Source organism: Rubritalea tangerina, from assembly GCF_042683245.1.
GTDB lineage: Bacteria > Verrucomicrobiota > Verrucomicrobiia > Verrucomicrobiales > Akkermansiaceae > Rubritalea > Rubritalea tangerina.
Genome location: NZ_JBHUJB010000046.1, coordinates 114,320 through 171,990 on the forward strand (window position 1 = coordinate 114,320; position 57,671 = coordinate 171,990).

At 47.3% G+C, this 57,671-nt stretch carries 53 protein-coding genes (2 of these 53 running past the window's edge); 15 read left to right on the top strand and 38 right to left on the bottom strand.

Annotated features, from left to right (window positions below):
- Together ACFSW8_RS11370 and ACFSW8_RS11375 are read left to right on the top strand one after the other, a co-directional pair.
- Positions 1–2,306, top strand: the 3' portion of a protein-coding gene (locus ACFSW8_RS11370) for a DEAD/DEAH box helicase (protein ID WP_377178273.1). It extends 238 nt beyond the left edge of the window; the window shows 2,306 of its 2,544 coding nt (coding positions 239–2,544); the start codon falls outside the window, past its left edge; the stop codon is at positions 2,304–2,306.
- A 129-nt stretch (positions 2,307–2,435) separates the two neighbouring features.
- Positions 2,436–2,984: a hypothetical protein gene (locus ACFSW8_RS11375; protein ID WP_377178275.1), complete on the top strand. Its 549-nt coding sequence runs from the start codon at positions 2,436–2,438 to the stop codon at positions 2,982–2,984.
- Between the two features lie 108 nt (positions 2,985–3,092).
- Here the strand turns inward: ACFSW8_RS11375 and ACFSW8_RS11380 are convergent, their stop codons facing one another.
- Together ACFSW8_RS11380 and ACFSW8_RS11385 are read right to left on the bottom strand one after the other, a co-directional pair.
- Positions 3,093–4,625: a pyridoxal-phosphate dependent enzyme gene (locus ACFSW8_RS11380; RefSeq protein ID WP_377086260.1), complete on the bottom strand. Its 1,533-nt coding sequence runs from the start codon at positions 4,623–4,625 to the stop codon at positions 3,093–3,095.
- A 62-nt stretch (positions 4,626–4,687) separates the two neighbouring features.
- Positions 4,688–5,122 carry an SRPBCC family protein gene (locus tag ACFSW8_RS11385; RefSeq protein WP_377086261.1) on the bottom strand — a complete coding sequence of 145 codons (435 nt, stop codon included), beginning with the start codon at positions 5,120–5,122 and terminating at the stop codon, positions 4,688–4,690.
- Positions 5,123–5,258: 136 nt separating this feature from the next.
- Here ACFSW8_RS11385 and ACFSW8_RS11390 point away from each other — a divergent pair, with 136 nt between their 5' ends.
- Together ACFSW8_RS11390 and ACFSW8_RS11395 are read left to right on the top strand one after the other, a co-directional pair.
- Entirely contained in the window at positions 5,259–5,750 is a 492-nt protein-coding gene (locus ACFSW8_RS11390) for a redoxin domain-containing protein (RefSeq protein WP_377086262.1), read from the top strand.
- Between the two features lie 78 nt (positions 5,751–5,828).
- A complete protein-coding gene (locus tag ACFSW8_RS11395; RefSeq protein WP_377178277.1) occupies positions 5,829–7,142 on the top strand; it encodes an alpha/beta hydrolase in 1,314 nt (437 codons plus the stop codon).
- 1 nt (position 7,143) lies between these two features.
- Here ACFSW8_RS11395 and ACFSW8_RS11400 read toward each other — a convergent pair whose 3' ends face one another.
- Complete coding sequence (locus ACFSW8_RS11400; protein ID WP_377086265.1) at positions 7,144–8,841, bottom strand: 4-alpha-glucanotransferase; 1,698 nt, start codon at positions 8,839–8,841, stop codon at positions 7,144–7,146.
- Positions 8,842–9,226: 385 nt separating this feature from the next.
- On the opposite strand from ACFSW8_RS11400, the gene ACFSW8_RS11405 reads away from it, so the two are divergent.
- Both ACFSW8_RS11405 and ACFSW8_RS11410 read left to right on the top strand, forming a co-directional pair.
- Positions 9,227–11,785: a DNA topoisomerase III gene (locus tag ACFSW8_RS11405; RefSeq protein WP_377086267.1), complete on the top strand. Its 2,559-nt coding sequence runs from the start codon at positions 9,227–9,229 to the stop codon at positions 11,783–11,785.
- A 125-nt stretch (positions 11,786–11,910) separates the two neighbouring features.
- Complete coding sequence (locus ACFSW8_RS11410; protein ID WP_377086268.1) at positions 11,911–12,345, top strand: septal ring lytic transglycosylase RlpA family protein; 435 nt, start codon at positions 11,911–11,913, stop codon at positions 12,343–12,345.
- Positions 12,346–12,361: 16 nt separating this feature from the next.
- Here the strand turns inward: ACFSW8_RS11410 and ACFSW8_RS11415 are convergent, their stop codons facing one another.
- Complete coding sequence (locus tag ACFSW8_RS11415) at positions 12,362–13,051, bottom strand: TrkA C-terminal domain-containing protein (protein WP_377178279.1); 690 nt, start codon at positions 13,049–13,051, stop codon at positions 12,362–12,364.
- A gap of 140 nt (positions 13,052–13,191) precedes the next feature.
- Here ACFSW8_RS11415 and ACFSW8_RS11420 point away from each other — a divergent pair, with 140 nt between their 5' ends.
- The 3 genes from ACFSW8_RS11420 to ACFSW8_RS11430 all read left to right on the top strand — a co-directional run bounded on the left by ACFSW8_RS11420 (position 13,192) and on the right by ACFSW8_RS11430 (position 16,864).
- Positions 13,192–14,076 (top strand): lysophospholipid acyltransferase family protein, encoded by an 885-nt coding sequence (locus tag ACFSW8_RS11420; RefSeq protein WP_377086271.1) that lies wholly within the window; start codon positions 13,192–13,194, stop codon positions 14,074–14,076.
- 224 nt (positions 14,077–14,300) lie between these two features.
- Positions 14,301–15,770, top strand: coding sequence for an MBOAT family O-acyltransferase (locus ACFSW8_RS11425; RefSeq protein ID WP_377086273.1), 1,470 nt, complete (start codon positions 14,301–14,303; stop codon positions 15,768–15,770).
- An 8-nt stretch (positions 15,771–15,778) separates the two neighbouring features.
- Positions 15,779–16,864, top strand: a complete 1,086-nt coding sequence (locus ACFSW8_RS11430; protein WP_377086274.1) for an alginate O-acetyltransferase AlgX-related protein — start codon at positions 15,779–15,781, stop codon at positions 16,862–16,864.
- Between the two features lie 22 nt (positions 16,865–16,886).
- On the opposite strand, the gene ACFSW8_RS11435 is transcribed toward ACFSW8_RS11430, so the two are convergent.
- The 22 genes from ACFSW8_RS11435 to rfbC form a co-directional block, all read right to left on the bottom strand.
- Positions 16,887–17,630, bottom strand: coding sequence for a glycosyltransferase (locus tag ACFSW8_RS11435; RefSeq protein ID WP_377086275.1), 744 nt, complete (start codon positions 17,628–17,630; stop codon positions 16,887–16,889).
- Between the two features lie 2 nt (positions 17,631–17,632).
- Positions 17,633–18,424, bottom strand: a complete 792-nt coding sequence (locus tag ACFSW8_RS11440; RefSeq protein ID WP_377178281.1) for a glycosyltransferase family 2 protein — start codon at positions 18,422–18,424, stop codon at positions 17,633–17,635.
- Entirely contained in the window at positions 18,421–19,188 is a 768-nt protein-coding gene (locus ACFSW8_RS11445) for a glycosyltransferase family 2 protein (protein ID WP_377086279.1), read from the bottom strand. The genes ACFSW8_RS11440 and ACFSW8_RS11445 overlap by 4 nt, the downstream gene beginning before the upstream one ends.
- Positions 19,185–20,081 (bottom strand): glycosyltransferase family 2 protein, encoded by an 897-nt coding sequence (locus tag ACFSW8_RS11450; protein WP_377178283.1) that lies wholly within the window; start codon positions 20,079–20,081, stop codon positions 19,185–19,187. Before ACFSW8_RS11450 ends, ACFSW8_RS11445 begins: the two co-directional genes overlap by 4 nt.
- Before the next feature lie 60 nt (positions 20,082–20,141).
- Entirely contained in the window at positions 20,142–21,161 is a 1,020-nt protein-coding gene (locus tag ACFSW8_RS11455; protein WP_377086282.1) for a rhamnan synthesis F family protein, read from the bottom strand.
- Positions 21,162–21,197: 36 nt separating this feature from the next.
- Positions 21,198–23,243 carry an ABC transporter ATP-binding protein gene (locus ACFSW8_RS11460; protein ID WP_377178285.1) on the bottom strand — a complete coding sequence of 682 codons (2,046 nt, stop codon included), beginning with the start codon at positions 23,241–23,243 and terminating at the stop codon, positions 21,198–21,200.
- 133 nt (positions 23,244–23,376) lie between these two features.
- Positions 23,377–24,456 carry a rhamnan synthesis F family protein gene (locus ACFSW8_RS11465; protein ID WP_377086283.1) on the bottom strand — a complete coding sequence of 360 codons (1,080 nt, stop codon included), beginning with the start codon at positions 24,454–24,456 and terminating at the stop codon, positions 23,377–23,379.
- A gap of 154 nt (positions 24,457–24,610) precedes the next feature.
- Positions 24,611–26,968, bottom strand: a complete 2,358-nt coding sequence (locus tag ACFSW8_RS11470; RefSeq protein WP_377086285.1) for a rhamnan synthesis F family protein — start codon at positions 26,966–26,968, stop codon at positions 24,611–24,613.
- A 289-nt stretch (positions 26,969–27,257) separates the two neighbouring features.
- Positions 27,258–29,123 carry a glycosyltransferase family 2 protein gene (locus ACFSW8_RS11475; protein ID WP_377086286.1) on the bottom strand — a complete coding sequence of 622 codons (1,866 nt, stop codon included), beginning with the start codon at positions 29,121–29,123 and terminating at the stop codon, positions 27,258–27,260.
- A gap of 22 nt (positions 29,124–29,145) precedes the next feature.
- Positions 29,146–29,946 carry a sulfotransferase gene (locus ACFSW8_RS11480; RefSeq protein ID WP_377086287.1) on the bottom strand — a complete coding sequence of 267 codons (801 nt, stop codon included), beginning with the start codon at positions 29,944–29,946 and terminating at the stop codon, positions 29,146–29,148.
- Positions 29,943–30,449, bottom strand: a complete 507-nt coding sequence (locus tag ACFSW8_RS11485) for a GNAT family N-acetyltransferase (RefSeq protein ID WP_377178287.1) — start codon at positions 30,447–30,449, stop codon at positions 29,943–29,945. The genes ACFSW8_RS11480 and ACFSW8_RS11485 overlap by 4 nt, the downstream gene beginning before the upstream one ends.
- On the bottom strand, positions 30,421–31,725 hold the full coding sequence (locus ACFSW8_RS11490) for a polysaccharide pyruvyl transferase family protein (protein WP_377086290.1): 1,305 nt from the start codon (positions 31,723–31,725) through the stop codon (positions 30,421–30,423). The genes ACFSW8_RS11485 and ACFSW8_RS11490 overlap by 29 nt, the downstream gene beginning before the upstream one ends.
- Before the next feature lies 1 nt (position 31,726).
- The gene (locus ACFSW8_RS11495; protein WP_377178289.1) at positions 31,727–32,419 is read right to left on the bottom strand and encodes a WbqC family protein; all 693 of its coding nucleotides are present in this window, start codon (positions 32,417–32,419) and stop codon (positions 31,727–31,729) included.
- 48 nt (positions 32,420–32,467) lie between these two features.
- Positions 32,468–33,568 carry a DegT/DnrJ/EryC1/StrS family aminotransferase gene (locus ACFSW8_RS11500; RefSeq protein WP_377178291.1) on the bottom strand — a complete coding sequence of 367 codons (1,101 nt, stop codon included), beginning with the start codon at positions 33,566–33,568 and terminating at the stop codon, positions 32,468–32,470.
- A gap of 44 nt (positions 33,569–33,612) precedes the next feature.
- On the bottom strand, positions 33,613–34,725 hold the full coding sequence (locus tag ACFSW8_RS11505) for a DegT/DnrJ/EryC1/StrS family aminotransferase (protein WP_377086294.1): 1,113 nt from the start codon (positions 34,723–34,725) through the stop codon (positions 33,613–33,615).
- 12 nt (positions 34,726–34,737) lie between these two features.
- On the bottom strand, positions 34,738–36,141 hold the full coding sequence (locus ACFSW8_RS11510) for a glycosyltransferase family protein (protein WP_377178293.1): 1,404 nt from the start codon (positions 36,139–36,141) through the stop codon (positions 34,738–34,740).
- 1 nt (position 36,142) lies between these two features.
- On the bottom strand, positions 36,143–36,556 hold the full coding sequence (locus ACFSW8_RS11515; protein ID WP_377086295.1) for a sugar 3,4-ketoisomerase: 414 nt from the start codon (positions 36,554–36,556) through the stop codon (positions 36,143–36,145).
- The gene (locus ACFSW8_RS11520) at positions 36,553–36,999 is read right to left on the bottom strand and encodes an acyltransferase (RefSeq protein WP_377091367.1); all 447 of its coding nucleotides are present in this window, start codon (positions 36,997–36,999) and stop codon (positions 36,553–36,555) included. The genes ACFSW8_RS11515 and ACFSW8_RS11520 overlap by 4 nt, the downstream gene beginning before the upstream one ends.
- Positions 37,000–37,011: 12 nt before the next feature.
- On the bottom strand, positions 37,012–37,902 hold the full coding sequence (rfbA, locus tag ACFSW8_RS11525) for a glucose-1-phosphate thymidylyltransferase RfbA (RefSeq protein WP_377086296.1): 891 nt from the start codon (positions 37,900–37,902) through the stop codon (positions 37,012–37,014).
- Positions 37,899–38,804, bottom strand: coding sequence for a dTDP-4-dehydrorhamnose reductase (rfbD, locus tag ACFSW8_RS11530; RefSeq protein WP_377086297.1), 906 nt, complete (start codon positions 38,802–38,804; stop codon positions 37,899–37,901). Before rfbD ends, rfbA begins: the two co-directional genes overlap by 4 nt.
- Before the next feature lie 11 nt (positions 38,805–38,815).
- Positions 38,816–39,874, bottom strand: a complete 1,059-nt coding sequence (gene rfbB, locus ACFSW8_RS11535) for a dTDP-glucose 4,6-dehydratase (RefSeq protein WP_377086298.1) — start codon at positions 39,872–39,874, stop codon at positions 38,816–38,818.
- Between the two features lie 2 nt (positions 39,875–39,876).
- On the bottom strand, positions 39,877–40,431 hold the full coding sequence (rfbC, locus tag ACFSW8_RS11540; RefSeq protein ID WP_377086300.1) for a dTDP-4-dehydrorhamnose 3,5-epimerase: 555 nt from the start codon (positions 40,429–40,431) through the stop codon (positions 39,877–39,879).
- Between the two features lie 172 nt (positions 40,432–40,603).
- Here rfbC and ACFSW8_RS11545 point away from each other — a divergent pair, with 172 nt between their 5' ends.
- From ACFSW8_RS11545 to ACFSW8_RS11560, 4 genes are read left to right on the top strand one after another with little or no spacing between them, the layout of a single operon-like run.
- Entirely contained in the window at positions 40,604–41,554 is a 951-nt protein-coding gene (locus ACFSW8_RS11545) for a glycosyltransferase (protein WP_377086303.1), read from the top strand.
- Positions 41,555–41,560: 6 nt separating this feature from the next.
- Entirely contained in the window at positions 41,561–42,580 is a 1,020-nt protein-coding gene (locus ACFSW8_RS11550) for a glycosyltransferase family 9 protein (RefSeq protein ID WP_377086305.1), read from the top strand.
- A gap of 4 nt (positions 42,581–42,584) precedes the next feature.
- Entirely contained in the window at positions 42,585–43,166 is a 582-nt protein-coding gene (locus tag ACFSW8_RS11555; protein ID WP_377086306.1) for a DUF4254 domain-containing protein, read from the top strand.
- A 32-nt stretch (positions 43,167–43,198) separates the two neighbouring features.
- On the top strand, positions 43,199–44,269 hold the full coding sequence (locus ACFSW8_RS11560; RefSeq protein ID WP_377086308.1) for a glycosyltransferase family 4 protein: 1,071 nt from the start codon (positions 43,199–43,201) through the stop codon (positions 44,267–44,269).
- Here the strand turns inward: ACFSW8_RS11560 and ACFSW8_RS11565 are convergent.
- The 3 genes from ACFSW8_RS11565 to grpE form a co-directional block, all read right to left on the bottom strand.
- Positions 44,266–44,991, bottom strand: coding sequence for an RsmE family RNA methyltransferase (locus ACFSW8_RS11565; protein ID WP_377086309.1), 726 nt, complete (start codon positions 44,989–44,991; stop codon positions 44,266–44,268). The genes ACFSW8_RS11560 and ACFSW8_RS11565 overlap by 4 nt on opposite strands.
- Positions 44,992–45,121: 130 nt before the next feature.
- On the bottom strand, positions 45,122–46,267 hold the full coding sequence (dnaJ, locus tag ACFSW8_RS11570; protein WP_377086312.1) for a molecular chaperone DnaJ: 1,146 nt from the start codon (positions 46,265–46,267) through the stop codon (positions 45,122–45,124).
- Between the two features lie 12 nt (positions 46,268–46,279).
- Positions 46,280–46,921: a nucleotide exchange factor GrpE gene (gene grpE, locus ACFSW8_RS11575; RefSeq protein WP_377178295.1), complete on the bottom strand. Its 642-nt coding sequence runs from the start codon at positions 46,919–46,921 to the stop codon at positions 46,280–46,282.
- A 128-nt stretch (positions 46,922–47,049) separates the two neighbouring features.
- Between grpE and ACFSW8_RS11580 the strand changes: the two genes are divergently transcribed.
- Positions 47,050–47,454, top strand: coding sequence for a hypothetical protein (locus ACFSW8_RS11580; RefSeq protein WP_377086316.1), 405 nt, complete (start codon positions 47,050–47,052; stop codon positions 47,452–47,454).
- A gap of 151 nt (positions 47,455–47,605) precedes the next feature.
- Positions 47,606–48,643 carry a transporter gene (locus tag ACFSW8_RS11585; RefSeq protein ID WP_377086320.1) on the top strand — a complete coding sequence of 346 codons (1,038 nt, stop codon included), beginning with the start codon at positions 47,606–47,608 and terminating at the stop codon, positions 48,641–48,643.
- 59 nt (positions 48,644–48,702) lie between these two features.
- Here the strand turns inward: ACFSW8_RS11585 and ACFSW8_RS11590 are convergent, their stop codons facing one another.
- The 9 genes from ACFSW8_RS11590 to ACFSW8_RS11630 form a co-directional block, all read right to left on the bottom strand.
- Positions 48,703–50,175, bottom strand: coding sequence for a DUF1501 domain-containing protein (locus tag ACFSW8_RS11590; protein WP_377086322.1), 1,473 nt, complete (start codon positions 50,173–50,175; stop codon positions 48,703–48,705).
- Positions 50,163–53,378: a DUF1553 domain-containing protein gene (locus tag ACFSW8_RS11595; protein ID WP_377086324.1), complete on the bottom strand. Its 3,216-nt coding sequence runs from the start codon at positions 53,376–53,378 to the stop codon at positions 50,163–50,165. Before ACFSW8_RS11595 ends, ACFSW8_RS11590 begins: the two co-directional genes overlap by 13 nt.
- A gap of 104 nt (positions 53,379–53,482) precedes the next feature.
- Entirely contained in the window at positions 53,483–54,136 is a 654-nt protein-coding gene (locus ACFSW8_RS11600) for a DUF502 domain-containing protein (protein WP_377178297.1), read from the bottom strand.
- A gap of 123 nt (positions 54,137–54,259) precedes the next feature.
- Entirely contained in the window at positions 54,260–54,871 is a 612-nt protein-coding gene (locus ACFSW8_RS11605) for a SanA/YdcF family protein (RefSeq protein ID WP_377178299.1), read from the bottom strand.
- Positions 54,872–54,920: 49 nt separating this feature from the next.
- The gene (locus ACFSW8_RS11610) at positions 54,921–55,901 is read right to left on the bottom strand and encodes a diacylglycerol/lipid kinase family protein (protein WP_377086328.1); all 981 of its coding nucleotides are present in this window, start codon (positions 55,899–55,901) and stop codon (positions 54,921–54,923) included.
- Between the two features lie 14 nt (positions 55,902–55,915).
- Positions 55,916–56,497 (bottom strand): Maf family protein, encoded by a 582-nt coding sequence (locus ACFSW8_RS11615; protein WP_377086330.1) that lies wholly within the window; start codon positions 56,495–56,497, stop codon positions 55,916–55,918.
- On the bottom strand, positions 56,485–56,850 hold the full coding sequence (locus ACFSW8_RS11620; protein WP_377086332.1) for a hypothetical protein: 366 nt from the start codon (positions 56,848–56,850) through the stop codon (positions 56,485–56,487). Before ACFSW8_RS11620 ends, ACFSW8_RS11615 begins: the two co-directional genes overlap by 13 nt.
- Positions 56,851–56,936: 86 nt before the next feature.
- Positions 56,937–57,551 carry a transcriptional repressor LexA gene (gene lexA / locus ACFSW8_RS11625; RefSeq protein WP_377086334.1) on the bottom strand — a complete coding sequence of 205 codons (615 nt, stop codon included), beginning with the start codon at positions 57,549–57,551 and terminating at the stop codon, positions 56,937–56,939.
- Between the two features lie 87 nt (positions 57,552–57,638).
- Positions 57,639–57,671, bottom strand: partial view of a potassium channel family protein gene (locus ACFSW8_RS11630; protein ID WP_377086336.1) — the 3' portion only. It continues 609 nt past the right edge of the window; the window shows 33 of its 642 coding nt (coding positions 610–642); its start codon lies beyond the right edge, outside the window; its stop codon occupies positions 57,639–57,641.

Below are 57,671 nucleotides of genomic sequence, written 5' to 3' on the forward strand. Positions count from 1 at the left end.
CCATCAAAGCTCTGGCTAATGAGAAGTTTCTCTCACTCTGCCAATCATTTGGCCCTGAAAATGTCGGTATGGTCACTGGCGACGCCACTGTGAATCCCGCTGCCCCCATCATCTGTTGTACCGCGGAAATCCTCTCGAATATCGCCCTCCGTGATGGAGAGCGCGCCAAAGTCGACGACGTCATCATCGACGAATTCCATTACTATTCAGACGAAGAACGTGGAGTCGCTTGGCAAATCCCTCTCCTCACTCTCAGCCAAGCGAGATTCACCCTCATGTCCGCCACCATCGGTGACACCCACTTTTTCCAAAAAGAACTCAGCAAACTCACCGGAGCCCCCACCACCCTCGTCCAGTCAGACCAACGCCCAGTCCCACTCGAGTTCGACTACTCAGAGATCCCTCTCGCCGAAAAAGTCACCGAACTTGTCGAAAGCAACAAAGCTCCAGTCTACCTCGTCCACTTCTCTCAAAGAGCCGCCGCTGAATCCTCCCAAAACCTCCTCTCCCACAACTATTGCTCAAAAACAGAAAAACAAGAAATCAGCGAAGCCTTAAATGCCGCCAACTTCCAATCCCCCTATGGCAAAGAAATGAGCAAATTGCTGCGCCACGGTATTGGCATCCACCACGCTGGCCTCCTTCCCAAATACCGCATCCTCGTTGAAAAACTTACCCAGCGTGGCTTGCTAAAAGTCATCTGCGGCACCGATACCCTCGGAGTCGGAGTCAATGTTCCTATCCGCTCAGTCCTGTTTACCCAACTCTGTAAGTTCGACGGATCCGCCGTCAAAATCCTCACCGTCCGCGACTTTAAACAAATTGCTGGCCGAGCCGGACGCCGTGGCTTCGACGATAAAGGCTACGTCGTCGCACAAGCCCCAGAGCACGTCATCGAAAACCTCCGCCTCGAAGCCAAAGCCGCCACCTCATCAAAGAAAAAGAAATTTGTCAAAAAGAAGCCCCCAGAACACGGCTTCGTCAATTGGAATCAAGACACCTTCGAAAAACTCGAAGCCTCTGCACCCGAAGCCCTCAAATCCAGCTTCCGTCTGCGCCATAACCTTATTCTTAACCTCCTGAGCCGACGCCACGAAGACGGCTGTGCCGCACTTAAACAACTGCTCACGAACTGCCATGAAACCGAGGCTTCCAAAAAGAAACTCCGCAGCCAAGCCCGCAAAATGTTCATCGCCCTGGTGCGTGGCGGCGTACTCACCATCCTCCCACCCTCACAGCGTTCATCCAAACCCAATACCCCAAAAGTTCAGCTCCACCTTGACCTTCAAGAGGACTTCACCATGAACCAAGCTCTCGGCCTCTACCTCTTAGAAGCCATCCCAGAATTAGACCGATCCCACCCCAACTACGCACTTCAGGTCCTCAGCCTCATAGAATCAATCCTCGAAGACCCAGCTACTCTCCTCAAGGCCCAAATCAACAAAGCTAAAGGCGACCTCATCGCAGAACTCCGTAACGAAGGTGTCAGCTATGAAGAACGCATGGAACGCCTCGAAGAAGTCACCTACCCCCAACCAGGTAAAGATTGGATCTATGACACTTTTAACCGATTCAGAGCCAAGCACCCGTGGGTCCAATCCGAAGGAATTCGCCCAAAATCCATTGCCCGAGAAATGTTCGAGGAATACATGGATTTCGAAGACTATATCAAAGACTATAAACTCGAACGCTCCGAGGCCATCCTCCTGCGCCACCTCTCTGAGGTCTACAAAGTGCTCGCACAAACTGTCCCCCCAAACCTTAAAGATGAAACCCTCCTAGAAGCCGAAGCCTACCTCAAAGACCACGTCACCTCCGTCGATTCCTCACTCATCGACGAATGGGAACTCATGCGTAACCCCAAATACCTCGAACAAAAACAAGCAAAACAACAAGAACGCGCCGCTCAACCACTCACCCAAAATAAGAAAAAATTCACCAAACTCGTCCGCCAAAAATCACTCGATGCCCTCAAATTCCTCGCATTCGATGACATCGACGCCTTCCTCAGCCAATTCTCCCCAGAATCCCCCGATGGTTCCCCCTGGAGCTTCAACCGCATCGACCCCCATATCGATGCCTACTTCGAAAACCACCATAGCATCAGACTCGACCCCGCCGCGCGCAATTTAAGCAATACCATTATCCGCGAATCCTCCGATACCCATACCTGGCAAGTCACCCAAATCCTTTGCGACCCCGATGAAAAAAATGACTGGGCATTCGTTTTCAATGTCGACCTAAATGCCTCAAATATACAAAAAACTCCTATTATTCAGTTAGAAAAGCTAACAAGCATCAGTTAGTTGCGATAATCCCTAGGATTTCCACTGTGATCTAATTGTTGCATAAATCTCTTTCTAACTCGGACTGAGCTTCGCACAGTATGGTAACTCGTGAACAGGGCCTGCCCTCATCGCGAGAACTCCACTACTATGCAAATCCAACTCTATCTCAGCGCTGAAGTGCAATCCCACTTCGGAATCTCCCCGCAAGAAATCAAGAGTGACCTCCAAACCCCGCTTCACGCAGATTGGAAAGCACTTTGGTATTGTGAACACCTCATCAGTACCGATGACGGCCTCGAACACCTCTACATCTTTAGCAACGCGCTCACCCACTACGCCCTCATCATGGTAGACAGAGATCGCGACTTCCAAAGCCTCCTCGGTAGCTTTCAACAGCACTTCGCCCTCGCCCTCCACGAACATGGCCAAGCATTCGCCACCCAAGCCATAGAAGCCGAAGTCGAGCTCCTAAATGGCCAAGCACCCAGCCGACGCCTCCAGTTCCAAACCGACCACGCCATCGAACTCTTACTCGCCAATGACAGCGATATCGATGCCGCAGAAGAATTCCTCAACCAATTCGAAAACTTTCACTTCCCCAAATCCCCCAGCGATGCCATGCGCGAGAGGCTCAGCCCTACCCACACCCAAGCCGAAGCCACCATCCTCCCCTTCCAGCACAAGCGCGCAAAATAAACAGTCTCATAAACTCAGCCGAACCATCGACTGAGACGACCAAAATAGACGGAGTAAAGACGGCTGGCCAAGAACCAACCACCTCCCACTCCCAGCACCGACACCATACTAGCCGAGTAATCGCTGGAGAGTCTCAGAACTCACCTCGCGCACGGCGCGTATGTCGTCGCCAATCATCCCATCCATGAGCTCCAGACACACCCGCTTGGCTTCAGGATTGTCAAAATCCATCCCCACCAATGCGCGTCCAACCCGCTCACCAGAGTATTCATAGTTGAAGTAACACAGGCTCGTATAGTCACTCACCTTCTCCATAAATTGCTGGAAGGCTCCCGCTCGCTCTGGAAATTCCACATTCACAAATAACGGACAATGAAACAGGCCCGGCTCATAGTTGATGATCCGATACCCGACAACCTCCTCAGTCGAAACATCCGCCGCGCAAACGCCCCGCTCAGACAAAAGTAAGTCAATCTGAGCATAATCCTCTTCCGAGCCAATCATCCCAATCACTGGGTACTGCACCTCGGAACCAACTCGACCATATTGTAAATCAACGATGCTGACAGCCTCAGGCAATGCCTTCAAAAATTCCAACAACGAACCCTTGCCTTCAGGAATCGGCACCCTCAAAAAGCGACGATGACGGGAACCTATCCCTGCGCGTCTCGATATGTTCGCTAACTGCGCAAAATCCATGTTCGCACCACAGATGATCGTCAGGACCTTTTCTCCAGGCTGAATCTTCCCAGCCGCATAATCCTTTGCAATCGCAGCCAAGCCCATCGCCCCGCTCGGTTCTGGTATCGCACGCACCGTCTCCCATAAGCGCCGCACACCATGGCAAACCTCATCGTTCGTCACCGTCACCACCCCATCGAGTAGATCTTTGCAAATTCCAAAGGTATTTCCACCCACCTTGCGCACCGCAGTGCCATCACAAAAAACATCTAAGTATTCGAGCTCAACTGGCTCACCAGCCTCAATCGCAGCCTTCATCGAGGCCTGCCCCTCGCCCTCCACTCCGATCACCTTGCACTCCGGCCAGTACTTCTTTAACCAACAACTCACCGAAGACGCTAAACCACCACCACCAACGGCAATGTAAACGCGATCAAATGGCCCCTGGCCACTCATCACGATCTCATCAGCTACCGTCCCCTGCCCCCCCATCGTCACCGGATCATCATAAGGGTGCACATAAACAGCTCCAGCTTCCTCACAAAAAGCGCGTGCCGCAATCCCCGCATCATCATAGCTATCTCCCACGAGACGAATTTCCACATTCTCCCCCCCATGGCGCTTCACTTCATGCTGCTTCACCTCAGGGGTCGAGACCGGCATGTAAATGATCGCCTGACAATCCAATTTTCGTGCAGCCAAAGCCACACCTTGCGCGTGATTACCAGCAGATGCCGCCACGATCCCCTTCGCCCGTTGCTCCGGCTCCAACGCTGCCATCGCATTGTACGCCCCACGCCACTTGTAGGCCTTAATAGGACCAAGATCCTCACGCTTTGCCCAGACTTCACAATCGTACTCGGCAATCTCAAGCTTCTGCAGTGGCGTCGGCTCCCCTACAGCATAGACGCGTTGCCGCGCCATCAGTATCTCTTGAAATAATTGATCTTGGTTCATCATTCTGTGAGCGAAATACTCACAGGATCACCCCAACGGTCAAGCCCAGAGACTCTCACACCCCGTCATCCCACCATCGCCTCCAATGTCACCCGATGCCGATACTCAAATAACCTCTCTAGCCGATGCCTCACCATCCACCCAGAAAATGGCGGCGCCACATACTCGATCACATCCTCTAAAATGCTGCGGCCCCCATCGAGTTCATGAAACCTATGCTCGTGCCTCCAATACCGAAAAGGCCCATACGCCTGCTCATCCACAAATAATTTCCCATAATCGTATCCCGAATGTTCATAGCGAGCCTTAAACCCTATAGGCCCTAACACTCCCACTCGAACTACGACATACCCCCCATCCTGAATGCCTCCATTACGTTCTAACACTTGGACATTCTCCCACTCAGGCGTCAACCGCTCAAAGGCTCCATCCTCCTCGTGCCACGCAAAAACTCTCTCTGCCGACACTGGTAATTCTACCTCTCTTCTAAAAAGATCCATACCCCTAACATCCACCCATTTGCTGCACCTGCAAGGACGAAAGGATCTTGCCAAGCACCCACCTTCTGTCCAATCATTACCCCGAATTGGGAGAAACATCCCACTCACATTCCGAATCAACTAACTCAGAAAGACAATGAAACTCAACGTAGGCGATAAAGCCCCAGATTTCACCCTCGTCACACTCGGCGCTAATGGCCCAGAAACTTTCACACTATCCGAGCACATCGGTAGCGCAAACCTGCTACTCTTATTCGTGCCCATGGCATTCACTGGTGGCTGTACCGCTGAATTCTGCGATATCTCTAAAAATATCAGCGCCTATGACGCTCTCGACGCTAAAGTCCTTGGCATCTCAGGCGACAACCCATTTGCCCAAGCCGCTTGGGCCGAAAAAGAAGGCATCACCCTCACCCTACTCTCAGACTACGAGCACAAAGCCACTGAAGACTACGGCGTAGCCTACTCCAGCTTCCTCCCTGAGAAAAACCTCATCATGGGCGGTGTTCCAAAACGTTCCGCCTTCGTCGTCGATAAACAAGGCACCATCCAATACGCCGAAGTATTAGAAGTTCCAAGCGACATGCCTGACTTCGACGCCATCCAAAGCTGCCTCAAAGGCCTCTAATCTCCCCCCTTTTTTAGCAAGCTCACAGCACGTATGCTGTGGGCTTTTCTCTCCACCTCCCTAGCCCGACTTACGCCCATGAAACCACTCCTCGCCTTCTTTTTTAGCAGCACTGTTCTCATCCTCTTATCAGCATGTGGGAGTAAGGGTCCCTTAGTTTTCGATCTCATGCCAGCCCCTGCGGCCTTCACTGAGACGGGTATCAAAATGCCCAACCAAGACGATCTCATCAAAGATACCCTCGTCGACCACATCTTCTATGCCACCGATCGCCAACCTGCTACCCCCTTGGACAAACAACAATTCTATTCCAGCAAACGTGGCAATGCCCTGCGCCTGGGCCGCGCACAAATTGAAACTGGCCATGATGACCTCACTTGGCAAGACGCACGCAAAATCTCACTCCTGAAAACACGTACCGAAAAGTTTCCCATCAAAGTCAAGAGCGCCAACGAATACGGCCTCCTCGATGACTCCATCCACCCCTACTCCAGCGTTACCCAACAAGAAGTCAATCAATCCAAAGCCGCCACCCAACGCTACATCCGCGAGATTAACCAACAACTCGCTCAGTCAAAAAATGACACCATCAATATCTTCGTGCACGGCTACAAAGTCACCTTTGAAAACCCCATCCTCACCACCGCCGAAATGTGGCATTTCCTAGCTTACGACGGCGTCTTCATCGCCTACTCCTGGCCCTCAACCCCAAAAACTCTCGCCTACGTATCCGATACCGAAACCGCCCTCGTCTCCTCCCGCCACCTCCGCGACCTCATCCTCTTCCTCGCTGACCGTACCAAAGTCAAAAAAATCAATGTCATCGGCTACAGCGCCGGAAGCCGTGTAGTCACCCGCGCCATGGGCGACCTCGCCATCCTCCAATACGGTAAATCACCCGCTGAAAATAAAAAACGCCTCAAACTCGGCACCGTCGCTATCATCGCCGGTGACGTCGACCGTAAACTCGTTGGTGGCTACCTGCTCGATGGTGCAGATAAACTCATGGACCAATTCCTCATCTACCAGAGTGATGCCGATAAAGCGCTCTTCTTCTCACGCTTCCTCACCAGCCGCCACCGACTCGGAGAAACTTTCGACCTCGAAAATGTCGACCAAAAAGCACTCCAGTACCTCAATGATAACCCACATGTCGTCATCATCGATGTCAGTGACGCCGAAGCCGCCCGCGCCGGCAACGGCCACGGTTACCTGCGCAATAGCCCATGGGTCACCAGTGACTTGCTCATGAGCCTCGCATACGCCCCCAAACCCGAAGCACGTGGCCTCGTCCGTAAAAAAGCACACATCCCCTACTACACCTTCCCGAAAGACTACACCAAGCGCCTCGGCCAAGCCCTCAGACGCTACAACCCAGAGCTCTTCGATTAAGCTACGCGCCCCTCCAACGGTCGTGCTTCCTGAGCATCTGCTCAAAAGTCACCATCTCCTTCTCCATCCATCGTGGAATATGCTCAAACTCCCAACTCACCCGGTAGGTCCAGTTCTGATCCCCCACCGTCCCCGGAAAATTAATCTGCATCGGACTGTCACCCACCCCATTGATCATCACTCCTGCATAGCGCGACCGACACCCCATCAAAGCATCTAACAGAGCGTGCTTGGTCTTGTGCGAAAATGCTGGATACGCCTTTCCTTTGCGCATCACAGGCAATCCCGCAAACTGAGAAATCGCTTTCAGCTTGGCTTCTGCCACCCGATCTCCAGCCTCCGCCGCCACACGATAATCTTCCCATTGGCTGCGTATCGGCGCCATATCATGGGTCGTATAACAAGCAAACGAGCACTCAGGATATGCAGAACCATCGATCACATTCCCATCCGCACCCACCTCCCAATGGCATATTTTAAAGCCTGCAATCCCACTTTCTAATAAGTGTGGCCGTACATAGTCAGGCACGGTCCCCAAGTCCTCCCCAATCACTTCCGCATCCCCAGCAGCCTCTCTCACAGCACGAATATACTTATCTCCATCTAGTAAATTCAGAGCTTTGTGCACCATCGTATCATCCTCACGTGGAAAGAACCCAGGCAGCCTCCCTCCCGTCTCTCTCGCTGCTTCCTCCAAACTCAAGGGCAAAAACTCCGCGTTCCTGCGAGGATGCCATGGGAAACTATAAATCCGATAAAACCCCAGAATGTGATCAATCCTGAATTGATGAAAAATCGAGCTAAGCGCACCAATACGCCTCCGCCACCACGCATAATCGCTCTTCTCGATCACATCCCATCGATACACTGGCACCCCCCAGTTCTGCCCCCATTTTGTGGTAAACGCGTCCGCCTTAAATTCAGTCTCGGGTGGCGCGCCTCCAAATAAGTCAAGATGAAACCATTCTGGCTCAAAGAAAACATCTGCACTCGCATAACTCACCCCTATCGGCACATCCCCCATCAGGCGCACCCCAACTCTGTCTGCGTGTGCACGCACCCCCTCCCATTGTGCAAAGGCGTGCCATTGCTCCCATGCATAATAATTCTGAGCCGTGCGCACCTCTGCCCGATCCTTCCGAAGACGCTTTGCTTCATACCGATATGCCCCTTCCTGCGTGTTGAAGGCCTCTGGCCACAACGACCAATCCTCCTCCCCTCCCGCCTCATCTATCAACCACCGGTAGAGACAGTATTGCTTGAGCCACTTCCCTTGACTCCTCTTGAACCGCTCAAAGCCCTCGTCCCCGCCTGACTTACAAAATTTCCCAAAAGCCATGCTCAGAATCTCACTCTTCACCTTCCACACCGTCGCATAATCCACACTCGCTGCAATGTGGGCAATCCCACTCGCCTCCCGAGCTCTACGGATCGTTGCCCGCCCCACTCCCTTGATCTGCTCCAAATCAAGATACAATGGGTCTAATGCCACCGAGCTGATAGCACTGTAGGGACTCCGGTCGCTCCCAGTCACATTGATCGGCAACAGCTGTAAAAAACCTACCCCGTGCGCAGCAAACCAATCCAAACATTGCTTCACCGCACGCGTATCTCCGATCCCCAAGTCATTCTTCCGTCGCATCGAAAATACAGGAAAAAGCACCCCCGCTGAACGCCCCGCTGAAACCATATCACTCATGATCTAACATAGAGCCATTTTCTCCCAAATTGGCAACTTCAAAGCGTACCCCTAAAGTGACATCTGTGAAGTCATCCCTAAAAAATTGTGAAAAGTACATTTGCTAAGTCCATCGTGCAATCTGGGATCGAGGAATGCGCGTGGCTGACGCGCAATATAATATAGAGAAAAAAACCTAGCTCCTTGCCAGTCGCGACAGCTGGAGCCAATTACCCACCGTGCGCCTCAAATCCATTCCGACCAGGACTTCACATACCCCACACAAGAACATTTACCCCCCACCCTTCCCCTCGCCTCAAAATGCCCTTCATGGCTCTAATTCTAAGACCAAATCAAAAAATTGCCTTTCCAAATGCCTCAATGCGACCTAATTCCCCTTTCTAGGATGTCCAAGACTCTAATTATTGCTGAGAAGCCCTCCGTCGCCACTGACCTTTCCCGTGCCCTTGCTAAAGCCCCCGGCATGAGCAAATTCGATAAGAAAGGCAAAGGACGCGACTACTATTTCGAAAATGACACCCACGTCATTACCTCAGCAGTGGGTCACCTCGTACAACTTAAAATGCCTACCGGCCCCAATGGGAAAAATCTCCCATGGAAATTCGATGTCCTCCCAGCGGTCCCTAAAACCTTCGCTCTCGAGCCCATCGAGACCTCTGAGTCCCGACTCAAGCAAGTCCTGCGCCTCGCCCGCCGCAAAGACATCGACACCATCGTCAATGCCTGCGATGCCGGCCGTGAAGGTGAACTCATCTTCAAATACATCCTTGAACTCGGCAAAATCCAAAAGCCTGTCAAGCGCCTCTGGATGCGCTCCATGACCAACCAAGCCATCCTCGACGCATGGGCGAACCTTCGCGATGACGAGGAGATGGAAAACCTCACCGCTGCCGCCAAGTGCCGCTCTGAGTCCGACTGGCTCGTTGGCCTCAACTCCACCAGAGCCCTCACCTGCTTCCGCTCACGCCACGGTGGCTTCAACATCACCTCTGCCGGCCGAGTCCAAACCCCGACACTCGCAATCCTCGCTAAACGCGAACTCGAGATCCGCTCCTTCATCCCAACACCCTATGCTGAAGTCCATGCCGACTTCTCCGTCTCCTCCGGTGAATATGCCGGCCGTTGGATCGATACCGAATGGAAAAAGGATCCTGAAAACACCCACTCAAAAGCGGAACGCATCTGGGAGCTCACGAATGCCAATGCCATCAAGCAACGCTGCGAGGGTAAATCTGGCACTGTTACAGAAACCAAAAAGCCCACCAAGCAGGCATCACCACAGCTCTACGACCTCACCACTCTCCAGCGTGAAGCCTCGTCGCGCTTCGGCTTCTCAGCAGGTAACACCCTTAAGATCGCCCAAGCCCTTTACGAGCGTCACAAGATGCTCACCTACCCGCGTACCGACTCTCGCTACCTCCCCGAAGACTACGTCGGCACAGTCAGCAATACCATCGATGCCATCGGCAAAAGCTACGACTCGCTCTCCCCATTCGCCAAAGACATCCAAACCAACAACCGCCTGATCCCGACCAAGCGCGTCTTCAACAACAATAAAATTTCTGACCACTTTGCCATCATCCCCACCGGCAGATTCGTCAAACTTTCAGAGCCAGAACAAAAAATCTTCGAGCTCGTCACCAAGCGCTTTCTCGCCGTCTTCTTCCCACACGCGGTATTTGAGAACACACGCCGTGAAACCACAATCTCTCACGCGGAGGGTGTCTCCGACACCTTCCTCACCACAGGTAAAGTGTTGGTCGAACCTGGCTGGCTTGCCGTCTACGGCCGCCAAGTCGGTGTCGCTGCCGGTAAAGACGAACTATGCTCAGTCAATGAAGGTGAAAATGCTCAGGTCGAAGATGTGCGTGTCAAGGAAGATGAAACCAAGCCTCCCGCACGCTACAATGAAGCCACCCTCCTCTCCGCCATGGAAGGGGCTGGAAAGCTCATCGACGATGAAGAACTACGCGAAGCAATGGCAGAACGCGGCCTCGGCACCCCCGCCACCCGTGCGGCAACCATCGAAGCCCTCATCCGCCAAAAATATATCGCGCGTGACGGACGTGATATCCACGTCACCGCCAGCGGACTCAAACTCATTGAAACACTCCATGAAATTGGTGTAGATGGACTCACATCTCCAGAAATGACTGGCGATTGGGAACGCAAACTCCGCCAAATGGAGCAAGGCAAACTCGAACGCCCCGAGTTCATGCAGGACATCATTGCCTACACGAAGGATATCGTCGAGCGCGCCAAAGGCTACGCAACCGAACTTAAAAACAAAGTCTTCCCTGACATCAATGCCCCTTGTCCAAAGTGTGGTGCCACCACTCTCAAACAAACAGATGCAACCTACGAATGCCGTGAGCCAGAGTGTGGATTTAAAGTGACCAAGTATATCGCCAACCGCCTCCTCACCGAAGATGAGGCGCGCGAACTTTTCACCAAGAAATTCGTCGGCCCTCTCAGCGGCTTCAAATCGCGATTTAATCGCCCCTTCGATGCAGGCCTCGAAATCGATAAGAAGTTCAAAGTCGCCTTCGTTTTCGACCGCGATGAGGAAGAAATGGAAGACCTCACTGAGGACATGATCATCGGCGAAATGGAGTTCGATGGGAAATCACTCAAAATCTACGACACTGAGAAATCCTACTACGTGCCAGAAGCTAAAAATAAGAAAGCTCCAAATGGCATGAAAATCTCCAAGGTCTTGCTCCAACAGCCGATCTCTAAAGAAGACGCCATCAAGGTCTTCCAAGGTGGCAAATCCTCACTCATGGAGGACTTCATTTCCAACCGTACTAAACGGAAATTCAAAGCCTTCATCATCTACGACTTCAATAACGCACGCCCATCCTTCGAGTTCCCCCCTAGGGAACCTAAGAAAAAGGCTGCGAAAAAAGCCGCCAAAAAAGCGGCAAAGAATTCAGAGGAATAAATCAGCCCCCCCGAGATCACACCGGGTCCACTGAGCCCAGCATCGGTAACGCCAACTAACATAGCCGCCGCAGACAAACTGCGGCGTCCTTGTCGCTACTTCCGACAACTACTTTGACCGTATCTATGAAGTTTTTCACACTCCTAGCACTTCCTGCTCTACTCCTCTGCAGCTGTGCCACCCAAACAACCTCCTCCAAAGACGCCACTGTCAAAATCGAGGATAAAAAGTACCGTGTCGCCTCCGTCGAACATGGCAAAATGTCCTGGTACTCCGTGAAAACAAACTTCGGCACCGCCACTGCCAGTGGTGAAAAATTTACCAACCACGGCCACACTGCCGCCCATAAAAAACTTAAGATGGGTACCAAAGTCCGCGTCACCAACCTCGAAAATGGGAAAACCAAGATCCTCCGCATCAACGACCGCGGCCCCTACAAACCAGGCCGCATCATCGACGTCTCCGTTGGCATGGCACACAGCTCTCATCTCGACTTTCACCGAGATGGCGTCGTCCCCTGCAAAGTCGAGGTCCTAGAGGAAGTCTCTACCCAAAGCTAGTCGCCACCACTCGCCATCAGATCACTCCGCGTGCCAGATGGTCCTCCGCATGCTTCAAATTGTTGGCCACGCGTGCCACATCAGCATCCGCGCCATATATCATAAGCTCATCCCCTTCTTGCACCCTAAAATCTTTGTCCGGTGCCCCCGTAAAACGTCCGTCAACATGACGAACATTCAAAACCACCACTCCAAAATCTGAAGGCCTGGACTCCATCAACTTCCTGCCACACCAAGGATGCGATGCATTCACCTTCACCTCCGATACCGAAAACCCCTCCTCTACTCGCAATAACAATTCGTAATCACACACCCTCACCATCCCTGAAGATTGCAATGATCGCATCAACAAAGTATCCACCGGTTTCTTGATCACCTTCAAGTTCAACAGAAAAGCCAAACTCGCGATCCCAAAAACCGTCAACAATAGCTGCAACCAATGGCTCATACCATCCGCTGCATTATCATTCTGCACAAAGGTCACCACTAAGGTCGCCAACGCCGATGTCAGCCCAATATTCCCTGCAATAATCTGTCGTAACACAATCTTGCGTCGAATCGAGTGTCGCATCACCATCTCCGCCTCCGCTGTCGTAAAACCTACCCCAAAAAATGCCGAAGCAGACTGAAAGGTCGCCGCCTCCCTCGACATGCCCGTCAGCATCAGAGCATTCGTCCCCAGCCTCACTACTAAAAGTGACAACATTACAATTATCAAGAGAGCTAACAGCGGTCCCATAGCACCCAACATAGGACAGCTCACTCCGCTAATTCAAGCCCCACTCTCACCAAAATCGGGGCATTGACAAATCCCCTTTCTCGCAGAAAATTCCCGCCCGCTCCATTATGATCGATCGACTCAAAGCATTCCCCATCATCCTAGCCATCGCCTTGGTCAATACGGTCTTTCGCTTCATCCGTGTCGAGTCTGCTTGGAAAATTGGAGAATGCTTAGGCACACTCTGCTACCGCATCATGCCCAGCCGCAGAGCCATCATCGACTACAACATGGAAGTCGTCTCCAACGCCACACAGGACTTCAACCCAAACGCCCCACTCACAGAATCCATCTTCCAACGCAATTGCGCGAATCTCGCCTGTAGCCTGAAAACCTACGGCATGACCCCACAACAGCTCACAGACTGTGTCGATATCTCCATCTCACCTGAGTTCCGCCAAGCCATTCAATCAAATTCTGGCGCCATCCTCTGCCTCGCCCACATGGGCAATTGGGAAATCCTCAGCAAGATTTCTTCCCTCGTAGACCCAGAACCCGAAAAATTTGGAGCCGTTTACCGCCCCCTCGATAACAAAGCTGCAGATGACTACGTTGCCCAGCAACGACAAGAATACAATTGCCAGATGTTCTCCAAGTCCACCCCCATGGGCACCCTCAGTACCTTCATCCGTGAGGGAGGTATCCTCGGAATTCTCGCAGACCAACGCTCAGGTGGCATGAAAAATGCCCGCCCCTTCTTTGGTGTCGATTCAGAACGAAGCAAACTCCCCGCAGTCCTTCACCTACGTACTGGCGCCCCCCTCTTCAGCGTAGCTGTCTCCTCACCTGAACCCGCAAAATGGAGAGTTGAAATCATCCCAATTCCAACAGATGTCTCCGATATTAATGTCGACGACGCAGTAACTCTTATCACAAGTTCTTATGAAAAGAACTTTAGAAGTAATCTGTTAGATGTGTTCTGGCTCCACCGCTATTGGGTAAAAAAAGCCTAGATATTTCATTCCACCCTCTTTGCCGTAGGTCAATAACCATCCCCCCCTCTTTCTATTGTTCTGTGCACTGTATATAACCTGCTCACTCTCTGCACGGCAATGCTTCTAAAATTACGATTTCGTCTGGACTCACCATTCTAAACTTGAGATAGAAGTCCGCGCATGCCCCCCTTGGCACAAACTGCTACCCTTAAGTGAAACACAACTAACAAATAATCTGAAATATGCTGTTCAGTAATTGGGAATTTATATTTTTATTCTTACCTATATGCTTTTTAGGTTATTTTTTCCTAATTAAGCAAAGGCTCTTCATTGGTAGTAAAATGTGGCTAGTTACCGCTAGCCTTTTTTTTTACTCCTATTGGGATGCTTCATATCTGCCCCTCATTCTCATCTCATTAGCATGTAATTATGCAATAGGCACTGGATTATCCAAAAGTTACTCTCATAGAAAGAGAGTAAATAGAAAAGCCTCTCTCATTGTCGGCATATGTTTCAACCTTGGTCTATTAGGCTATTACAAGTACTCTAACTTTTTAATAGATAACATAAATCTAATAACTGGAAGCAACTTTGAACTATCTGAAATTGTACTCCCCCTAGCAATTAGCTTTTTCACCTTCCAACAAATCGCCTACCTAGTGGATAGTTATAGGGGTGAAACTAGCGAGTACAATTTATTGAACTACACACTCTTCGTCACCTTTTTCCCGCAATTAATCGCTGGTCCAATTGTACACCATCGAGAGATGATGACTCAATTTGAGTCTAAATGGAACTTACTCCCCAAAACTAGGAACATACTTCTTGGAGTACTCACTTTTACTATCGGTCTGGGTAAGAAAGTAATCATTGCAGACTCATTTGCGGTCTGGGCTGACGCAGGTTTTCAGTCAGCAAGTACACTTAACTCTGCTCTAGCATGGGCAACTTCTTTAAGTTATACATTCCAGTTGTACTTCGACTTCAGTGGGTATTGCGATATGGCCATTGGCGCAGCTTTGTTGTTCAACATCAAACTTCCAATCAACTTCAACTCCCCATACAAATCCCTAGATATCCAGGACTTCTGGCGACGTTGGCACATCACACTTGGCCGCTTCTTAAGAGATTACATCTACATCCCTCTCGGAGGAAACCAGAAAGGTGCAATCCATACATATAATAATCTATTCCTCACTTTTTTGATTGGAGGGATATGGCACGGAGCTAGCTGGATGTTTGTTATCTGGGGTGCTCTGCACGGAATTGCCCTCGTCATACACAGAATTTGGAAATCACTGGGAGGTAATATGCCTAAAGTCCTCGCGTGGTTGGTGACATTTAACTTCGTCAACCTCACCTGGATCTTTTTCAGAGCTAGCGACCTAAATGATGCTCTCTCGATAATTAAAGCTATGCTTGGACTCAACAATACGATTTATGACGCCCATGCAATGCCGACAGAACAGCTAGCTTGGCTTGGCACAAACGCTGACAAGATAGCGGCCTCCTATCCTGTCTACTTAATCACCTGCATCCCTCAGTACTTATGCATTTCTATTGCCTTCTACATTCTATCGTGTCGAAACTCGATAGAGCTCACTCAATCGATTTCTAAGAAAAAAGTAATATTACTAGCCATCGTATTCACGGTATCAATTTATATCACCGTTGCTTCCTCCAGCTCAGTTTTCCTTTATTTTAACTTTTAGCGCGTACCATGTACTTGAAACTTTTTTTCTCTATCGTTGCAATTGGATTATCTGCATTACCGATCATTAACATTTTAAATAGAGACAGCTTCGAATCCAGTGTCATTAAAAACTTATATTCGACAGACTATTTAGATAAGAAAATCAACCCATACTTGATTCAGAACGGGATCAGCCCTGAGCCTGGCGATGTGATTATTGGTAAGGACGGCTGGTTATTTCTTGGCGACAGACACGACAACACCCTAAGCGCTAGCCGCATAGGATCTAACACTCCTAAAGTCGCTCAAACCTCACACGAGATTGTTGAGAACCAAAAAAAATGGCTCGATTATTACTTAGAGAATAATGTGGATGATTTTAAAATCCTAGTAGCACCAAATAAGAGTACGATTTATTCTCAAAATATGCCGCAATGGGCTCAGCCACAATCAAGTTCCATCTCTGAGCACTTATATAAAGATAACAATATATATTTAGATTTACGACCTGACCTATTCGCTGACAGTGCTCTACTATATTTTCGTACCGACACACACTGGAACTTCTATGCAGCAGGTATCGCATTTAATAAATTAATCAATAGCCTTGAGAGTAAGGAAAAACTGACTACCCCGCCTCCTAACTGGACACAGCTAGGTGACGTTGTCCCATGTGCATCTGGAGATCTAGCTAGATTTTTAAAGATAGAAAACCCACCTCAAGATACTGTATCCTTTTCTGGGATAAACAGACTGAACTCTCAATTCACACATACTATTTACGATTATGAAAATAACTCGGTTGTATATGAGGGTACTGATCCTGTTTTTGGCAACCCACACCATCCTTACCTCATACACACGCCAAAATCACTGAATAACAAAAAAGTGCTCTGGTTATCTGACTCTTTCGGTGTTGCGATGACTAAACACATGACATCAACTTTTAGCCATGTACTGAAACAACACTGGAAGGACGTGGTTGCTAGCCCCCGACTGGAAAATATCATAGAAAAATGGCAACCGGACTATGTTTTCGTGACTGTTGTTGAAAGAGCCTGTCTCGCTGAAGAATTTAATGAAAGAGCACCTGGCTCAGTTGAGTTAGACTAATTGCTGACTGTAATAATAACTCTTAGCGCTGTTTGAAATGGCCTCTTTTCAAAACCTTATACAATTTTGACTTGAGACGCTTGAAGCGATCTTTCCAGTCATAAATCCATTGGGCTTTATCCTGTGAATGAGCGTCTAATCTGCGGTGCCAGCCAATGTGCTGAGTTGCCGATGCATCAAGCAATATAGAATGCATCCCCGCATCCTCCAATACCTGTGACACTCCCGCCTCGATCTCATCCACAAACTGAACCAAGGGAAGATACTTACCAAAGTCAGAGGCTCGTCTCAATGATGGGTTAAATGAACAAATCTCCTTCACAACAAACTCTCCTACATCCTTACCCTCCGAGTCATAATACCTCTCCCCAGAAAATAAGGCGTCAGGGAATTCGGATCGCTCGCGAATCCATACACAAAATGCCTCGCGATCCTGCTTCAAGACCTCCAGTGAATCCTCAATAAACCCCTTGCGACTAAACTCCCAGTCGTCTTCACAGTGAAACACATATTCCGAGCTGTTCTCAGCATACGCCTTATCAATGCTTGCTAGCTGACCAATCCGCTCCCCATTCGCTATCAACTTCACAGGACAGCCCCAATCATATTGATCTAACAACTTTTGCACCTTGTCTCCATAGGGGGAATCCTCAGTCACAATCACCTGACTCAGTGGATAACTATTCCAATGATGAAAACTCGCTAAAGTTTGCTCCAATAAATCCATACGAGCACAGCTCGTAATCACTAGTGATACTGTTTCCATTGCTATTCTTCTATACCACTCTCACAGCGATAGTAAGATTTATCATCTAACACCCTCTGCAACATTTTATCGTTCTCTGGCAATGACGCCCTGGACACTTCCGGATGGTAAATGTGCAAAGCCACTGCTGAGAATTTTAACTTTCGGCGTTTCACCCCGTAGTTCACTAACCGCCAAGCCAAATCACTATCCTCACGCCCCCATCCCTCATAGCGATTGTCAAAACCGTTGACCGCATACAGGTCCTCGCGCCAAAATGCCATATTGCATGTGCGCGTATTCTTTGCGCTCTCCTTAGCCTGCAAGCCAATCAATCGAGTCAATAACGGCTTGCGAATAAGGTTATTCCTGTTTCCTAACACCCCTCCTTCTATCAACTTCGTATTCCACCTCCACGGCTGGCTGCTAGACATGATCTGCTTACTAAAGTCATCATTAAGTAGCACCCGAGACCCTTGTACAAAGCTCCCCTTCTTAGCAAACGAGAGATGATCTGATACAAAGTCTGGGTGCAGCACCATATCTCCATCAATACAGATCACATACTCAGCCGTCACCTTGCGCAAAGTCAAGTTGCGGCTCCGAGCCAGCCTAAAGCCACTGTCCTCTTGCCATTCATGGTAAATCGTCAACTTCGACCTCCAGCGATCAATCACTTCTTTGGTATCAGCCCTCGACCCATCATCCCCGATGATCACCTCATCTGGCTTGTGGTTCTGCTGTGCCAATGACGCCAAACACAAATTTAAGGCCTCAGGCCAATTATACGTCGAGATAATTACCGCTACCTTCATTTTCTCTCCCTTATAATTTCCGCCGCACGCCAATGCTTATGAAATACCCCTCCCGCATTCATCAGAGATATGATGAATCCATCGCGTCCAAAACAAATCCCCTTCTTCAAAATGTAAAACTTTATGAATGCCACCAATGTCCTCAGTAAAATCACGGGCACCGACTTCGGCTTCCCATTGTAATTCTCCGCATACAAACTCGTGTATTGAATCAATTTCTGTAGCAATTGGTCACTGCCATTAAATGAATAATGCAAAATGTGCCCCCCAATCGCCTTGGGCTCTAACTTCCCATCCAGCGGCTTCACGGACTCGTGCACAATGTCCTCACTAAAGTTTGCCACTCCCCTGTGAAACACACGGATCACATAGTCTGGGTACCAACCACACCCGCGGATCGGCCTCCCACAATAATGATTTAAGCGCCTCAATTTATATATCCCAGGACTAGCTAGATCAACTCCAGCCAATGCCGACTCACACTCAGCATCCGGCCATTCATCCGCATCCATTGAAAAAATCCAATCGTATCTAGCCAATGCTACAACCCTTCGCTTCGCATGCCCAAAACCCTCAAATGTGAAACTCTCAAAGCGTACCCCGTCCACCCCCTCTAGAGCCTCACTCACCTCAGGACCACTTCGGTCATCCACCAGCACGACTACATCCTGTACTAATGTCGTGAGATGCCGCACTAACTTCGATACCCGCTCAGCGTCATCTCTGGTGATGATCACTGCAGACATTTCTAGACCTCGACTCATTTTCCTAACTGAATCCTCAAGTATGCTACGATGCTCGCTCGCAGCCCAATGCTATGGCTAGCCTTCGACAAGGCCCGTAAATATTCTTTCTTTAACTCAGGCGTGCGTGTTGGGTGCGCGCGATATTCCTGCGGCAATAACTTTGCAAAGTCGCCAGAAATATAAAATTGCCGCCTGCAATACTCAAAAAAACGAGCCGTCGCCGCCTTCCTCTGAATCCTCGCTGGATATTTTGACAAGCTCTTGTGGTTGTTAGTGGCATGCACCCTATACTGAACGGTCACCTCAGATGAAGCATACTTCAGTCCTCCACTCAAGGATGTCAGCCAGATAGTGATGTTATCAGCATTCACAATCCAATCTCTCTCCAAATCTCTCGGCAATGGCAAATACGGCTTCAAATCCTCCACCTTCGCCACCAAAGCCGAGTTCAAACCTCCTACATAAGAATTGCCCACCGCCGTCAACACCTGTGTGCGCCCCAATAGCCCAGGCGCATAACTACGATAAAGGTTCTTCTCCCCCTCCCCAAATTCCTTACAAGCCGAAAAATATAAGCTCAACTTTGGCTCCTTACGAAACTGCTCTTCCGCCAATTCCAGATGGTTCGCATGCCATATGTCATCGCTATCTAATAGAGCAACAATGTCTCCCGTCGCATGCACAACCCCCTCACTCACACAGCTCAGCTGCCCACCATTCTTCTTCTCTACCACCCGAGCCCACGGCACATCCCGCAACATCCTCTCGGCAATCTCAACCGAACCATCAGGTGACTCATCATCCACAACTAGAAATTCATCAGGGAGCCTAGTCTGATCCAAAACACTCTGAATAGCCTCACCTAAGTACGCGGCCGAGTTGTAACTATCGATGATCGCTGTAATCTTCATTGATTCAATGCATCTATCAGTAGCGGTGAGCCTTCTTCTCAGCAATGCTAGAATCCAGAATTAATCAGAAATCAACCTCCTCATAAACTCTGACCAGTTCTTAATATACTTGAGATACTTAACAGGGTTGAGGAAAAAGTGGTAACACTTAGGTTTTAGCTTTCCAACTAATGCTGGTCGATCCCTGTGAACACTGGCTTGCGCAACAGTCTGAGCATAAACAAAACTCTCAGGAACGAGATTCAACCAGTCACCTGAATGAGCTCCTAGATGACACCAATCCTTAAGTAACTTCGTTTTTAAGAATGGATACCCATCTTTCAGCATAGGACGCCAAACTATTACGGATGGGTCTAGCTGCGTCGCTCGCTGCTTTATGGAGTACCATCGCGGCTTCGACATTGATCGCACACAGGTGTGCGCATTATCACCAGCGTTTTCGACTTTGTTTAAATAAGGAGCGACATACTTTTCAAGAGGAAAGGCAGCTCCTACACAAAACCCGTTCTTAATCAGATGCTGACTTAGCCCCACTTCTCCAGAGCTTATGACTGTGCCATAATCACTCTCAAAAGAATATCCATCCCAAAAGCGCACTAACTCATCAAATACATTGGAGTTAAAGCAGGTAAAATAAGACTGAACATGATAGTTAATCTTCCAACTATCAGTCATTCCCCAAGCATCAAATCCAGACCTTAGCATTCGCGCCTTTACCTCAGATAGAGAAGCAAACGGGCCGTAGACACTATCGTTCACATGATAGACTCTTTCGAACTGTAAGAGCTTATCTTTAAAGCAACTCAAACCCACGTAGTAAGACTTAAAGTCATAGCCAGAATTCTCTCTGTGAACAACGGAAACCCCCATCTTAGAGAGTTTACCTTTGTCTTCATCTGACAAGACATCCGAAGTCGTAACGAATACAACATGAGCATCTAGCTCTGATGCTACTTTATCGATGAGGTGATACACATACTTCTGAACCTGAGAACAACGATCGTAAGACGCCAATATGCATAACTCACGTGTGCTCTCATCCAGTTTTATGTCAGCATAGTGTATACCTGATTGATTCATGGGGCTTTAACTTAGCAGTAGGCTAAAGAAAAGATTCTATTCTAACAACTGTTTTTCATGCAAATTCCTATACAAGTCACTGCTTGCCATAAGTTCATCATGAGATCCCTGTGCTACTATTTTACCTGCATCAAACACAAGAATGCGATGCGCGATCTTGATAGAACTGAAGCGGTGGGCAATGATCAAGGTGGTCCTCCCCTTCACCAAATCTTCCAAGGCTCCCTGAACAGCCTGCTCACTCTCCGCATCTAAGGCTGAAGTTGCTTCATCGAGTATAAGAATTGGAGAATTTTTCAAGAATGCACGTGCAATTGCTAGACGCTGCCTCTGACCACCTGATAAACGTGTCGCTTTCTCACCTACCATGGTATGGTAGCCCTGTGGTAGCTCTTCGATAAAGTTATGGCAATGAGCCAAACGAGCAGCGATGCGAATTTCCTCCTCAGTAGCGTCTAGCTTACCTAATCGAATGTTATTTTCGACTGTATCGTTAAATAGGTACGGATCTTGAGAAACTACAGAAACATTTGCACGAACATCATGCAGCTTGTAATCGCGGACATCCAGTCCATCAAAAGCTATGACTCCACCTTGATGCTCATAGGAGCGAGAAATTAAATGCGTAAAAGTTGACTTACCAGCACCACTCGGCCCCACCAGGGCTACAATCTCATCAGAATTGATATCGACACTGACATTATCAAGGGCTGGCGTTCCTTTTTCGTAATTGAAAGTCACATTTGAGAAAGAAATTTCCCCAGCTATCTCAGGTAGCACTTTCGGGTTTTCAGGATCTTTAACCCCCTCTTCCGCCTTTAAAATTTCTTCAAGTCTCTCAATAGCTACAGCTCCGAGCACTAGCTGATTTTGCAGCATACCCATCCTCTTGATAGGTTCGTAGCTCATATACAGCGCAAAAATTAAAGGAAGCACCATTTCCAGAGTAAGTCCGTTCTGAGCTGAATAAAAGATTGCAACAGAAACCCCCAAGGCTGTTATGAATTCAACAGATGGAGGTATCATAGAACGGTACTTGGTCATCTTCATTATCATGGTGAAGAACCCATCCAAGAGCGTCTTAAACTTAGAAATTTCTCTTTCCTCTAGATTGAAGGCACGAACATCCCTTGTAGCCATTAAGTTCTCCTGCACACAATTGCCGATCTCGCCTTCACCCTTGGCTCCGACACGCATGCGCTCCAGCATTCGTTTAGAAAGCTTTCTTATAGGGAAAATACAAGCTGGTATGACAGCAAAGCAAACAAGAATAAACACAAATTCGCTTTGCTGAATAGACAAGTAGACTAAGGAAAAAACAGCTGCTATGAAAGTGACTGGCTGCTTGATCAAGTCATTTGCTGTAGAAGTCAGCATTTGCTGTAGACGAGCACTTTCAGTCATGATTCTTGTCATTAAATCACCCGATCCGTGCCTTTGGAAAAAGGCCAGATCTAGAGCCTGCAGCTTTGTAAATACGTCCATACGCAGCCTCTCTAAGATAAAGTTACCACAGTAAGTGATCTGGTAAGTATTTACAAAACCTGATAAACCTCGCACAAAAAATACAGCAGGAAGCATCATTACCGCTCCAAACAAAAACCACTTATTTCCCTTTTGTTCTGCTTCTGAAGATAAGGGTTTATAGTCCTGCGAGGCAGCCTTCACAAACAATTTAGGTTGAATAGACTGAAAATTCTCGTCATCAACTTTGTAATACAAATTACCTAAAGACTTCGGTGTACTTTCCTCACTCTCGCGGTATGTACCACCTGCTGATAATATCGCGGATTGAGGTAAAGCATTGAAATTTCCGTCTTCGGATTTGGTATACAGTTTCTCATTCAATGTGAAATCTTCCTGCTTACCTAAATCATAATGTACTGGAGATAATTCGTCACTGGCTACAGCTACCACTAGCCCCTGTTCAGATGAAGAGAACAACAAGGGAAAAACTTTGGACGCCATAAACGGCAGTCCAAATCCAGATGAAATGCCGTACACGACACCTGCAACAAGAGCTAATATAAACCTCCATTTCACCGGAGCTATAAGCTTAAAATAAGGCAATAATTTTTTCATCTATTTGGTTACTGAATATTCAGCACAGTTGGCAGAAACCTACAGTTCTCCCATCCTTTGTCAAAAGCATTCTTCCACACAAGATTGCTGATCTAAAAAGCTCAGATTAGTGACAATACAATGCGATCTTCGCTCACTGATCACTGGGCGGGCTAACCCCTCTGACCGCTAAACCTTTCTCGTAGCACAATATAGAAAAAAGTCTCTCAACCTGATGCCCGACAGTCCCATCTTGTTGCCCAGCTTCGGGAGGCCAATCGCATGACTCAAACTCAAGATTTTTGCTAGCATCAAGGACACTGCCTTTAATGATAAATATACTGCCAGCCAAAAAGTCAGGATAGCTATCTAAGCCAGCATAACTCAGACCTAGCTGAGCAACCATCTTCTTTACGCCTTCAATGTTATACTTCCACAAATTGTAACCACCATGAATGTCTTTTTCTGAGCCAATTAGCCCCACATCCTCATTTTCCATAATTTGAAATAAACTTAGCACATGCTCACGATCATACATGATAGAATTAACTAAGCGCTCTCTCCACCTCTCTGCACCTCGAGACTTCTTAGTATGTAGCTTTATTATAGCCTTGTAGGAACTCAATGCCCCTGACCTCACTAACTGCATAAATGGTAAAATATCTCTCCCATGGTTAGGGAACTTTAGAATGACCGCATTAGGAAAACTCGATCGGATCTTCTTGGCTATTAAATCAGCCTCCTCGCCTCCATGATCGATCAAATTGACATATAAGTCCACTAGATCATCAACCTCTAATATATTTTTTTCAAACTCCTCCCATAGATCATAATGGTATAGGTGCAAGGCCACAGCATACTGAGATTCTCCCTTACGCGGAGAATTCAGATATTCTTGAGTATTTTCATCCAGAGACAAAACATTAGGGGACATCGTATCCCATCCTTCAAATCGCCCTCTAAATATGTACTCATTGACTACATCACACTCAGGCACCCCATACTTACTAGCACAATATTTAATATCGATTATGTTCGTTGCTAAGTACCCTCTATATCTCCCAAACATTTGATAATGCGTAACAGGAACAATATGACCCAATGAGTACTTTGGTAATTGGCTTCTATAAAAGCATGAATCGAACGCGGGATAAGATGCTGCAATTTTCTTTTTGCAACCCACGCAAAAAACATCATGAAGCCACATCTTAACCCTCTTTAGTAAACGCATCATAACACAACTAAAACACTTTAAAAAAACACATAAAATTTTTAAACCAACAACGATCCATGATTCATTCAGTAGGTCTCAATATAATTCATGAGTTGCGAATTCGATTCTTCTCCCCACTTATTAGAAAATTGAGCTATTAAGGCGGATATAAAAGTCATCTCGAAACCCCTCTTACATTTGTAACCAAAGTCTTATAACCCAATTTCTCTGGCACATACCCTAATAAACGCTCAAATGCATGGAGAATCGTTCCATCCACACCAATCGGCTCTCTAGGATAATCAGCCCACTGTAAATTGAGCTCTATGAATGGCTGAATAGCTTCTGTTCTGCACCAAAACATGGTTCCCACTGGGAAATTTATTTCATTGGGAAGTTTTCCAAACCCCATTCTTTCTGCATATTCTTCAGCAATCAAATCATTCTGAGTCCAAGACACAATATTAGGGTCAGATGGATATATCATCCCAACCGAATCATCACCAAGAAATTGAGTCAGTACTCTATCCATCATCCCCCCTCCCTTATCACCTCCTAATAAATTCTCAAAAAGAAAGTTCGACCACAATTTACCAACTTTATCTGAACCTGTGAAAAGACTCTTCTTAGTGTGCAGATGCCCAATAATCTCATAAGGTGTACCATTCCCAAGAAATTCAGTCAAAAACGGCCCTACATCACGTCCTCGGTTAGGAGTTTTCACTACGCTTTTTAGAGATACTCCAAAGTCACTAGCTGACATACGCACTTCATCAATTGAGTTTTTTTCACTCAAAGTTATAAACACATCAGGTTTAAAACTATTATGTTGAAGCCTTTTGAAAATTTCCACCAGTACATCAACATAATGCACATGTATGTGCAGAGCCACGCGACCTTCCAAGTCTGATATACTATCGCTAACTGGCGAGTTCTCAGATATAACTTCCTGCATCCACTTACCTTCAGGGCGCCCTCTCCTTAAAAATTCAGCGTAAGGATCTTGAACGAAAAAATCACGAGCCTGCAAAGATTCTAAATACATTGTAGAATTAAAACCAGGCTCAGGTCGTCTGACTCCGTACCCTTTTTTAGTCTCACTTAAGTAAAGTTCTACACAACCTCTACTCGAATTAATTTCATCACTCGCTTGGAGAAAGTAATCTTCACGTAAACTATTCGACTTTAGAATTTCCTCAATATCCAATGACAAAATTTCGGGATCGACTTGGCCTAAGGCTACTGAATCGATCTTTTTCAAATAAGAATCCATACAAAAGTTATCTGAAAAATGCTCTCTTACCTTATTTTTAACAGATCGGTAGAACTTGCTATCAGAAGCTAAAACACCAAGCTTCGATGCCATATCATCTACATCCAAATAATCAGCAATCAGAGAATTACCTAAAGCAGCCTTTTCAAGATAGTCAGCAATTCCAGCCGCGCGGTCAAAACACATCACTGGTGTACCCAGAGAGAGAGCATCGATAGCTACATTAGGTAGTGGCTCTACTCGACCTGTAAGCAACAAAAGATCAGCAAGCTGATAGACACACTCAATCTCGGAGGTCCATGGTAGCATAATGACTTGGTCAGTTAGCCCCGAACGATCTATTTGATCTCTAATAGACATCAAATATCGATCATCTCCTTCAGCTTCCCCCCCCTCCACTAACCACACGAACTTAGCGTGAGTACCCCCATACATTTTGATTAATTTCGCAGCGACTCCTATAAAAAGATCAACACCTTTCCTATAATCTACGGATCCGGAACCAATAACAATAAATTGATCACTCCCTCCATCTGGCCTCAATATTGATTTTAGGCGCTCACATTCTTCACTTCCGTCGCCATCATTTAAAGAATGCAACTTAGGCACCTCGCATTTTCCCTGTCCAGTACTATAAACATTATGAGTTCTATTGTAACCCGTTATGCTCAAGGCATTCCGCATCACTACGTCAGCTGGAAAAACAATAGACCTTGACCAATTAAAAGCATATGAAAAAGCCTCTCTACCCTGTTTGGTATAACTCGCAAATTCATGAATGAGCGAGACAGTGGGTATTTTGTAACCTCTCAAAGCCTCTAGAACATGTCTAGACTCTATCGAGTTAACGATAGCGTATTTATAGTCACGCTTCCTCATCAGTGACGACAAACTGTTCAAATAGTAGCCACGAGCGTGATGTTTGCGTTTGTCTACCCAATATTCAACTGAAACAGATTTAAACGCATCGTGCAAAGCTCCTTCCCCAAGAGATAAGATTGTGACGTTGTACTTATCAGACAACTTCTTTGCAATATTATATACTAAAACTGAGCAACCCGTATATGAAGCGTCATGGGAGACAACTAACACACGTGGTTTTGCGTTATTATACTCAATATCCCCACCTCTCCTTGAAGCCCTAGAAAGCAAACCTTTAATGCTAATTTTCCTATGCTCTCCTAGAATTTTTTTTCGACTTTTCCGAATAGACCTTTCAAACTTTCTCAGCCTATTTGCTAATTTCACTTCGCCCTTCATACTCACTTATAAATACATATTCAATTATGTCGCTAACAAGCGAAACCATACTCTCCTACACATAACAAAACTTAATTCGAATCATTAAACACATACTTCATTCACGAAATGGCTACGTTATATCCAAAACGTCAAACCATAGTAGCATTTGGCACTATCACACTATAATGATATTATCCCTCTACATTTAGAGGTTAACAGTCTAGCTAAACCAGCACGGCACATCTCAATATCACTATAACAATTTTACATGCAAAAAACTAAACAGCGTTTTTCTATAACAATGTATCTACCCGCTATTATCAGAAGGCCACAAATAATCATAAACCCTACTCCACCGCTCCATTCGCAATTTCAATTGATCTAATACCTTTCCTTCATCTGTAATTTCGATTTTCCACTTTAGCAGCTCGATAGTGAGAGTAATTCTCAATTTCAGTCTGTACCTACAATACGATCTTTCATTCGCCAAGACATCCATCGTTGATCGTATCATTTTAACACGATCTTTAGCGGTATTTGCTCCATGCCATCTATAACGAAATAAGACCTCATCAAGGTATTTAAACTTCCATTTCTTAGATAACTTGAGCATCAAATTGTAATCCTCTAGCTGAAGGCCCGCATCATAACCACCTACTTCAACCACAGCATCACGACGGAGTAAATACCCATTGGGCACATGATTTCCTTTCAGAAGTAAGGGGTATTGCCCAAATTCATCGCCCAAAAAATTAACATCTGGGCGATTCTGTCTGAGAAAATCTCCAAAGCTGGTATAAGTAGCCTCTTCCCGACTATGAACGTTTTGACAATCTCCATTCCAGAAGCACTCAGCACCTGAGTCATCGATAAATGCATTATCTCCAACAGCCAGAGCATAATCCCTGTGAACATCTAGAAAAGAGCACAAAGTCGCTATAGCGTGAGGCTCCACCACATCATCCGATGCAATAATATAAATATATTCACCATGAGACGATTCGATGGCTCTATTAAGCGCACTCACTACGCCTTGATTTTTTTGCTGTATAAATTCAAACCTACGGCAATGAGCCACGCAAGTGCTGCGCAAACCCTCGATCACAGAAGCTGTCGCATCAGTAGAGCCATCATCAACCACAATCAGCTCAATACTAAAATGCGTTTGGCTACATATCGAGCGTATCGCCTGTTCTACATAAGGAGCATGGTTATATGCTGGCAAGCAAACACTCACAAGAGCACCTTCATTTACACCTAATTTATCAATATAAGCATTATCTTCTTCACCTAATGGCAGTAACGTATTTTTCCAGTGATATAAATCCAATAACTTCTTGGCAAAGAAATTCCTATACTTCACCTTAAAGTGCTCAAAAAAACGTTGGTGCAAATCAATCTCTATGTTTACTTGCTCTATTTGAGTCAAACTAGACCAAATTCCCTTGCCCGAATATCGATATACCGAAACAATTTTTGGCAAAAATACCACTGGACCAAGATCTGAGTATATATACCTGAGAGTTGTGTCAGATAAGTATAATTTATCACTCCATTCTCTGAGAACCTGCTTAAATGATCTCATCAAATAAGTAGACGTATGCAAATAGCAGTCATCAAGCAAATCATAAAATGAGAGTAATTTTTGTGGCTTTCCTTTGCATAGTTCATCGACCCTGCCATCATCAAACTTGATAATCGTTTGAGCAGCAGCCATATAACACTCTGGATTATCTATCAACAATTCGACTTGTAATTGAAGTTTATCGGTAGCAACCCAATAATCATCACATTCACACATTGCACAGAACTCCCCTAGACTAGCCTCAGCCAAAATAGGAGTCGCCCGCACGCCTTGAGCATAGAAGTTCTCAGGCTCCAAAATAGTACGAATTATCTTAGGGTAAAGCTTTCCATATTGCTCAACTATCTCTGCGGTGCCATCAGTCGAAGCATCATCACGCACAATAATCTCTACTGGAAAGTTTGTCTCTTGTGACAACAATGAATCCAAACACTCCTCGATATAATCAACATGGTTATAGGCTGGACACAGGATACTCACAAGAGGCTTCACATCTTCGGCCCAATCTTGATCTTTCAAAGGTAGGCATTCCCCCCTAACCTCTTCTGTAGATAACTTCATATCAAAATTATTTCTACGTTCTTCCATTACCAACAAATCAAGCTGAGAATCAGCACTTAGAAGAATTCAAATGAGGCACACTCGAACTTTTTTCACCCTCACAGCCAAGAAAACGTAACAGCTTGGAATCATCTTCTTCCTTTGTAAGGTCAATTACCAACAACTGATTTTTTCTATCTTGAAAGTATTTAATAATACGCTCATTCCTAGAAATATATTCAGAAACCCTATTATTTTTATCATAGAGCTTACTCCACTCGTACAAAACTTCCCCATCAGACACCGCGGCAACATGTCTTTTGGCCACATTATAAAGATAATTCTCGCGAATATATAAGTTCTTATCTTTAAAAGTATCCTCGACTACATCAGCCACATCTGACACCCCAACAGCTTTCAGTATTGTATTTAAATGAAATCGAACAAGGCTGTCATACCACGCATCGGGATCTCGAACGGTCAGAATAAATTTACTCCCTGGATAAAGGCTATCGACATTTGCGTACACTTCACCTTGTGAAAAAGGTAGATCCTGAAATGCTTGATAGTTGTCACACAATTCTTTTAACGGTTGAAAATCCCCTTGCTGAACGGCTTCTACGACCTTTAATTCTTGTTCACCTTGGTCAGGCATTTTGTACCCCAGCCTTCGCAACAATGACTCTATCGAAGTTGTTCCTGTTTTGTTATTACCAATACAAAAAACTTTTGTGACGCTCCCCTTTTGTTTAGCTGTGTCACATAATTCCGAGTCAGGCTCACCAACTTTACCACAGTCAAAACCCTCCTCGACATTCCCCCCTTTACCTCTGTTAAATAACTTAAAAATACTCACGCTTTCAGATTTCATGCAGTTAAAAAGTCCTTCCGATAAATAAGCCCTCCTATATAGGATCCCTTTTTATCAGTCTGATAGAAGCCGCTTTTTTTATACAATTTCACAGCCCTGTCATTTTTTTCAGACACCTCAAGTAGAATTGATTTACAACCAACAGCTACACTATGTTCATAAGCCTTTTGCATAAGCTCTTGAGCGACTCCCCCTCCTCTAGACTCTGGTGTGACGCAGACTGTTGATATAAACGAAAACGCCTCCCCCTTAATCTCGTTATTTACATAAAAGGCAATCATCCCAATATCTCTTGAACCGTGCACTGCCATATAAACATTAGCATTAGAACACAATTTTTGTGCATAGTCACTAATATTGACTAGCTTGCTAAGCTTGGGCTTAAAATCTCCGTCCATGACTTGGAGTAAATGCGTCACACGTTTGACCCACCCTCCACATGGGGGCGCCGTCCCCAACTCTATTTTAATTTGTTCAGGCAAGTGACTTACTGAGTATTTCAAAGTTCTCCCTAGACATTTTTCTTACTACTTTCATCCGCTCTCTTAATTCATCATGGATTTGCTCTCTATTATCCCACATCTTGGAAAACTTCGCCTTCATTTTATCTACATCAGCAGGGTCAACCAAGAACTCTTCCACTCCAGCAACCCTTGCAAAACCCCTTAATTTGTGTGCTTTAGGCTCATGTCCATAATCAATAACTAGTGTAGGAACATTCTGCGCTAGCGCTCCGACCGCTGCGTGAACTCTGCCACTAATTAAGGCATCCAAATTACCAAGGACACCCTTCATCTGCGGTGGTAAAAAAGTAGCTCCCACAACATGAACTCTTTTTTCCCAGCCTTGTTTCAATGCAATCTCGTACATTTGTTGGGCAAAAGGCTGATCCCGCCCTTGAATCAATTTAAAATTAGGAGGCAATTCAAATCCATTAGAGTGAGACATAAAGTAAATATCTGCATCAGTGGATTCAAGCACATGTCCTACTAGTTGTGTAAACTCATCGTACTCAGCATCGTCGCGCGGCCATTTCGTATACGGTCCTTCGGTCATATTCCAACCACACAAAACAAAACCAATTGCTGGCCTCTTATTCTGCATTAAACCCTCCGCCTCTAGTAAAGAACTGATTACTTCTACACTAGATGGTTCAAATAGAAATGCAGGACAAGCACAGCTATGCACATGATCGATCTCAAACCCTTGGTCGCGAAGCACTTTGATACTTATCTCTTCTCGGTTCGTTACAACATCAAAATTTTTGAAAACCTCTTGTGCTAGTGGCAGTGTGTTAGGGTTTGTGAATGGACCAGGTGACCCTGCTATCATAGCCGTCTTCTTTCCCAATAACTGTGCTACTCGATCTTTCAATAAGCCTATATAAAAACGATTCGGTCCCACAAGGTCGGCATTGTCTCCCCAAATATCTCCACTAAAATCAACAAACAAATCACAGTTCAAAACTTCCTCAATGTAGGGAGTCTGCTCAGCCAGCTGCCCCCCCTCAGCGAAACTCTTCGTTATTTGATATTCTCTCTCAGCTGTTTCTAGGTCTAGATCATCCCAACCATAATAGAGCTCCATTGGAAGCCTAGTAATACCTTCTCTCTCACAAAATGCATCCGACATTTGAAATGTAGTACGCACCTCGGCATCTGGAAATACCTTCCTTAGCTCACGAAACAAAGGCTCCGCTACATAATAGTTTCCAATATTTCCATACTCTAACCTCCCCCAATGTAATGTGCACTGCCCTGTCACTAATATCGTCTTCATACTAATCTAAAAAATACTTATTCAAGTCTCTAATCACTGCTTCTCGCCCCTTCATCATCAATATATCTACAATCGACAACGCTGGTTCAAACTCTCCCCCCCCAAACTGAGGATAGGCCTCTAATGTTGTTTGTAAAAAACTTAGACACATCCCCTGCTTCTCAAACTCCGATTTATCATAGAGCTTCCGCCCCCCTTCAGAGTTTATATATGAGTCACAATCAACCTTAGAGCACAAATCCCACACTCTATACTTGTGCCGCAATAGCTCTCCCTCAGTTTTCAGATGAGAAGAAATTACTATTTTTGTTTCAATGTTCAAATGAGAGCACATCGTCACAATTGAATGGAATATAAAATCAAATAAATTTCTGCAATCACTCAGAAAACATTCTTTAACAAGAGGGTAAGTTTCATCAAAATATGGAGCTTTTTTGTATGACTGCTCAATTTTAGACAATAGCTTTTTGCGCGTCTTCGAAAACTCCTCTGAAATCTTCCTATCACGAACCATCAGATAATCTGAGGCTTTTTCTAGATTAATTGAAAATGGGGATACTTTCTCGTTAAGTAACAAGCGATTCCTATGAATCCATCCACGTTTTGTGAATTCAATATCATCATATACCACAAAGACATCAACAGCTTGAATGAGCTGAAAATAGCCAATGTAAGGCAAAAAATAAGGCTGCATTATGGCACACTTCATAGACATCTATAACTCAAGAAACTCATCAACTCTCTACTTAGACAAACAGCTAGAAAAATACATTTTTACACAGTTTACAATTTTCACCACCTCTTCATTGGTCAAACCATAATACAGAGGCAAACACAGAACCCTCAAAGAGATGTCCTCAGCTATCGGCACATCACTTTTTCTGGAGTAAGGCAGCTCTGTCAAACAAGGGTAAAAATACCGTCGCGCAAAAACACCTTCACACTCCAACTCTTTCAGAACTCCCAAGACCGCTGTCTCGCTTGGCAATATAATGGGATAGTATGCTGCATTGCTGATCGCATGATCTGATTGCACAGGTCGACTTACTTCTTCTATTTCATAGAAATACGAATCATACAGATCAACCAATTCAATCCTAGCTGATATTACTTCTGACATATTTCCCAATAAACTTAAGCCCATTGCTGCGTGAAACTCAGACATCTTTCCATTAATACCAACGCCTTGAAAAGCCTCAGGACTAGCGAATCCAAAGTTCCTCATATATGAAAACTTCTTCGCCAATGATTCATCATTTGTGGCGAGAACCCCTCCTTCTACACTGTGAAACAATTTCGTAGCATGAAGACTCAAAATTGAAACGTCTCCATATGCCATTAAACTTCTTCCCTTGTAAGTTGCACCATATGTATGAGCCGCGTCGTAAATAACTGGCACTCCCCACTTTTTTGAGATCTTTTCAATTCCTTCTATATCGCAAGCGTTACCGAAAACATGTGTACCCATAATAGCCCCTACATCAGGACTCATTTGTTCGGACAGCTTATCTGGTGATAAACATAGAGATTCGGCATCGATATCTGCAAAATCAAATTCAATGCCTTGCCACGCTATCGCAGAACTCGTTGCAACAAATGAAAACGGGGTTGTCAAAACAACTCCCTCTATGCCTAAGGCCTTCAATGCGATTTGAATAGCAACCGTCCCACTACTAACTAGCACAACATGTTTCACCCCAAATTCTGTAGCTAACAGTAGCTCAAACTCTTTAACCAATGGTCCATTATTAGTTAACTGCCCACTCTCCCATATAGACCTAACATATTCGATATATTTATCGATAGGTGGCAAAATCGAGCGAGTTACATTGATCGAAGACATTATTTACTAGACTAGCTTTATAGTTGGGCAATATTTCAACAAACTCATTCTCCGTATGAATTTACAGCATCCACAACGCCCCCTATCTGCTTATCACTCATCACAGGTGAAATAGGCAAAGAAAGTACACTCCTTTCAAGTGCCTCTGTAACAGGGAAATTCAGCCCCTCAAACGCACCAGCGTATGCCTCCTGATTGTGTGGCGCAATCGGATAATGTATAACAGTTTGTATTCCCTTTTCTTCGAGATGACGTACTAATTCCTCCCGTAACTCACATTGAACAACAAATAAATGCCAGACATGCGATTGATCTTGCAGACATTGCGGCAAGACGACTCTATCATTTTTAATCTCTGACAGATAACGTTTTGCTACATGACGTCTTCTAGTTATTTCTGAGTCTAAATGCCTCAACTTCACTCGCAGCATAGCAGCTTGAATTTCGTCTAGACGACTATTCACACCTCGGTAGTCATTCACATATTTGACCGACCCTCCATAATTACCTAGCGCTCTAATAACATCTGCTAACTCCTCATTATTCGTCGTCACAGCACCTCCATCACCGAGGGCTCCAAGATTCTTACCAGGATAAAAACTAAACGCCGAAGCATCACCTAAGGCTCCAGCGCGGACACCTCCCAGCGTACGTGCACCATGCGATTGAGCTGAATCTTCAATCACCTTCAAATCATACTCTCGGGCTATACTATTAATGGCCTGCATGTCACATAATTGACCGTATAAATGTACAGGCATGATGACCCTCGTTGCGTCAGTTATTTTTTCTCTAATTTTTGAAACGTCAATTAAACAAGTATCACTACAGGGCTCCACTAATACAGGCTTCAAACCATTAGCGGAGATAGCTAAAACTGTCGCTATATAAGTATTTGCAGGAACAATAACTTCATCACCAACTGACATAACGCCTAATTCAAGATATGCCTTAAATATAAGAGCTAGTCCATCTAAGCCATTGGCAACCCCAACAGCGAACTTGGTTCCACAATATTTAGCAAACTCCTCCTCAAACTTTGAACTCTCTGCGCCTCGAATATACCAGCCACTATCAATCACGCGTTCACAAGCTGAAACCAGCTCATCTCGATACTGTGTATTCACAGCTTTCAAATCCAAAAATTTGATATTCATAAACCTACAAACTTACTCTTTAGCGTATTTTAGCATTTTTCCCACCATGCGACCTCGCCACTTTTTAGCCTGAAGTAACGAATCCAAAACAGGAATCTGAGCCATCATCATCAGAAAAGAATAAGATGCACACTTGAGACGCATGCGCAGCCTTAAGGAACTCAAGAAGTTCAACCTATTACAGTCCTCTATGCCGCGTACCATATCTTCAACCAACTTCTTCTCTTCACCTATGAATTGTACATATTTCCCCTCACCTCTTCCCTCATTGCACAATGATAGATTAAAAAAAACGCCAAGCTCATTGAACCGGTGTGGCCACCTCCCATTCTGGGCAATAGCGTGCTGACATTCACGAACGCAACGCAACCTCAACTCCTCGTTCGACAACAAAGCTTTTGCTTTTTGTCTCATATCATATTGATCATCGTAGATAATAGCAGACTTCACCTCATCTGATAAATAGCTACCAAATAAATCTAACCAGTCGTCCTTCTTCTCCATCAACAAGCATGCATTTGATGCCATTATATCCATTACCCTCCAAGAAAAAGTTGTAATTGCTTGTGGATGGGAAATATTCACAGCTATTTTTGATGTATTATAAACCCAAGCATTATCCTCTTCTGTCGATATAGGCTTCCCCCTATAACACCGACTAACATCAGGATTAAAATAAGTGGATCTACCTCTCCACCGAACACCATAAATAGCCAACCCTAAATCAGACAGAGCGTTAAGTGCATCCATTCTAACTATACCTGCATAATACCCTTTTGCATAACCCAACAAAGCGTTTAAGTTCTCATCTGAAACCTCATACTCAATCTGACTTCTAAGCTCTTCAAGAGATATAAAATAATTCCCCTTGACCAAAGAATATACATCACAGCCTATCTGTTCGTAAAACAGCTCATTCTCAATAAAATCCTTCTGACAATGATTAGATGCTATGAAAGACAAGTTTTTATCCACATCTAATGATTCAGCATGAAGAGAGGTTGCGGCTGGGATATAAAAATGGCTACTTCCTTCTACTAAGGTTCTTCCTATAACATCCTCAAATAAACGCTTACCACATGGCTGGGTTGACACATAAAAATAACGCTCATCCTGCGCAAGCATTTCCTCCTTATTGAAAAAAAGCTCAGGGGTATCAGCCGCGTAGACTAATACAGGGCCATTAACAGCTTCCGACCCAGCAATTAGAGAAAGGGCGTTATTAAAGCTAATGATGAGATCAGGTGAATACTCAAGGATCTCATTTAGCTCAGCATTCAACACTCGGCCATTATTAATACAGCCACCTAAATTTAGGCGTATCACATTATTACCACATTCAACCAACTCTTTCTGAAGGGACTCATAAAAAACTTGAGCAACCTCAGTGTAATAACACAATACTACATTAGCCATATTACCCTCGCTTTAATACATATGATTTAAACTCAGCATAATCTCGTATATAGTCGTCTTCATCATAATAAGAAGACGCAATACACAGCAAAACACAGTCACTTGAAAAATCAGACATTTCTCGCCACAGCAATGAGTCCAGATAAATGCCCCTCTCGGGAGATGACAAATGCACAACTGTTGAATACTCACCATCATCCAACTTAATGTTACAGGATCCAGATATCGCGATCAGAACTTGCTTCAAATCTTTATGGGCATGATATCCTCGAGTCACCCCAGTTCGAGTTCCATATATATAGTAGATACGCTCAATCTGAAAAGGGACATCCTTGCTACTCTCTATGACATTTAAAGAGCCCCTCTCATCCCCCTTAACATCAAAGTTCACCCATTTTATCAAGTCTCTATTCATCTGACAACTCTTGCAGGATTTCCCACCACTAAGCTATTTTTGGGAACATCTTTGGTAACAACCGCTCCTGCTCCCACCATAGCTCCCTCACCTATCACCACCCCTGGGAGAATAACTGCTCCTGCACCAATACTTGCCCCCTTTTCGATTACAGTCTCTAGAAACGCATCAGGGTAAGCTTTAGATCTTGGATACATGTCATTGGTAAATGTTGCGTTTGGTCCAATAAAGACTTCATCAGCGATACGCAGACCTTCCCAAAGCTGAACACCAGATTTAACTGTAACGCGGTCACCGAGACTAACATTGCCCTCAATTAAACAATGCGAACATATATTACAATTACTCCCAATACGTGCACCTTTCAGAAGAACGCAATACTGCCAAATAGTTGTACCTTCTCCTATTTGATCAGTCTGCACATCTGAACTCTCATGTATCATCACAGATCTCATTTATAAATCACCCAGTGCTTTAAGGTACTCTCCATAGCGAGACTTCTTGTAAGTCTCGGCATGCTCCGCAAGCTTCGCGTCATCAATCCATCCATTCACCCACGCAATTTCCTCTAAACAAGCGATTTTCTGCCCAGTGCGGTTCTCAATCGCTCTCACAAATTCAATCGCCTCAACCATCGAATCATGAGTCCCAGTATCAAACCACGCCATGCCACGACTCATCGTATTGACTTTCAATGATCCCTCCTTCAAATAAAAATCGATCACCTCTGTGATCTCAATTTCGCCTCGTGCAGATGGTTGTACCTGCTTAGCAATTTCTGGCGCTCGCTCATCAAAGAAATACAAGCCTGTCACAGCCCAACTTGATTTTGGATTCTCGGGTTTCTCCTCGATCGATAAAGCGTTATTTTGCTCATCCATCTCAACGATCCCGTATCGTTCAGGGTCATGGACATGAAGAGCAAACACTGATGCACCTCCGTCTCGAGTATTCGCATCTTTTAATGTCTGAGAAAGCCCATGACCGTAGTACAAATTATCACCAAGAATCAAACAAACTGGGGATCCATCCAAAAACTCTTCACCTAAAATGAAGGCCTCAGCCAAGCCGTTAGGGTGTTCCTGAATGGTATATTGAATATCCATCCCAAATTGAGACCCATCACCTAGCAAACTTTGAAATGCCTTTTGATCATGCGGTGTCGTAATAATCAACACCTCGCGAATCCCTGCCAGCATCAATACTGACAATGGGTAATATACCATCGGCTTGTCGTAAATGGGCAACAACTGCTTGCTTACAGCTATCGTTACTGGATAAAGACGCGTCCCCGAGCCCCCCGCTAGAATAATACCTTTCCTCGGTTTTGTTGATCCCTCTGTCATTTTGTTTCTTTCTTTTTAAAGTAGGTAGCTAGTGAATCATTCCAATCAGGAATAGAAATGGAAAATACATTTTTGATTTTTTCGAGATCCAACACCGACCACGCTGGTCGCTTTGCTGGTGTAGGATATTCCGCAGTCGTAATCGCCCGAACCGTATCAGGAACACGCGCCCCATACTCTTCGCTTGTACGAAAAATGGCCTCAGCAAATCCATGCCATGAAGTAACCTCCCCCTCGTTCGAATAATGGTAAACTCCTCCCTGACTGCCATCTAGCGCAGGCACAATGTCTAGTATGGCACCAGCTAAATCACTCGCATAGGTAGGGCGCCCCAACTGATCAGCCACTATACCCAGCTCATCACGAGACTCAGCGAGGCGCAGCATCGTGGATACAAAATTACTCCCCTCGTCACCATAAACCCAACTCGTCCGTATGATCACTGAACTTGCTAAGGCTGCTAAAGCCAACTCCTCCCCCTTAAGCTTAGAAGCCCCATAAGCCCCTAATGGTGAGACCATATCTTCAGGCTTATAGGGCTCAGTCCCACTGCCATCAAAAACATAGTCTGTTGAAACATGGATGAATTGAGCTCCACCATCAGCACAGGCTTTAGCTAAAACTTCGACCCCTTGCGCGTTAACTTGATACGCCAGTTCATGATCCGTCTCGGCCTTATCAACTGCTGTATAAGCAGAGGCATTTACCACTACATCTGGCCTAACACGTTTCAGAACCTCGCGCACTAAGCCTGGATTGGTCAGATCTATGTCCGGTCGGCCAAGTACCGTCATCTCGATACTCTCACGCAACGGTACCGCATCAGCTAACGCCTTTGCTAGCTGACCAGTCTGTCCAACAACCAAAACCTTGGTTGCCTTCTTAACTTGGGGTTCTGACATAAATTTATCAGTTAGAGACCAAGACGCTCACCTGCATACTTTTCCTCAAGAATTGGGCGCCACCAAGATTCATTCTCAAGGTACCATTGCACAGTCGCCTTAATCCCACTGTCAAAATTCTCTTCAGCCTTCCAGCCCAACTCGTCCTCCAACTTCGTGGCGTCGATAGCGTATCGTGCATCGTGACCTGGACGATCCGTTACAAACTTAATCAATGAGGCATGCCCACCTTCAGGAGCTGTATCCACCATCTCGTCTAGCAAACCACAGACAGTCTCAACAACCTCCAAGTTAGTGCGCTCGTTGCGTCCTCCAACGTTGTACTTTTCCCCCAATCGACCAGTCTGTAAAATTGTCCAGAGCGCCTTAGCGTGGTCATCTACAAACAACCAATCGCGCACATTAGAGCCATCTCCATACACAGGCAACTCCTTGTGATGTAACGCATTGAGGATAATCAACGGGATTAATTTCTCTGGGAAATGGTATGGTCCATAGTTGTTGGAACAATTCGAAATAACTATCGGCAAGCCATAGGTGCGATGCCAAGCAATTGCTAGATGATCTGACGCTGCCTTGGAGGCTGAATACGGCGACGACGGATCATACGGAGTAACCTCCTCAAATAAACCTTCCTCACCCAATGAACCGTATACCTCATCAGTTGAAACCAATAGGAACTTAAACTTCTCGGCCTCTTCTTCAGACAATCCACGCCAATGCGCTAGAGCTGCATCAAGTAAAACCGCTGTTCCAACTACATTAGTCTGAATAAATTGCTGAGCTCCAGTAATGGAACGATCCACGTGAGATTCAGCTGCTAAATGCATCACACCCTGCGGTTGATACTTTTTGAAAACCTCCGCCATCGCCTCAGCATCACAAATGTCTGCTTGCACAAAACTGTAGAGCTCTGAGTCCTCTACAGGAGCAACCGAGGTCAAGTTGGCGGCATACGTAAGCACATCAACATTGACGACATGAGCTAACTTGTTCTCGACGAGATAACGACACACTGCTGAACCGATAAATCCAGCCCCACCTGTTACAATAATTGTTGGTACGCTCATGGCTATAGGGTAAATTCTAATTCGATCTCACTGAGTAGAGGCTGCACTTCATCCTTAGCAGATAAAATGGGCTCCCCTTTCAGTGGCCAATCGACACCAATCTCCGCATCATTCCATAGCACTCCCTTGTCACACTCTGGAGCATAACGGTTGGTTACCTTATAGAGCACTTCTGTATCTGGCTCCAGTGTCAAGTAACCATGCGCAAACCCCTTCGGTACTAACAATTGCTGCCAATTATCAGCTGAAAGTTCTACCCCCACCCACTTACCAAAAGTTGCTGAACCCTTGCGAATATCAACGGCAACATCGTAAATAGAACCCCGAACCACGCGCACAAGCTTGTCCTGCGCAAATGGTGGACTCTGGTAATGTAAGCCACGCAAGACACCCGCCTCAGCTGAATAAGCATGATTGTCTTGAATGAATGCTTCAGTAAAGCCATGTTCAGCCAACACAGATTCCTTATATACTTCTGAGAAAAAGCCCCTTGCATCTCCATGCTTCTTAGGGCTCAAGATCAAAACGTCTGGTATTTCAGTAGGAGTTATGGTCATTGAGAGATCGATGAGTAATGCATGCTCTCATTTTTTGTATGTGTAAGGAGCTCATGCGGATGGCAACCTAACGAGATGCATTCCCAAGTTCAAGAGCCAATCCTCACAAATCAAAAAAGAAAGAATATCCTTCCACATTCACGCAAGCTGCGAATACTCTCGCCGCAATCTCATGCCTCTAAAACTGAACATTATCGGCCGCAGTAATGGCGTCGGATTAGACCAAGACGCTAAACTTATCAAAGCGACACTTGAAGCCGCTGGCATGCAGGTCACCGTCAGCCATAGCCGAGGCATCTCATGGCTCCAATCCCTCCTCCCTAAACGCCCCCAATACGACGCAAACATCTTCCTAGAACGCACATTCCCTCGTTGGTTCGGCACAGCAAAACATAATCTACTGATCCCCAACCAAGAACGCTATCCACATAGACTCACCCCAAAACTGAAGCATATGCACGCCGTCCTCTGCAAAACCCACCATGCAGAACATATCTTCAACCAATTCGCCCCCAGCCATTACATCGGCTTTAGTTCACCTGATCGCTCACTCCCCGACCGAGCCATGGACTACCAACGCTTTTTCCACCTTGCTGGCAAAAGCACCCTAAAAGGTACTCAAACCTTATTAGAGCTCTGGCAAAAACACCCAGAATGGCCAAGCCTCACACTCGTCCAACACGCATCAAACGCCCCTACCAGCGTCCCCGACAACGTCGACCTAATCACTGACTACCTCTCGAACGCTGAGCTTCAAAAGCTGCAAAATAGCCACGGCATCCACCTCTGCCCCTCACTCAGCGAGGGCTGGGGCCATTACATCGTCGAGGCCATGAGCTGCAAAGCACTCGTGGTCACCACTGACGCCCCCCCCATGAACGAACTCATCAGCCCAGACCGCGGCACGCTCGTTCCCATCTCCAAATCCGAGCCCAGACACCTTGGAACCAACTTCTACGTCGACCCACATCAGCTCGAACAAAAACTCACCCAATTAATGCAACTCCCAGAAGAGACAAAAAAACAGATGGGCGCCAAAGCGCACACCTGGTTCGAGGAAAACAATGCCACGTTCAGGACCCACCTACCTGAAGTCATCGTAAATATTCTCAACTCTCAATAACCCCTCATGACCGCAACACGCTCGCTCATCACCCGCTTTGGAGGTATCGGTGATATAGTACTACTTACCCCTGCATTGAAAGCCCTCACTGAACGCGACGGCTCCCCCCCTGACCTTATCGCTGGAGCTAACTGGACATACCCCGTCCTCAAAGATTGCCCCTACATCAACGATATTTACATCTTGAATAAACGAGGAATCCCACCATTCCTCAACGCTTCCTCTCGTTCACTCAAACACGACCTCTCCCCAAAAAAATATAGAGATATCTACAATCTCCACCCCGAACCTAAAACACAAAGACACCTTAAGTTCCTCCCGCTGTCCTCCATTGCCCCACACCACCACGCAATGGAACATGAGTCTAACCGCCGCCTCAGAGAAATTGGTTGCCCCACACACACCCCTCCCGCCGCCCCACATATCTATACCACCCAATCTGAGATCGATACGCTCATTAACAAAGCCCCGAAACTCAATGGTGACTTCATCCTCGTCCAACCTGGGAATAAAAAAACCATGACCAGCGGTGATGTAGGCCGCAGCTCTAATACCAAATTCTGGAGCCACGATAAATGGCAAGCAGTCATCCAGTCCCTGGCTAAGAATTACCCCAACACCCAAATCCTCGTCATCGGCTCCCCAACCGAATCTGACTATGTAGATGAAATCATTTCCCCACTTAACTTCCCTAACCTCCACAACTATACCCGAGACCTCAACCTCATTGAGCTTAAAGCAGCAAGCACTCTCGCAGCTGGACTCATCACCGTGGACACCGGCCCCGCCCATATAGCAGCGGCGATGGGCTGCCCACTCATCGAACTCTTTGGCCCCTGTATCCCCGACTCGCACGCCCCACTCAACCTCGGCCAAACCATTGAAATGCTCGTCAAATTCGAAAATGAATCCGAAAAACAACGCCACCATTCTTCTATCGGCCTCATCACCCCTGAAGAAGTGATAGAAAAATTCACTCAAACCTTCGATTTTCATCGCACTCCCCCATCATCTCGCATTCTCTAAACACATGAAATCTCCGGAAATAACCAACATCCAAAAAGAACTCACCACACTCTGGCACCACCAAGAGCCAGAAAATACCCACAACGATTTCCTCGCCCTCCTCACAGAAAATCATAAGTGCAACTTCCTCCTATGGCACGAGGAAGATATCGCACGCAGAGAAGATATCGGACACGAGCCCATCTATAAAGCAAAACGTGCTATCGACGGCTACAACCAACGCCGCAATGACTTTATCGAAAAAATGGACAAGTTCCTCGTCGAGAACCTTAAACCTAAGACCTCAGATGTCCCATTTAATTCCGAGACACCCGGCATGATGATAGACCGGCTCTCCATCCTTGCCCTCAAAGAATACCATATGCAGGAAGAAGTCGACCGTACCGACGCCTCCGAGGAGCATATCGCAAAATGCACGCATAAAGTCAGCGTTATCAAACAACAAATTGCCGACCTCGCACTCGCTCTCGACCAACTCCTCGAGCAAGTCGCTAGTGGCACCCGTAGCTTCCGCGTCTACTACCAATTTAAAATGTATAATGACGCAAGCCTCAACCCCCAATTGCGCGAAGCCAAAACCTCCTAGGTTCTCCCTCCCCTATCACACACACCGCAATCATGGCTGAACAAGACATCGAGCTTATCCTTGGAAACTCCAACAAAAGATTCTCAGGTGTCACCTCTACGATGCTGCAGGTCCTCCCCCACCAGCAAAGCATCATGCCCCTATCCGTGATGGGAGCCCACCACCTCCCCCCGTCGGTACCGCATCTCTCCTTCTTGCAGACAGCTAAACTCTGCAAAACTCTACTCCCAAATGGGAAGAAGCGCGTCTTCCACGCACGAAGAAATGACGAGATGATCCAAGCCTTGCTCCTTAAGAATCTATTCGGAGCTAAAATCCACCCAGTGTTTACCTCCACCGCCCAACGCCACCACTCTAACTTTACCAAGTGGCTCATGCGCCAAATGGATGGCATCATCACTACCTGCTCAGCTGCTAATGCCTACCTAGATACACCTGCAGATTGTATCATCCCACATGGCATCGACCTCAAAACCTATTACCCAAGCCCTGATAAACTCCAAGCTTGGAAAGAACTCGAGCTCCCAGGAGAGTATGGAATCGGTATTTTTGGTAGAATCCGTCACCAAAAAGGCCTCGACATCCTCACCGACGCCATCATTCCCTTGATGCAGTCCAACCCTGCACCCACCCTCGTCATTGTCGGTGAAACCACCCCCTCCCACTCCGACTATTTACAGCAACAGTTAGATAAGTTCGCCAACGCTGGACTCAGTGAGAGAGTTCACGTTCTCGGCAAACAACCCTTCTCACAAATCCCTAAACTCTTCCGCGCCATGTCCCTCGTCACTGCCCTCAGCAGGAACGAAGGCTTCGGACTCACCGTCCCTGAAGCCATGGCCAGCGGAACTGCCGTCCTCGCCAGTGAAGCTGGCGCTTGGAAGGATGTTGTTAGAAATGGCACTGACGGCCTTGTCGTTCCATGCAACGATGTCGAAGCCACACAAAACGCCCTCCTAAAGCTCTTAGCAAACCCAGAAACTCTCCTTGAAATGGGGAAAGCTGGCCATCAAAGAATCCGAACGCACTTCACGATTGAAAAAGAAGCTGAGTCTCTTTGTGCCTACTTCAAAAACCTCCAGAACACAAAGCCCACCCGCTAAACCATGTGATAGCGCAACACGCTAATACAATAAAGCGTCGCCGTCTCAACCCTGAGTACAATCTCCCCCAAGCTAACTGGCTGCATTCCCGCCGCCATGATAGCATCGTATTCACTCTGACTGAAATCTCCCTCTGGACCAATCAATAGCCGGACAATCTCCCACTCACATTGCCCTCCAAACATGTCCTGCATACTCACACTCCGAGGGTCTAACGCTGCCACTAGTTCGTGCTCAATACGCTCGCGCTTTCCTAACCACTCCATCAATGACGCGGGCTCTCTAACTACTGGTAACCAGTTCTGCCCACACTGCTTGCATGCTTCCAGAGCGACACGCTGCCACTTCTGAACCTTTTTCCCATCCGCCTTTGCTACAGTATTCTCTGTCTGCAATGGCTGAATAGACGCCACCCCTAACTCTACCGCCTTCTGCACAATCAACTCCATATTGCCAGCCTTGGGGATTGCCTGAGCTAAATGAATCTCCCCCCCTCTCGGCTGAGTCACGACCTCGCCGTCTTGCTCCAAGATCACCCGCGACTTCTCAGCTGAAACAATCTGGCATTGAACAGAACGCCCCACCCCATCAAACACCATAATCCAATCTCCGACTTTCTGTCGTAGCACACGCACACAATGGTGTGCCTCATCCCCCGTGAGCACTAACTCACAACTCCCCCATTGCTCAGGGGCCAAATAGTACCTGTTGATCGAATTCATAGCCTTTGGCTGGATGCTCAGCTAGCAGAGAACTACTATCTCCACCTAACACCTGATGCTATAGATTCACCTCAGCAACTCAAGCTCAACAGGGTGGATAAATCCACCCTGTCAGGAGCTAGACAACCGCTTACTCAAAAAACTTCTTCGCCTTGGCAAAGAAAGATTCCTGAATCGGTGAATTCTTTTCACCAATCGATTCACTAAATGCTAAAAGCTTTTCTTTCTGGTCAGAATTCAGCTTCGTCGGCACTTCCACATGCACCGTCACATGCAAATCCCCCTTAGATCCATATGACAAATCTTTGATCCCTCTCCCCCTTAGACGGAATGTCGTCCCCCCTTGGGTACCAGCTGGCACTTTGATCGACGCCTTACCTTCCAGAGTCGGAACCTCAAGCTCACCACCGAGAGTTGCCACACTGAAAGGAACCGGAATTTCACAATGTAAATCCGCCCCGTCGCGCTCAAACATCTCGTGCTGCTTGATATCGATAAACACATAGAGGTCACCCGCTGGCCCACCTCTCAAACCCGCATCGCCATTGCCGGATGATCGAAGACGCGTGCCTCGATCTACTCCTGCCGGAATCCGAATTTTAATGCGTGCCGTCTCTTCCCTGCGCCCCTGACCATTACAGTCACCACACGGATCAGAGATCACTTGACCAGAACCATGACATTCAGGACAGGTCGTCTGTTGTACAAAAATTCCAGCCTGACGCGTTACCGCTCCAGATCCGCCACAGGTCGAACAAGTCTTAGCTCCTGTACCACTCTTAGACCCCTTACCACTACATGTGCTACAAGTAGCTTCCTTCTCAATCTCTAACTCCTTTTCGCAGCCTGAAGCCGCTTCTTCCAAGGTGATCTCTAAGTCATAGCGTAAATCACTGCCCGGCTGAGCCGCGGAACGACGACGCGAACGCCCCCCTCCACCAAAGAAATCCTCAAAACCACCACCGCCAAACGCCCCACCAAATACCTGCGAAAAGATATCGGAGGCATCATGGAAACCACCGCCGAATCCACCACCAGCACCACCGCCTTCAAATGCAGCGTGCCCATAGCGATCGTATGCAGCGCGTTTTTCTTCATCACTCAGCACCTCATATGCTTCACCAATCTCCTTAAATTTCGCCTCGGCTTCTGCGTCGTCCGGATTCTTATCCGGGTGAAATTTAATCGCTAGCTTGCGGTAAGCCTTCTTGATCGTTGAGGCATCAGCATCACGAGCCACCCCCAACAAATCGTAATAATCTTTCTTACTAGACATCCTACCCTCTCCTTATGATTCTTCACCTTCCTCAGCTACCGCATCAGCAGCTTCCTCGACGACAGCAGCTTGCGCCACCACCACATTAGCCGGACGAATCAATCGATCACCCATCTTGTACCCCTTGCGCATAATGCGAATAATCTGCCCTTCTTCGAACTCCTCGGAAACCTCCTGCGCCATCGCATCGTGCTCCTTCGGATCAAAAACATCTCCCGGCTTCAAATCAACCACCTGCACCCCTTGATTGCCCAAGAAATCGTCAAGTTGCTTCTGCACCATTTGCATCCCCATGTAGATCATCGAACCGGCATCTTGCTCAGACGCCGCCATTCCCATGCCAAAGTTATCAATCACTGGAAGCAAGTCTTCCAAAAGACGCTGGTTGCCATATCGAATCGCATCCGCCTTGTCACGAGCACTGCGCTTACGGTAATTCTCTAAATCTGCCACACTCCGAAGCAACTTGTTCTTCAACTCGGCCACTTCCTCCTCCAGTTCTTCCTCACGGCTGCGCTCTTCTTGCTCGATCGCTTCCTCCAGCTCCTTCTCGATTTCCTCGTTGATTTCATCCAGAGTCTTGCCTGCATCCTCAGCCGCAGCCTCTACAGGCACCTCCTGCTCCTCAGGATTAGTAATTGTTTCGTCTTGCATGGCGAAACTCATAGCTCGCTCACCTCAGAGGTCAACCCCCCATCTCCACATCTTGTTACAAAAATTCCTCAACGATCTGCATTTTACTTGCACGCCCCCCACACATCTCCTACCCCCGCTCACGTAGCATGCTCACATCCATAGCCAGACTCCTTTGCCTGCTAGCCGCCATCGTTATCATGGAGGTTCCTACTGCGCTGCTACAGTCCTACGCATGGGCTAGCATGTTGAATCAGAGAGTCCCTGAACAAGGTCTCTCAGAAGCCCTTGCCTCCACCTTCGATGGCGAACACCCTTGTGAGCACTGTCTTACCGTTCAAGAAATTCAAAACACGCAACAAGATGCCGGTGAAGAAACTCCACTCCCCCCATCATTCCAGCTCGGCAACTTTAAGCTCACACAGCTAAATAATACCGAGCTCCGGCTTCCCCCGCCACCCCGTGCCATCCGCATCCCCATCCATTTTGAACACGTGCTTCACGCAACCGACTTCTCACCCCAAGTCCCTACACCTCCTCCTCGTGTAGCCTGACACTCCCCCAATTTATAGCTCCTTTGGGCATCTTTTTTTTCGCCCCATCGGTCATCCACGCACTGGATCTATTTCCTCCAATGCGTGCTCTACAGACGCGTGGCACCACCGTGTCCGCATCCATTCAATTTTACTTTAAAAAGATAATACCATGAAAATTTCTACTGCTCTTACAGCACTCACTCTCAGTACTACTGCCTTCGCTCACACCAGCAAAGACGCACTCACCTCAGACAACCTCTGGAATGGTGGCCGCCCAGATGGACACGCCCCTATCAGCGTCATGGCCGACCACACTCACAACACTGGTGAGTGGATGCTTTCATACCGCTACATGCAAATGCACATGGAAGACCTCTACGTCGGTGATTCCAAAATCCAACCCTCACAAGCCGGATACATGCTCGTCCCCAGCGAAATGGACATGGAAATGCACATGTTCGGCATCATGTACGCTCCCACCGATAACCTCACCCTCATGGCCATGACAAACTACATCAAAAACACCATGGACATGGAATTCACTATGGGCATGAACCAAGGCAAGAAAACCCACATGGAGTCCGATGGCTGGGGCGACACCTCCGTCGGCGGCCTCTATAAATTCTATGACGCCGAACGTAAACGCGCCCACTTCGGCCTCAGCTTCTCACTGCCAACTGGATCCACCGGCGAAACCTTCAAAACCCCCATGGGCATGACCCGCCACCAACCATTCCCAATGCAACTCGGCACAGGAACCTTCGATCTCCTTCCTTCACTGACTTACCTCAGCCAACCCAGCGACCTATGGTCCTGGGGCGCCCAACTCAATGGCCGCATCCACCTCGGAGAAAATAACCAAGGCTACAGCTTTGGCGATAGTATCGGCGCCACTTCCTGGCTCGCTCGCAACATCACCGAGTGGGCTTCCCTCTCCCTCCGAGTTGGCGCAAAAAGCTGGAAGGGCATCCAAGGTGACACTGACCTCAGCGTCAACACACCAATGATGCCAAATATGTCTTCCCCAGCTGACCCACAAAACCACGGCGGCACACGCCTCGATGCTGGTGTCGGCCTCAACCTTTGGCACCCAAGCTCAGGCTTCCGCGTCGCGGCAGAACTCGCCGCCCCAGTCTACCAAAAACTCAATGGCCCACAACTTGGCCAAGACTGGACACTCACGCTCGGAACCCAATTCGCTTGGTAATCTTCCAATTATACAACAACGCATTCCCACGCAGCCATCCTCGTGAAGGCTGCGTTTTTTTATGCCAAAATGTCATTAACAACCTTCCCGTGGACATCGGTCAGGCGAAATCTCCTCCCCTGATACTGGTGCACCAAATGCTCGTGATTCACCCCTAACTGATTGAGGATAGTAGCCTGCAAATCATGCACATGCACTGCATGCTTATCGTAATGATGCTTCGTTGGGTTAATGACTCCACCAAAGCCATCCACAATGTTGTAGCCATACGCATCCGTCTCGCCATGACTTATCCCTGGCTTTATTCCCCCTCCTGCCATCCACATCGTGAAACACCTCGGGTGGTGATCCCGGCCATAGCTCGTCTTTGTGATCTTACCCTGCGAGTATGAGGTCCGGCCAAATTCACCACCCCATATCACTAAAGTATCATCTAACATACCTCGCTGTTTCAGATCCTTCACTAAGGCCGCTGAGGCCTGATCTGTCTCCTTACATTGCCCCCGAATAGCACTCGGTAAATTCCCATGCTGATCCCACCCTTGGTGGTACAATTGAATGAACCGCACACCACGCTCAGCCAATCGTCGCGCCTGTAAACAATTCGCAGCATAGGTCCCCGGCTTGCGCGCATCCTCACCATACAATTCATACACATGCTCAGGCTCACCACTCAAATCAGTCGCCTCCGGCACACTCGTTTGCATCCGATACGCCATCTCATACTGCGCTATCCGACTCTCAATCTCAGGGTCTAATTCCTTCTCAAATTGATGCCTATTCAAATCACTCAGTTTATCTAACAAAGCCCTCCGACCCGACTGACACACCCCATCAGGATTCGTCAAATACAACACCGGATCCTTGCCTGATCGAAATTGCACCCCCTGATACTTTGAGTCCAAAAAGCCAGCCCCCCATAACCTCGAATAAAGCGGCTGCCCACCTTGCCCCGCCGAGTTAAGTACAATAAACGACGGTAAATTCTCATTCATCGAACCCAAGCCATACGACAACCAAGCACCCATCGATGGCCTACCCGCTATCTGTGAGCCAGTCTGAAAGAAGGTAATCGCAGGATCGTGGTTGATCGCATCCGTGTACATCGACTTGATGATACAAATATCATCCACAATATCACGGTGATAGGGCAGTAGCTCACTCAACCAAGCCCCAGATTCACCATACTGCTCAAACTTAAATTGGGAACCCGCTAAGGGAATCGATGACTGGTTCGCCGACATGCCAGTCAGGCGTTGCGCCCCACGAACCTCCGGCGGTAATTGCTCACCATTTTTCTCGTTCAACAATGGCTTGTAATCAAATAGGTCCTGCTGAGCCGGCCCTCCTGATTGAAAAAGATAAATCACCCTCTTCGCCTTAGGCGCAAAATGAGAAACAGACGGCGCACCAAAACTCTCACCTAACAGGCTACTTAAAGCCGCACTGCCCACCCCAGCCATCGCCGACTTCAAAAAGTGACGCCGGTTCACAGCCATTAAATCATCATAGTTTCTCATCATCTTTTCCATATGCTCGCATCCAGATTTAAAATTGCCTGCCCCACCACGGTCATCGCCGCTAACTCCACAACATCCACACCTTCTGGAACCCCAGACTCCCCGTGCTGAACCAACTTCTGCGCCTCTTCCTCCGCTTTCTTGTAATGATCTAACTGCTGATTGTAGAGCTCTTCTAACAATTCCAATTCTCGCTCATCAGCTTCTCGCCCAGCCAAGCGCACAAACATGTACTGAAGACGCCCACCCTGCTCCTCACCACTCTCCAACGCACGTGTTGCTAGCACCCGAGCCGACTCAATAAATTGCACATCATTAAGTAAAACCAATGCCTGCATCGGTGTGTTCGTACTCGCCCGCTTCACATGGCATACTTCACGGCTCGTGGCATCAAATGCTGTCATATTCGGCAACGGCGCTGTGCGCTTCCATACTGAATACAAGGACCTCCGATAAAGAGCTTTACCAGTACTCTGCCTGTAGGCGGGTGACATTCCATTCGATTCACGCCACAAATCCTTGCCTGGCTGATAGGGCGAGACAGGAGGCCCACCCATCGCTCGGTTGAGCAAACCAGATGCCGCTAATGCTAAGTCTCGCACCTGCTCAGCCCCTAGGCGATGAGCTGGGCCTCTCGCCAACCACCTGTTTTCAGGATCCTTCTCTAACTGCCCTCCCCCAGCTGCCGACGACTGCCGGTAGGTCGATGACAAAGCAATACGCTTCTGCAACCTTTTGATGTCCCAGCCACTCTCTATGAAATCCCGGCTTAACCAATCCAACAACTCCGGATGCGACGGTAATGCTCCTTGTAAACCAAAATTATCCGGCGTCGATACCAAGCCAACACCAAAGAAATTCTGCCACACTCTATTTACAAAAACTCGCGAAGTCAGTGGGTGCCCAGGATCCATAAGCCATTGACTTAACCCCAAACGATCTCTCGATCCACCCTCCGGAAAAGCAGGTAAAATCGACTCAAACACATCTCTCTCAACACGGTTTTCTTCTGTGCGCTCAGCACTATATTCACCACGCTCCAAAATGTGAGCAGGCCGCGGTTCAGCTAACTCCTTCATAACACTGATCTCCATCACCCTATCCTCTACCCCAACATAATCTCTCCAAGCCCCCTCAAGAACCTTACGAGCCTCCTTCACCTTCTGAGCATAGTGGCTCATGTAATAACCACGTAATTCCACCTCACTAATCTCCTCATTCACCAACTCAGCTACCCCCACCCCGAGACTCAAAGCCTTAGACTCAATCGTGCTTAACTGCCTCTCGAAAATTCTTAAATCATCAATAGCTCCACCTTTAAAACCATAGTCCCGAAACCGTTGCCCCAGTGTCAAATGGCCACTTCCATATGTCTTGATTGATGCACTCTTCAATAACTTCCCACTTCCTATAGCCTCAACATCCACCGCCTCACCATCTATCACGAGCTCAATGCCATCTGCCGAGCTACTGCCATCATAACTAACAACCACATGCTTCCACTCCCCTTTTGCCAATGCTTGCTTGGTCCTCACTCCGATACCATTGCCTGGCCATACCCGATAAATTCGGAACTCTAAGTGCCCTCCCTCCATCACAATATCGACTCCGTTGTAACCTACGTCAGTGCCAAACGTCTTTTGTAGCACTACTGCCCGCTGGGCCGCTTGCTCCCCGTCTCGGACTTTCAACCCAATACTAAAGGGAGTGTAACGATCCATATGAAGCGAATCAGAAAACACCGCACCATTATCACCGTCACATGACAATGCCCGCCCCGAAGGCCCATCTACAAAGCCCAAACCTTTAGCCACTCCCGCTTTTGTATCCGCTCCTCCAACGCGATTCTCAATCTTTCCAGCTTCCCCTTCAAAATCATAGTAGGCAACAATCCCATCCCAGCCCTCTTGATACTTCGCGCTCTTCAACCATTGCTGAAAACCCACTTCAGCTTCCTCTTTGGCTCTAACCAACTCACGCTCACTCCTAACAACCTTCTCCTTGGCCTTACTCAAGGCCAGCTCTTCCTGCTCACTGGGCAACAAAATACTAGGAGATGGCACCTTCGCTGGATGATCGTACAAGCCATTCTCCGGGATCGAGTTAAAGAAGGCATACAAACTATAATAATCTTTCGCACTAATCGGATCGTACTTGTGATCATGACATCGAGCACATTCCATCGTGAGCCCCAAGACTGCCGTCCCAAAGGTATGCAATCGGTCAGCTGCATTCTCTACCAAAAACTCTTCTCGAATCGATCCACCCTCATTCGTGAGACGGTGTAATCTATTGAAAGCTGTCGCCTGCACCTGCTCGCGGCTCGGATTGTCCAATAAATCACCCGCCAAATTGTAACTCAAAAACTTGTCGTACCCCAAGTTCTGGTTGAATGCTCTCACCACCCAATCACGGTACGGCCATTGACCATTCAATTGATCCGACTGAAACCCGTATGAGTCCGCATACCTTGCCGCGTCCAACCACGCCACAGCCATGTGCTCGCCGTAACTCTCGCTCGCCAATAATCGATCCACTACCTGCGCATATTCAGCCTCATCCTTGCCCTCAAAATTTGCCACCATTTCAGGGCTCGGAGGCAACCCAGTGAGATCAAAACTCACCCGCCGCAACCATGCTGAAGGCTCAGCCTCCCCGTTCGCGATGAGCCCTTGCTCCTTATGCTTCGCAGCAATAAAGCGATCAATCTCCCCCTTGGCCCAAGCCGCCCCGTCTTCATCGGGTACGGCAACCTTCTCGGGCAAAGCAGCAAACGCCCAATGCTCTTGAAACTCAGCCCCCTGATCTATCCACATTTGAATCAACTCTTTCTCCCCTTCCGTCAAATCGATCTTTGAGGATGGCGGCGGCATGACCAAATCCGGATCATCACTGATGATCCTCTGCCATACCACTGACTGAGCGCTATCCCCTGGCACAATCGCATGCCCACCACCCTCTTTTAAGGCCGCATAGGCAGCATCAGCCGTGTCGAGCCTAAGCCCCGCTTTGTTGTTCTTCTCATCCGGCCCATGACAGAAAAAGCACTTATCCGATAAAATCGGACGAATGTGGAAATTATATTCAATCTTACGCTCCTGGACCTCAGCTTCCACCACCTCCTCTTTCTCAGGTGACTGACACGCATTGCCCAATACGCACACCAGTACCAATGCCCCCTTGGCTGCCCATTCTAGCTTTCCGTGATCCCGCATACCCCGAACCTTTACGGCACCCCCCCTCAATACTTATCAATAAGCCGCTTACAGCTCCAAAACTCAACTCCGAACTAAGGCTTCAGCACAGCCTCCCTGTCGCTCTATTTTTCAGGTGTAACCAAACCAGCCGAGAGAACCATCTTACTGGCTTGCTCTACAGACATCTCACAAGGCTGAATCTTATCGTTATCAATCAATATCAGAAAGCCAGTAAGGGGATTGGGACTCGTTGGCACAAAGACCGACGTCACCCCCTCACATTCCTCATTCTCTTGAAACTCCCCAGTGACAAAACCAATCAATCGACATCCTGGACTAGGATACTCGACATAAACCACGCTCTTGAACTTCCTCTCCCCTCCAAGCCCCTGAATCGCATCAACAAATTGCACCAAAGAGGTATAGATCAACCCGACTAATGGCAACCGCTTCAAAACAGACTCAAGCCCACGTAACGTGCGCCTCCCCCCCGATCGCTTCAACACTACTCCCGCGGCAAATAACAAAAACAACGGCAATAGAAAATGAAGCAAGCCAATGCCTGGAAATGAAGGTACAGCTGCCTCCACCCCGCTAAACCTCTGTAGCATGTTCCATATGAAGCTCACCATGCTATCGCCTATGCGCAGCAATAACTTATAGATCACATACAGCAACCATAGTGTCCCCACCATCGGTCCCACAGCCGCCGCGCCAGCGAGAATGCGCTTGCTGATTCTAACCCAAGGACTGTTCTTGCTCACCTCCATTTCCATAAATTCTAGCAGAATCCATCCACTGAAACACTGAAAATATCTCAGGTGAGCCAAATTACTTCACTGCGTAGCAATGCCTCCGCCCCCCTCAACTCCTCACTAAGGAGCATAGCAAGCCTAAACCTATCGGAAAGGCACATCCTCAACTTCCCCCAAAAACTTGGGCTCCGTCCCCAACACATGAATATCCAATACCATCTTCGGCCTTGCTAACAACTCCCGCAGCTTGGTTCTAAATCCGCCTCTCCCCTCCACATCCCTTGCTGAATAACTCACAGCATCAATCCCAAGTTCTGACGCCATATACATCGCACGCGCATTCTGAAACCCTTGCGATACAAAAACCACTTCCTCTATCCCAAAAACCTCCCTCGCCCTAACCACAGAATCCCATGTCCTCAGCCCAGCATAATCACACACAACCTTTTCCGCTGGAACTCCCATTGCCACCAAATGTGCCTTCATCGCCTCTGGCTCATTATAACTCGCTCGGCTGTTATCTCCGCTCACGATAAAACCACGGACATTCCCAGATTCCCACAGCTTACTTGCCGCCTCCATCCGATATCTAAAATACAAATTATCTCTCTCGCCAATCTTTGGGCTGCAGCCAAATACAACCGCTACCCTCCTTCCAGGCACCTCCCCAGCCTCAGTATAAACCTTCCCCTCGCTGGCTGCATCCGTCACCACATCCGCGTACCAAATGCTCGCAAGCACACAAACCACCCCCATAGTGAACAACACCGCACCCCACTTCAACCACCACCTTAAACCATACTTCTTAACTCTCTGACTTCTTGACATCACCCGCTAACTTACGTGGCAAGTTTTGCCAATTTTTCCATAATTGTGCAAACCCACCAGTCACATGCTCAGGTGCTAATACCTTTAACTTCCTCTCAGCTGACTCAAATATCACCTCCTCATAACGCCCCACATATTCACCATCTAACTCCACTGGCACGTCTCGGTCAGAAACTACTGTGAACGCATCCGATTGAATATACTCAACCGAGGAACTCACTAAATCAATCACTCCCGCCATCCCTTTCAATGAGTCTAACACAAACTTGTAACCTGATTCCTTGAAGATTAAAACATCTAACATGTCATCCTCATTGCATGCCTTCGAAAACAACTTCACCTGACCACCATATAGCTCCCCATTCCCCACTAACACCGCCACACCATCAAACTCACGCCCGTCCTGACAAATCACCTTCATCTTAGGTGGCGTATCCCCTAACACCTTTACTGCCGACATTAAATAAGCCAAGGGGCCTAACAAATTCTTTGACTCTACGGTAGTATCCTCGATCACCTGCGCATCAAACCCCACTCCAGCCATCTGAACAAATGGTTGACCATTGGCCATGAAAAGATCCACCTCCCTGACAAAACCAGCATCAATAATCTCTAAAGCTTTGTCTAAATTCGAACTCTGTAAGTTAGGCACAGGAATACCCATTTCCCGAGCAAATACATTCATCGTGCCAGCCGGCAACACTCCCAATGCAGTTTCAGATCCAGCTAATCCTTGAATCACCGCATTCAACGTCCCATCTCCCCCCGCAGCCAAAACAACGGGCTCACCCTGCTCCGCAAAGTCCGCCGCTAAAGCCCTCGCATCATCAATATCACGCGTAGCATACAGAACAAACTCCTGCGCTTTCGCCATCAAGAAATGCAAGGCCCTCTTCCCCTTCTGACTGCGCGCATTTGGGTTAAAGAGCAATGGATATCGCGATTGAGCTTTCGACATGCTCCCATCTAGAATCAAAGCCCCTCAGGCTGCAATCCGAAAGATCGTAATTGCACATCTACCAAGCGCTGCGGCATCCCCACCACATTGGAATAATCCCCCTCCATCCTCTCAATCAACATATCTCCATGCTCCTGAATTGCATAGCTACCAGCCTTATCTAACACATGAACCTGCTCAAGATAACGATCAATCGTAGCGTCATCCACCTCCTTGAAAAACACACTACTCACTTCGTGAAACGCCTCAACACGATCCCCATGTATCAAACACATCCCTGTACAAACATGATGCTCTCGCCCTGAGAGGCGCCTCAACATCTTCTTCGCCTCAGCCAGATCCTTCGGTTTTCCCAGCGGTTCTTGATCGACATACACCAAGGTATCTCCACCTAACACGACTGCTTCTGGGAGATCTTTTGCCACAGCCTGCGTCTTGATCTCAGCATTGCGTTCGCACAACTCAACTAGCGAGATATCTGACCGATGCTCCTCCTCTGCATCAGAAGTCACCACCTCAAACTGATAGCCTAGCTCCGCGAGTAATTCGCGACGCCTCGGTGAACCTGAAGCCAAAATTAATTTCACTTTCTCCATTCTTCTATATCAATGATTTCACCATGTCTCTCGTCCACCTTCGAGGCATCCCTCCCACAGCGCGGGCATCTCAGCCCAAGCTCAATCCCTCCAGCATTCTCCACCTGACACATCTCCAAAAAGAGATCTGCTTCACAATGTGGACACACTGCCTCCCTGGAAAAATACACCTCCATCCCCGGACGTAAGAGCAATAATAGCAATAAAACAAACACCACCCCCACTCCAGGCATCAAACCCGCTGCCAGAAAAGTACTCCCACCAACTACAGCCACCAGCATCGTCGTCTTCCAACTCTGATGCACGCGCCTCCTCAACAATGCCAATCGTGTCAGTGATGATGGTTTCTCCACGCCAAAGAGCTAGCACAGCTAGCCCCCATTCGCCAACGCAGATTTACCTCCACCCACTGAGCTCCCGAGTCGCCACCCCATCACCGCTACGCCGCATTGCGTAAAAGAGCCACCATCACCCCCTGAATCACAAGTTCTCGCGCAGGAAGCAGGTCTGGAAAAAGCTCATTCTCCGCCTGCAAATATGGCTTCCCACCATCAATCACATAGCGCTTCAATGTCGTCTCGCCATCAATCAAGGCCGCTACCACATCGCCTCGCCGAGGCTCGCGAAATTCTAAGATTACCGTATCCCCATCACAAATATGTGCATCAATCATCGACTCACCACGCACCTTCAACGCAAAGGTCCGAGCATTTCTTGGTAAGCCAAGACTGCGAATATCAATGGATATACAGCCATCTTGTTGCTGCTCCTGAGTCTCGCCCATGCCTGCTGCAATACTGCCATAGACCGGCACATCCACAATCTCCTCACGATCTAACTCTTCAGGAAATGCCACTGCCCGCGCCTTCCCCGGTACCCGCTGAATCACCCCCTTCTTCTCCAAGGCTCTCAGATGGTTCATCGCGGCAGTCTGACTTGCAAAACCAAAATAATGCTGGATCTCCCGACTCGAGGGAATCACCCCAGTCTCCCGAGCTTCCCGCTTCAAATACTCATACACCTCTTGCTGTCTCTTCGTTAATCCTTCACTCATAACATGAACACTGTTCTTAAGAACACACTAGTAACGACACGCTTTTATGGCAAGAGAAAAGTCGTCCCCCCCCCTCAGATCACTATACTAACTGGCCTCCGCAACACGCCCCTTGAGATT

Coding starts and splice junctions, on each gene's coding strand:
- ACFSW8_RS11580 (WP_377086316.1), top strand. CDS start 47,050: ATGCTCACATCCATAGCCAGACTCCTTTGCCTGCTAGCCGCCATCGTT.
- ACFSW8_RS11390 (WP_377086262.1), top strand. CDS start 5,259: ATGAAACTCAACGTAGGCGATAAAGCCCCAGATTTCACCCTCGTCACA.
- ACFSW8_RS11490 (WP_377086290.1), bottom strand. CDS start 31,725: ATGAAGACGATATTAGTGACAGGGCAGTGCACATTACATTGGGGGAGG.
- ACFSW8_RS11615 (WP_377086330.1), bottom strand. CDS start 56,497: ATGGAGAAAGTGAAATTAATTTTGGCTTCAGGTTCACCGAGGCGTCGC.
- ACFSW8_RS11450 (WP_377178283.1), bottom strand. CDS start 20,081: ATGAAGATTACAGCGATCATCGATAGTTACAACTCGGCCGCGTACTTA.
- dnaJ (WP_377086312.1), bottom strand. CDS start 46,267: ATGTCTAGTAAGAAAGATTATTACGATTTGTTGGGGGTGGCTCGTGAT.
- lexA (WP_377086334.1), bottom strand. CDS start 57,551: ATGAGTGAAGGATTAACGAAGAGACAGCAAGAGGTGTATGAGTATTTG.
- ACFSW8_RS11565 (WP_377086309.1), bottom strand. CDS start 44,991: ATGAATTCGATCAACAGGTACTATTTGGCCCCTGAGCAATGGGGGAGT.
- ACFSW8_RS11440 (WP_377178281.1), bottom strand. CDS start 18,424: ATGAAGGTAGCGGTAATTATCTCGACGTATAATTGGCCTGAGGCCTTA.
- ACFSW8_RS11430 (WP_377086274.1), top strand. CDS start 15,779: ATGTACTTGAAACTTTTTTTCTCTATCGTTGCAATTGGATTATCTGCA.
- ACFSW8_RS11610 (WP_377086328.1), bottom strand. CDS start 55,901: ATGTCGAAAGCTCAATCGCGATATCCATTGCTCTTTAACCCAAATGCG.
- rfbB (WP_377086298.1), bottom strand. CDS start 39,874: ATGAGCGTACCAACAATTATTGTAACAGGTGGGGCTGGATTTATCGGT.
- ACFSW8_RS11465 (WP_377086283.1), bottom strand. CDS start 24,456: ATGATGCGTTTACTAAAGAGGGTTAAGATGTGGCTTCATGATGTTTTT.
- ACFSW8_RS11455 (WP_377086282.1), bottom strand. CDS start 21,161: ATGAATCAATCAGGTATACACTATGCTGACATAAAACTGGATGAGAGC.
- ACFSW8_RS11520 (WP_377091367.1), bottom strand. CDS start 36,999: ATGATACATGAGAGTTCAGATGTGCAGACTGATCAAATAGGAGAAGGT.
- ACFSW8_RS11460 (WP_377178285.1), bottom strand. CDS start 23,243: ATGAAAAAATTATTGCCTTATTTTAAGCTTATAGCTCCGGTGAAATGG.
- ACFSW8_RS11425 (WP_377086273.1), top strand. CDS start 14,301: ATGCTGTTCAGTAATTGGGAATTTATATTTTTATTCTTACCTATATGC.
- rfbA (WP_377086296.1), bottom strand. CDS start 37,902: ATGACAGAGGGATCAACAAAACCGAGGAAAGGTATTATTCTAGCGGGG.
- ACFSW8_RS11605 (WP_377178299.1), bottom strand. CDS start 54,871: ATGGGGGTGGTTTGTGTGCTTGCGAGCATTTGGTACGCGGATGTGGTG.
- ACFSW8_RS11550 (WP_377086305.1), top strand. CDS start 41,561: ATGACCGCAACACGCTCGCTCATCACCCGCTTTGGAGGTATCGGTGAT.
- ACFSW8_RS11505 (WP_377086294.1), bottom strand. CDS start 34,725: ATGAATATCAAATTTTTGGATTTGAAAGCTGTGAATACACAGTATCGA.
- ACFSW8_RS11445 (WP_377086279.1), bottom strand. CDS start 19,188: ATGAGTCGAGGTCTAGAAATGTCTGCAGTGATCATCACCAGAGATGAC.
- ACFSW8_RS11510 (WP_377178293.1), bottom strand. CDS start 36,141: ATGGCTAATGTAGTATTGTGTTATTACACTGAGGTTGCTCAAGTTTTT.
- grpE (WP_377178295.1), bottom strand. CDS start 46,921: ATGCAAGACGAAACAATTACTAATCCTGAGGAGCAGGAGGTGCCTGTA.
- ACFSW8_RS11560 (WP_377086308.1), top strand. CDS start 43,199: ATGGCTGAACAAGACATCGAGCTTATCCTTGGAAACTCCAACAAAAGA.
- ACFSW8_RS11435 (WP_377086275.1), bottom strand. CDS start 17,630: ATGGAAACAGTATCACTAGTGATTACGAGCTGTGCTCGTATGGATTTA.
- ACFSW8_RS11385 (WP_377086261.1), bottom strand. CDS start 5,122: ATGGATCTTTTTAGAAGAGAGGTAGAATTACCAGTGTCGGCAGAGAGA.
- ACFSW8_RS11545 (WP_377086303.1), top strand. CDS start 40,604: ATGCCTCTAAAACTGAACATTATCGGCCGCAGTAATGGCGTCGGATTA.
- ACFSW8_RS11495 (WP_377178289.1), bottom strand. CDS start 32,419: ATGCAGCCTTATTTTTTGCCTTACATTGGCTATTTTCAGCTCATTCAA.
- ACFSW8_RS11415 (WP_377178279.1), bottom strand. CDS start 13,051: ATGTTGTCACTTTTAGTAGTGAGGCTGGGGACGAATGCTCTGATGCTG.
- ACFSW8_RS11410 (WP_377086268.1), top strand. CDS start 11,911: ATGAAGTTTTTCACACTCCTAGCACTTCCTGCTCTACTCCTCTGCAGC.
- ACFSW8_RS11405 (WP_377086267.1), top strand. CDS start 9,227: ATGTCCAAGACTCTAATTATTGCTGAGAAGCCCTCCGTCGCCACTGAC.
- ACFSW8_RS11475 (WP_377086286.1), bottom strand. CDS start 29,123: ATGGAAGAACGTAGAAATAATTTTGATATGAAGTTATCTACAGAAGAG.
- ACFSW8_RS11590 (WP_377086322.1), bottom strand. CDS start 50,175: ATGGAAAAGATGATGAGAAACTATGATGATTTAATGGCTGTGAACCGG.
- ACFSW8_RS11480 (WP_377086287.1), bottom strand. CDS start 29,946: ATGAAATCTGAAAGCGTGAGTATTTTTAAGTTATTTAACAGAGGTAAA.
- ACFSW8_RS11585 (WP_377086320.1), top strand. CDS start 47,606: ATGAAAATTTCTACTGCTCTTACAGCACTCACTCTCAGTACTACTGCC.
- ACFSW8_RS11420 (WP_377086271.1), top strand. CDS start 13,192: ATGATCGATCGACTCAAAGCATTCCCCATCATCCTAGCCATCGCCTTG.
- ACFSW8_RS11515 (WP_377086295.1), bottom strand. CDS start 36,556: ATGAATAGAGACTTGATAAAATGGGTGAACTTTGATGTTAAGGGGGAT.
- ACFSW8_RS11600 (WP_377178297.1), bottom strand. CDS start 54,136: ATGGAAATGGAGGTGAGCAAGAACAGTCCTTGGGTTAGAATCAGCAAG.
- ACFSW8_RS11375 (WP_377178275.1), top strand. CDS start 2,436: ATGCAAATCCAACTCTATCTCAGCGCTGAAGTGCAATCCCACTTCGGA.
- ACFSW8_RS11595 (WP_377086324.1), bottom strand. CDS start 53,378: ATGCGGGATCACGGAAAGCTAGAATGGGCAGCCAAGGGGGCATTGGTA.
- rfbC (WP_377086300.1), bottom strand. CDS start 40,431: ATGACCATAACTCCTACTGAAATACCAGACGTTTTGATCTTGAGCCCT.
- rfbD (WP_377086297.1), bottom strand. CDS start 38,804: ATGTCAGAACCCCAAGTTAAGAAGGCAACCAAGGTTTTGGTTGTTGGA.
- ACFSW8_RS11555 (WP_377086306.1), top strand. CDS start 42,585: ATGAAATCTCCGGAAATAACCAACATCCAAAAAGAACTCACCACACTC.
- ACFSW8_RS11470 (WP_377086285.1), bottom strand. CDS start 26,968: ATGAAGGGCGAAGTGAAATTAGCAAATAGGCTGAGAAAGTTTGAAAGG.
- ACFSW8_RS11380 (WP_377086260.1), bottom strand. CDS start 4,625: ATGATGAACCAAGATCAATTATTTCAAGAGATACTGATGGCGCGGCAA.
- ACFSW8_RS11395 (WP_377178277.1), top strand. CDS start 5,829: ATGAAACCACTCCTCGCCTTCTTTTTTAGCAGCACTGTTCTCATCCTC.
- ACFSW8_RS11500 (WP_377178291.1), bottom strand. CDS start 33,568: ATGTCTTCGATCAATGTAACTCGCTCGATTTTGCCACCTATCGATAAA.
- ACFSW8_RS11400 (WP_377086265.1), bottom strand. CDS start 8,841: ATGAGTGATATGGTTTCAGCGGGGCGTTCAGCGGGGGTGCTTTTTCCT.